The 57671-nt window shown below is 71.1% G+C and carries 45 protein-coding genes and 1 tRNA gene (2 of these 46 running past the window's edge); 32 read left to right on the forward strand and 14 right to left on the reverse strand.

The features are described 5' to 3' along the window. From pyk to ACQP2O_RS16855, 3 genes are all read left to right on the forward strand, one after another. Positions 1–199: the 3' portion of a pyruvate kinase gene (pyk, locus tag ACQP2O_RS16845; RefSeq protein ID WP_360878613.1), read on the forward strand. The gene continues 1238 nt to the left of window position 1, outside the view; only the last 199 of its 1437 coding nucleotides appear in the window; its start codon lies off the left edge, out of view; it ends in the stop codon at positions 197–199. 140 nt (positions 200–339) lie between these two features. Next, on the forward strand, positions 340–1536 hold the full coding sequence (locus ACQP2O_RS16850) for a tetratricopeptide repeat protein (RefSeq protein ID WP_433185426.1): 1197 nt from the start codon (positions 340–342) through the stop codon (positions 1534–1536). A 76-nt stretch (positions 1537–1612) separates the two neighbouring features. After that, positions 1613–1798 carry a hypothetical protein gene (locus tag ACQP2O_RS16855; RefSeq protein WP_360878616.1) on the forward strand — a complete coding sequence of 62 codons (186 nt, stop codon included), beginning with the start codon at positions 1613–1615 and terminating at the stop codon, positions 1796–1798. On the opposite strand, the gene ACQP2O_RS16860 is transcribed toward ACQP2O_RS16855, so the two are convergent. Both ACQP2O_RS16860 and ACQP2O_RS16865 read right to left on the reverse strand, forming a co-directional pair. Next, entirely contained in the window at positions 1799–2575 is a 777-nt protein-coding gene (locus ACQP2O_RS16860; RefSeq protein WP_433185429.1) for a transcriptional regulator, read from the reverse strand. It abuts the gene before it with no gap. A gap of 63 nt (positions 2576–2638) precedes the next feature. Then, positions 2639–2711, reverse strand: a tRNA-Leu gene (locus ACQP2O_RS16865). 89 nt (positions 2712–2800) lie between these two features. Between ACQP2O_RS16865 and ACQP2O_RS16870 the strand changes: the two genes are divergently transcribed. The 6 genes from ACQP2O_RS16870 (at position 2801) to ACQP2O_RS16895 (ending at position 8622) form a co-directional block, all read left to right on the forward strand. Beyond that, a complete protein-coding gene (locus tag ACQP2O_RS16870; RefSeq protein WP_433185432.1) occupies positions 2801–3418 on the forward strand; it encodes an ANTAR domain-containing response regulator in 618 nt (205 codons plus the stop codon). Positions 3419–3717: 299 nt separating this feature from the next. Then, positions 3718–4857, forward strand: coding sequence for a branched-chain amino acid ABC transporter substrate-binding protein (locus tag ACQP2O_RS16875; protein WP_433185435.1), 1140 nt, complete (start codon positions 3718–3720; stop codon positions 4855–4857). An 85-nt stretch (positions 4858–4942) separates the two neighbouring features. Next, positions 4943–5908: a branched-chain amino acid ABC transporter permease gene (locus tag ACQP2O_RS16880; RefSeq protein WP_433185438.1), complete on the forward strand. Its 966-nt coding sequence runs from the start codon at positions 4943–4945 to the stop codon at positions 5906–5908. After that, complete coding sequence (locus ACQP2O_RS16885; protein WP_433185440.1) at positions 5905–7092, forward strand: branched-chain amino acid ABC transporter permease; 1188 nt, start codon at positions 5905–5907, stop codon at positions 7090–7092. Before ACQP2O_RS16880 ends, ACQP2O_RS16885 begins: the two co-directional genes overlap by 4 nt. Further along, complete coding sequence (locus tag ACQP2O_RS16890; protein WP_433185442.1) at positions 7089–7901, forward strand: ABC transporter ATP-binding protein; 813 nt, start codon at positions 7089–7091, stop codon at positions 7899–7901. The genes ACQP2O_RS16885 and ACQP2O_RS16890 overlap by 4 nt, the downstream gene beginning before the upstream one ends. Further along, entirely contained in the window at positions 7891–8622 is a 732-nt protein-coding gene (locus ACQP2O_RS16895; RefSeq protein ID WP_433185445.1) for an ABC transporter ATP-binding protein, read from the forward strand. The genes ACQP2O_RS16890 and ACQP2O_RS16895 overlap by 11 nt, the downstream gene beginning before the upstream one ends. A 50-nt stretch (positions 8623–8672) precedes the next feature. Here ACQP2O_RS16895 and ACQP2O_RS16900 read toward each other — a convergent pair whose 3' ends face one another. Continuing rightward, the gene (locus ACQP2O_RS16900) at positions 8673–9236 is read right to left on the reverse strand and encodes a DUF4352 domain-containing protein (protein WP_433185448.1); all 564 of its coding nucleotides are present in this window, start codon (positions 9234–9236) and stop codon (positions 8673–8675) included. A gap of 256 nt (positions 9237–9492) precedes the next feature. Beyond that, positions 9493–9912, reverse strand: a complete 420-nt coding sequence (locus tag ACQP2O_RS16905) for a PaaI family thioesterase (protein ID WP_433185451.1) — start codon at positions 9910–9912, stop codon at positions 9493–9495. Positions 9913–9965: 53 nt separating this feature from the next. Here ACQP2O_RS16905 and polA point away from each other — a divergent pair, with 53 nt between their 5' ends. From polA to ACQP2O_RS16940, 7 genes are all read left to right on the forward strand, one after another. Then, positions 9966–12659, forward strand: a complete 2694-nt coding sequence (gene polA / locus ACQP2O_RS16910) for a DNA polymerase I (RefSeq protein WP_433185454.1) — start codon at positions 9966–9968, stop codon at positions 12657–12659. Positions 12660–12795: 136 nt separating this feature from the next. Continuing rightward, on the forward strand, positions 12796–13929 hold the full coding sequence (locus tag ACQP2O_RS16915; protein WP_433185457.1) for a polysaccharide deacetylase family protein: 1134 nt from the start codon (positions 12796–12798) through the stop codon (positions 13927–13929). A gap of 207 nt (positions 13930–14136) precedes the next feature. Beyond that, positions 14137–15600 carry a 30S ribosomal protein S1 gene (gene rpsA, locus ACQP2O_RS16920; protein WP_360878649.1) on the forward strand — a complete coding sequence of 488 codons (1464 nt, stop codon included), beginning with the start codon at positions 14137–14139 and terminating at the stop codon, positions 15598–15600. A gap of 40 nt (positions 15601–15640) precedes the next feature. Then, positions 15641–17650 carry an endonuclease/exonuclease/phosphatase family protein gene (locus ACQP2O_RS16925; protein WP_433185460.1) on the forward strand — a complete coding sequence of 670 codons (2010 nt, stop codon included), beginning with the start codon at positions 15641–15643 and terminating at the stop codon, positions 17648–17650. Positions 17651–17652: 2 nt separating this feature from the next. Beyond that, complete coding sequence (locus tag ACQP2O_RS16930; RefSeq protein ID WP_433185463.1) at positions 17653–18138, forward strand: GNAT family N-acetyltransferase; 486 nt, start codon at positions 17653–17655, stop codon at positions 18136–18138. Positions 18139–18152: 14 nt separating this feature from the next. Then, a complete protein-coding gene (gene coaE, locus ACQP2O_RS16935; RefSeq protein WP_433185466.1) occupies positions 18153–18767 on the forward strand; it encodes a dephospho-CoA kinase in 615 nt (204 codons plus the stop codon). Between the two features lie 61 nt (positions 18768–18828). Next, the gene (locus tag ACQP2O_RS16940; RefSeq protein ID WP_433185469.1) at positions 18829–19524 is read left to right on the forward strand and encodes an integrase; all 696 of its coding nucleotides are present in this window, start codon (positions 18829–18831) and stop codon (positions 19522–19524) included. Between the two features lie 58 nt (positions 19525–19582). Here ACQP2O_RS16940 and ACQP2O_RS16945 read toward each other — a convergent pair whose 3' ends face one another. The 3 genes from ACQP2O_RS16945 to ACQP2O_RS16955 form a co-directional block, all read right to left on the reverse strand. After that, positions 19583–20407, reverse strand: a complete 825-nt coding sequence (locus tag ACQP2O_RS16945; protein ID WP_433185472.1) for a glycerophosphodiester phosphodiesterase — start codon at positions 20405–20407, stop codon at positions 19583–19585. 278 nt (positions 20408–20685) lie between these two features. Next, positions 20686–23046 (reverse strand): FtsX-like permease family protein, encoded by a 2361-nt coding sequence (locus ACQP2O_RS16950; RefSeq protein WP_433185475.1) that lies wholly within the window; start codon positions 23044–23046, stop codon positions 20686–20688. After that, the gene (locus ACQP2O_RS16955) at positions 23043–23732 is read right to left on the reverse strand and encodes an ABC transporter ATP-binding protein (protein WP_433185477.1); all 690 of its coding nucleotides are present in this window, start codon (positions 23730–23732) and stop codon (positions 23043–23045) included. Before ACQP2O_RS16955 ends, ACQP2O_RS16950 begins: the two co-directional genes overlap by 4 nt. A 204-nt stretch (positions 23733–23936) precedes the next feature. Between ACQP2O_RS16955 and ACQP2O_RS16960 the strand changes: the two genes are divergently transcribed. The 3 genes from ACQP2O_RS16960 (at position 23937) to uvrB (ending at position 28173) form a co-directional block, all read left to right on the forward strand. After that, positions 23937–25250, forward strand: coding sequence for a sensor histidine kinase (locus ACQP2O_RS16960; RefSeq protein WP_433185480.1), 1314 nt, complete (start codon positions 23937–23939; stop codon positions 25248–25250). Further along, the gene (locus ACQP2O_RS16965; RefSeq protein WP_433185483.1) at positions 25247–25921 is read left to right on the forward strand and encodes a response regulator; all 675 of its coding nucleotides are present in this window, start codon (positions 25247–25249) and stop codon (positions 25919–25921) included. The genes ACQP2O_RS16960 and ACQP2O_RS16965 overlap by 4 nt, the downstream gene beginning before the upstream one ends. A gap of 137 nt (positions 25922–26058) precedes the next feature. Next, a complete protein-coding gene (gene uvrB, locus ACQP2O_RS16970) occupies positions 26059–28173 on the forward strand; it encodes an excinuclease ABC subunit UvrB (protein ID WP_433185486.1) in 2115 nt (704 codons plus the stop codon). 242 nt (positions 28174–28415) lie between these two features. Here uvrB and ACQP2O_RS16975 read toward each other — a convergent pair whose 3' ends face one another. After that, the gene (locus ACQP2O_RS16975) at positions 28416–28619 is read right to left on the reverse strand and encodes a cold-shock protein (RefSeq protein ID WP_345431049.1); all 204 of its coding nucleotides are present in this window, start codon (positions 28617–28619) and stop codon (positions 28416–28418) included. A 299-nt stretch (positions 28620–28918) separates the two neighbouring features. On the opposite strand from ACQP2O_RS16975, the gene ACQP2O_RS16980 reads away from it, so the two are divergent. The 3 genes from ACQP2O_RS16980 (at position 28919) to ACQP2O_RS16990 (ending at position 38880) form a co-directional block, all read left to right on the forward strand. Continuing rightward, complete coding sequence (locus ACQP2O_RS16980; protein WP_433185490.1) at positions 28919–29959, forward strand: SGNH/GDSL hydrolase family protein; 1041 nt, start codon at positions 28919–28921, stop codon at positions 29957–29959. A 179-nt stretch (positions 29960–30138) separates the two neighbouring features. Continuing rightward, positions 30139–31722: an acyl-CoA carboxylase subunit beta gene (locus ACQP2O_RS16985; protein WP_433185493.1), complete on the forward strand. Its 1584-nt coding sequence runs from the start codon at positions 30139–30141 to the stop codon at positions 31720–31722. A 24-nt stretch (positions 31723–31746) separates the two neighbouring features. Beyond that, positions 31747–38880: an SDR family NAD(P)-dependent oxidoreductase gene (locus tag ACQP2O_RS16990; RefSeq protein WP_433185496.1), complete on the forward strand. Its 7134-nt coding sequence runs from the start codon at positions 31747–31749 to the stop codon at positions 38878–38880. Between the two features lie 13 nt (positions 38881–38893). On the opposite strand, the gene ACQP2O_RS16995 is transcribed toward ACQP2O_RS16990, so the two are convergent. The 6 genes from ACQP2O_RS16995 to pip all read right to left on the reverse strand — a co-directional run bounded on the left by ACQP2O_RS16995 (position 38894) and on the right by pip (position 46789). Next, complete coding sequence (locus ACQP2O_RS16995) at positions 38894–41797, reverse strand: hypothetical protein (protein WP_433185499.1); 2904 nt, start codon at positions 41795–41797, stop codon at positions 38894–38896. A 138-nt stretch (positions 41798–41935) separates the two neighbouring features. Further along, the gene (locus tag ACQP2O_RS17000) at positions 41936–43060 is read right to left on the reverse strand and encodes an NAD(P)H-dependent flavin oxidoreductase (protein WP_433185501.1); all 1125 of its coding nucleotides are present in this window, start codon (positions 43058–43060) and stop codon (positions 41936–41938) included. Then, positions 43057–43449: a Zn-ribbon domain-containing OB-fold protein gene (locus tag ACQP2O_RS17005; protein ID WP_433185504.1), complete on the reverse strand. Its 393-nt coding sequence runs from the start codon at positions 43447–43449 to the stop codon at positions 43057–43059. Before ACQP2O_RS17005 ends, ACQP2O_RS17000 begins: the two co-directional genes overlap by 4 nt. 85 nt (positions 43450–43534) lie before the next feature. Next, on the reverse strand, positions 43535–44701 hold the full coding sequence (locus tag ACQP2O_RS17010; RefSeq protein ID WP_433185507.1) for a thiolase family protein: 1167 nt from the start codon (positions 44699–44701) through the stop codon (positions 43535–43537). A 152-nt stretch (positions 44702–44853) separates the two neighbouring features. Then, entirely contained in the window at positions 44854–45777 is a 924-nt protein-coding gene (locus ACQP2O_RS17015; RefSeq protein WP_433185510.1) for an arginase family protein, read from the reverse strand. A 55-nt stretch (positions 45778–45832) separates the two neighbouring features. Next, on the reverse strand, positions 45833–46789 hold the full coding sequence (gene pip / locus ACQP2O_RS17020; RefSeq protein WP_433185513.1) for a prolyl aminopeptidase: 957 nt from the start codon (positions 46787–46789) through the stop codon (positions 45833–45835). 188 nt (positions 46790–46977) lie between these two features. Here pip and ACQP2O_RS17025 point away from each other — a divergent pair, with 188 nt between their 5' ends. The 10 genes from ACQP2O_RS17025 to ACQP2O_RS17070 all read left to right on the forward strand — a co-directional run. Then, positions 46978–49077: a hypothetical protein gene (locus ACQP2O_RS17025; protein WP_433185516.1), complete on the forward strand. Its 2100-nt coding sequence runs from the start codon at positions 46978–46980 to the stop codon at positions 49075–49077. Positions 49078–49272: 195 nt separating this feature from the next. Then, the gene (locus tag ACQP2O_RS17030; RefSeq protein ID WP_433185519.1) at positions 49273–50931 is read left to right on the forward strand and encodes a CTP synthase; all 1659 of its coding nucleotides are present in this window, start codon (positions 49273–49275) and stop codon (positions 50929–50931) included. After that, positions 50928–51581 carry an NUDIX domain-containing protein gene (locus ACQP2O_RS17035; RefSeq protein WP_433185521.1) on the forward strand — a complete coding sequence of 218 codons (654 nt, stop codon included), beginning with the start codon at positions 50928–50930 and terminating at the stop codon, positions 51579–51581. Before ACQP2O_RS17030 ends, ACQP2O_RS17035 begins: the two co-directional genes overlap by 4 nt. Positions 51582–51655: 74 nt before the next feature. Continuing rightward, positions 51656–52567, forward strand: a complete 912-nt coding sequence (gene xerD, locus ACQP2O_RS17040; protein ID WP_433185524.1) for a site-specific tyrosine recombinase XerD — start codon at positions 51656–51658, stop codon at positions 52565–52567. Between the two features lie 141 nt (positions 52568–52708). Then, positions 52709–53599 carry a ParA family protein gene (locus tag ACQP2O_RS17045; RefSeq protein ID WP_433191050.1) on the forward strand — a complete coding sequence of 297 codons (891 nt, stop codon included), beginning with the start codon at positions 52709–52711 and terminating at the stop codon, positions 53597–53599. A gap of 100 nt (positions 53600–53699) precedes the next feature. Next, entirely contained in the window at positions 53700–54524 is an 825-nt protein-coding gene (locus ACQP2O_RS17050) for a segregation and condensation protein A (protein ID WP_433185526.1), read from the forward strand. Between the two features lies 1 nt (position 54525). After that, positions 54526–55194 carry an SMC-Scp complex subunit ScpB gene (gene scpB / locus ACQP2O_RS17055; protein ID WP_433191052.1) on the forward strand — a complete coding sequence of 223 codons (669 nt, stop codon included), beginning with the start codon at positions 54526–54528 and terminating at the stop codon, positions 55192–55194. Beyond that, entirely contained in the window at positions 55191–55928 is a 738-nt protein-coding gene (locus tag ACQP2O_RS17060; RefSeq protein WP_433185529.1) for a pseudouridine synthase, read from the forward strand. The genes scpB and ACQP2O_RS17060 overlap by 4 nt, the downstream gene beginning before the upstream one ends. A 33-nt stretch (positions 55929–55961) precedes the next feature. Continuing rightward, entirely contained in the window at positions 55962–56330 is a 369-nt protein-coding gene (gene aroH / locus ACQP2O_RS17065; protein WP_433185531.1) for a chorismate mutase, read from the forward strand. 107 nt (positions 56331–56437) lie between these two features. Continuing rightward, on the forward strand, positions 56438–57671 hold the 5' portion of the coding sequence (locus ACQP2O_RS17070) for an ATP-binding protein (RefSeq protein ID WP_433185534.1). 1049 nt of this gene lie beyond the right edge of the window; 1234 of the gene's 2283 nt are visible here — the first part of the coding sequence; it begins with the start codon at positions 56438–56440; its stop codon lies beyond the right edge, outside the window.

Raw genomic sequence — 57671 nt, forward strand, 5'->3', positions numbered from 1 at the left:
GACCTTCATCGTCCCCGAGGTCTTCCACACCGACGATATGGTCCGCCAGGTCGAAGCCGCCGTCCTCGACGCCGGCCGCCTCCAGAAGGGCGACCGCGTCGTCATCGTCGCCGGCTCGCCCCCCGGCACCCCCGGCTCCACCAACGCCCTGCGCGTCCACCGCATCGGCGACGCCATCGCCACCCACCCGGCGTCCTGACACCGGACCCGGCCGAGTGCGGGCCATCGCCCTCAAGGGGAAGCGATGACCCGCACCAACCGGGCGCACCCGGCCGCTCACCACGTGCCGGGTAAATGATCAGTCCGGGAGGGCCCGGCCGATCGGTAGGCTCCCGGGCCATGCCACCGGGGACCGACGCACAGGCGGAGTTCGACCAGGGCCTCGCGCTCCTCGGCCAAGGCCGGTACGACGCGGCGAAAGAGACCCTGCGCGCGGCGGCCGAGCACGGCCACGCCGCCGCGGCCACGACCCTGGGGCGGCTGCTGTGCCTGGACGCAGACTCCTGGCTGCCCACGGACACACCCGGCGAGGACTACGTCTCGGCCGCCGAGCCATGGCTCCGGCGCGCACTCCACCTCGACCCCGACGACCGTACGGCGGCGCTCCTCCTGGCATCCCTCCTGGACCGGCAGCTCGAGATGATGCGCCGGCAGGACCCCTGGGGCACCGTCTGGGTGGACGAGATCGACACCGGCGAGAACGACCCCGACGACATCTGGCAGGCGGCCCTCACCCGCCGCCACGACGAGGCGATCCGCCTGCTGGAGCACCTCCTCGACCTCGACCCCACCGACGAGTCGGCCGCCGCCACACTCGTCGCTGTGCACAAGGGCACGTGGGCGCACCACCTCGACGAGAACCAACGACACGAGCCACCGCTGCCGGAATCCGACACGACCGGCCGCGCCCTCCTGGACCACCTCCTCACAGCGGCCCGCCGCGCCGCCGAACTCGACCCCTCGGACGCGCTGCTCGCCATGGAACTGGCCGACGCCCTGCGCTGGAACGGATCACCGGAAGCCGCCCAGTGGCTACGCCGATTCACCACGCTGCGCCCCGAATGGACGAAGCCGGGCTCCATACCGCCCCGGCACCCCGACGATCCCCCAGAGGGATTCCCGTCCGAAGGCCGGTACGGCTGGTACGTCCTTGAATTCGGGCAGATGGTCGACAACTACGGCACCAACGCCTTCGAACGGCTGATGACCGCCGACCCGGCCGAACTGCGCTGGGCAAGCGAGGGACTGTTCCGCAACCTGCGCGGCGACCCCTTCCACGGAGACGCGCCAGGCGACGACCAGCCGCCGGAGTGCCTCACCCTGTCGGTCTACGACGCGGGCCACGACCGCGGCGACATCGACCTCACCCCGTACCTACGGACCGCCCCCGACGTGGCCCCGCGCGTCGACTGGTCGGCGTTCTCGATCCCACCGCTGAAGAGCACACCCCTGCCACCCGGCCGCCCCGCGCTGTCCTGGCTCTCCCTCGGACCGGACACCGTCCACTACGGCTTCAGCGACGACCCGCACTACTGATCGCCGCCAACTCGTCGACCGCGCGCCGTTGGACACTGGGCTTTGCCCCCGCCCAGGCGCGCGGCATGCTGGAAGCATGAGCGAAGACCGCGAACCGCAGGACGACGCGCAGCCCCAGCGCTCCGCCCGCTGGAGCGACCTCCCGAAACGCCCCGACCCCGAGGACCTCAAGGCCGAACACCGCGACCCGGCCGTCCCCGGCTCGGTCCTCAGCGCGCCGGACGCCGAGAAGGAGTTCTTCATCCGCCACGCAGCTGGCTGATCAGTACTTCGGCCCCACGAACCCATCCAACCGCGCCACCGCATCGCGGCGAGCGACGGAGATGTTGTTGCGGTTGGAGTGCCTCCAGGCGATGCCGAGCCTGTCGAGGGCATCTGTGAAGAGCTGGGTGATGTCGGCCGATTCATTGGTGAAGAAGTAGCGCGGGTATTCGTACCAGCGGTCGCCGGTCTCGGTCGCATGCCGCACTCGGTTGGTCGATCGGCTTCCGTCGGAGTGGATCAACCCACGGACGAACGGTTTTGTGAACCGCTCGACCAGCTCCTGCTGCCAGCCATCCAGCGTGATCTTCCGTGTGTGCTTCTTGCCCGGGCCGTGCTGAGGGAACATGCACGGCCAGTGCTTCGAATGACTGTTGATCTCCGTGCATCCGCCCAGTGGAAGAAAGCGAACCTTGTTGTCGGGGCGGATCGCGCGGATGGCATCTGCGCACTCGGTCTGCAGGCCCGGGTACTTGTCGGCGCAGAAGATGCGCAAAGACCAGATGCGTTTGGCGGGATCGCCGACCGGGCTGATACAGCCATCTCCGAGGTAGAGGCCGAGAAGGTAGGCGTATTTGTCCTCCGGCGCGAGGGACGTCGGCTGACTGCCACAGCGAGGGCAGGAACGAGCCGGGGCGACGGGCATCCCCTGGTCGGCCCGCAACTGCCAGTCCCGGATGGCCCACCGAGAGATCTGCGTGCGTCGGCTGACCTCGGCGACGGTCAGCCCTTGGGCGAGGAGCTCTAAGGCGCGGTTACGCGAAGCGACGTCATACATGCGCTCAGTGTTGCAGCGCGATGCGACAAAACCGCCGTCCGCTGCGGACGGCGGTTCACAAAGTGCCCCGAGTGGGATTCGAACCCACACTAGATGGTGTTTGAGACCATTTCCTCTGCCATTGGGATATCGGGGCCTATTTCCTGACATCCAGTCATATGTCCAATTTGGTGCCCGGTAGTGCCACCCGGGTCGGGTACCAGGGTAGCGGGTCCGGGTACGCTCGTGCGCGTGACCGAGAGCGCGCGTCGAGTTGTGATCGCTGAGGACGAGGCCCTGATCAGGCTCGACCTCAAGGAGATGTTGGAAGAAGACGGCTACGAGGTCGTCGGTGAGGCCGGGGACGGGGAGACGGCCGTTCGCCTGACCATGGAGCTCGTGCCGGATCTGACGATCCTCGACGTGAAGATGCCTGTGCTCGACGGGATCTCGGCGGCGGAGCGGATCGCCGCCGGGCGGGTCGCGCCGGTGGTCATCCTGACGGCGTTCTCCCAGCGGGAGCTGGTCGAGAGGGCGCGCGAGGCTGGAGCCATGGCCTACCTCGTGAAGCCGTTCACGAAGGCGGACCTGGTGCCCGCGATCGAGATGGCGGTGAGCCGGTTCCAGGAGATCAAGAGCCTCGAGGCCGAGGTGAGCTCCCTGGAGGACCGGCTGGAGACCCGGAAGCTGGTCGATCGGGCCAAGGGGCTGCTGCAGAGCGCGCACGGGTGGTCGGAGCCGGAGGCGTTCCGCTGGATCCAGAAGACCTCGATGGACCGCCGGCTGTCGATGCGTGCGGTGGCGGAGGTGGTCATCGCGGGGAGCGGGAGCGCCGGCGAGGACGCGGGTCGGACGGCCGAATAGCCGGGCGCTGTGTGTCCGTAACCTGCCTGAAATGCGGTGATCTGGGGCGCTACGCTGCGTAGCCGACCGTAACGGAAACTGGTGTTTTAGGGCACGGACCAGTAACGAAGCAGTAACACCCTAGCTGGGGGACTACTGCTCGTAGGCCGCTGCTCGGTGTACTACCCACCGAGCCCCCAGGAAACGTGCAATTCCGCCCGCGCCGAGTCCACGACCTGGGTGCGTAAACGTGCCTGATCCAGGCCGATTCGGACGGAAGGACAGCTACCTTGCGGAGCAGATTTTTTACGGTTGTCGGCGTGGTGGCGGCGAGCGCGACACTCGCGCTCGGCGCGTCCGCGTGTGGTGGCAAATCGAAGAGTGGCGGTGGAGACAGCGTCACGATCGGGTTCATGGGCGACCTGACCGGTGAGAACTCCGGTCTCGTCATTCCCCCCAAGCAGGGCGCGCAGCTGGCGATCGACCAGTACAACGCGACGAACCCGAAGGTCAAGATCACCCTCAAGACCTACGACAGCCAGGGCAAGGGCGAGCAGGCCGTGCCGCTCGCCAAGCAGGCCATCACCAAGGACAAGATCGCCGGTCTGATCGGCCCGACGTTCTCCGGCGAGTCGGCCCAGGCCGACCCGGTGCTGGAAGAGGGCAAGGTCCCGAACATCTCGTCCTCGGCGACCAACGCGGCGCTGGCGACGCACGGCTGGAAGTTCTGGCACCGCGTCATCGGCAACGACAACGTGCAGGGCACGGGGATCGGCGGGTTCATCGCCAACTCGCTGAAGGCCAAGAAGGTCTTCATCATCGACGACGCCTCCGAGTACGGTAAGCCGCTCGCCGCGACCGTGAAGTCCACGGTGGAGAAGGCCGGCGCGCAGACGTCCACGGACTCGATCGACATCCAGGCCTCGGACTACTCCTCGACGGTCAACAAGGTCAAGGCGTTCAACCCGGACGCGATCTTCTTCGGTGGCTACTACGCCCAGGGCGGCAAGCTGATCAAGCAGCTGCGCGAGGGCGGCGTGAAGGGCCGCTTCCTGTCCGGCGACGGTTCGCTGGACAAGGGTCTGGCGCAGGGCGCCGGCGGTACGAACGCCGACGGTTCGGTCATCGGCTGCCCGTGCCTGATCGACCCGAGTGGTACGGCGAGCGCGGCCAGCAAGAAGTTCGCCGACGACTACAAGGCCAAGTTCAACGCGGACCCGGCGATCTACTCGGCGGAGGGCTACGACGCGGCCACCGCGTACATCTCGGCGGTCAAGGCCGGCAACACGACGCCGGAGAAGATCAACGACTACCTGTCGAAGATCGACGTGCCGGGTGTCTCGAAGCAGATCAAGTTCAGCAGCACCGGTGAGCCGACCGCGACGGACGTCTACGTCTACCAGGTCAAGGGCGACCAGCTGCCGCTGCTGGGCAACGCCAAGAACGCGACGGTCAAGTAGCCCGCCTGCCAGACGGCGGCCTTGAGATACGCGCAGGGGCGGGAGCGACACGTGCGCTCCCGCCCCTGCGGCAAAGGCGACGACATTGAACAATCTCTTCAGTCAATTCTGGCCGTACACCATTGATGGGCTGGCGCTGGGCTCGATCTACGCGCTGGTGGCGCTCGGCTACACGATGGTCTACGGCGTTCTGCGCCTCATCAACTTCGCGCACTCCGAGATCTTCATGATCGGGACGTTCGCGGTCCTGGGGGCCCTGCACGCGTTCGGCATGCCGGCCAATGTGGGCGGTTTCGCCCTGGTGGGCCTGGTGCTGGCGCTCGCGGTGGTCGGCGGTGTCGCGTCGGGCGGCAGCGCGGTGATCCTCGAGTACGTGGCGTACCGGCCGTTGCGGCGGCGCGGGGCGTCGCGTCTCGCGGCACTGATCTCGGCGATCGGCGCGTCCCTGTTCCTGCAGCAGCTGTTCGCGCGGCTGGTGATCCCCAAGGCGTTCAACCTGCCGAAGGAGAAGGGCGCGCTGCCGGTCCAGGGGCACTTCGTGCACCGGAGCGATGTGATCCACATCGGCAGCTTCGAGGTGGCCAACGACCGGTTCATCGTGATCGTCGGTGCGGTCCTCATGATGGTCGCGCTCGATCTGTTCGTGAACCGGACGAAGCTCGGCCGCGGGATCCGCGCAACGGCGCAGGATCCGGAGACGGCGGTGCTGATGGGCGTGAACATCGACCGCATCGTGACCGCGACGTTCGCCCTCGGCGGTGCCATGGCTGGTGTGGCGGCGGCGCTGTACATGCTGCGGATCGAGGAGACGAAGTTCGATGTCGGCTTCCTCCTGGGCATCAAGGCGTTCACGGCCGCGGTGCTGGGCGGTATCGGCAATCTCCGCGGTGCGCTGGTCGGCGGTATCGTGCTCGGCGTCGTCGAGATGTGGGGCGCCGCGGTCTTCGGCTCCGAATGGCAGAACGTCGTGGCGTTCAGCGTTCTGGTGCTTGTCCTCATGTTCCGTCCCACCGGCATTCTCGGTGAGTCTCTCCAGCAGGCGCGCGCATGAACGATTCGACCAACCGAAACCCGCTCGCCCGTGCGCGGGACGGGTACTCGTCTTTCCTCGATTCGCTCCGTGACCGGTGGGCGACCGCTCCGCGCTGGGTGCGCTGGGTGGTCTACCTGCTGCTGATCGTGGTGGCGATCATTCTTCCGGCGGACGGCATCGGCAGCTTCATGTCGCCGTACACGGACTGGCCGACGCTGCTGTTCTTCCCGATCGGCGGGTACATCCTGCTGGCGATCGGCCTGAACGTGGTGGTGGGTCAGGCGGGTCTGCTCGACCTGGGCTATGTCGCGTTCTTCGCGATCGGTGGCTACGGGATGGCCATGCTCGGGACGAAGGCAGGCCTGGACTTCTGGGAGATCCTGGTCCTCGGCGTGCTGCTGTCGGCGGGGTCGGGCATTCTCCTGGGCGCTCCGACGCTGCGGCTGCGCGGTGACTATCTGGCGATCGTGACGCTCGGGTTCGGAGAGATCGTCCGGATCACGGCGAACAACTGGAACTACATCGGTGGCCCGAACGGCATCGGTGGCATTCCGCATCCGCCGACGCTGACCGAGTGGACGATCCCGGACAACGGGTTGTTCGACGCGATCGGGATCGGCGGGGTGCAGCCGTTCAAGTACGGCGCGCTGGACGGCAAGCCGTACTACTACCTGATGCTGTTCCTGATCGTCCTGGCGATCATCTTCGCGAAGCGGCTGGAGAACAGCCGGGTGGGCCGGGCGTGGGCGTCGATCCGGGAGGACGAGGACGCGGCCGAGCTGATGGGCGTTCCGACGTTCAAGTTCAAGCTGGCGGCGTTCGCGATCGGTGCGGCGATCGGTGGCGCGAGCGGCGTGGTGTACGCGTCGCAGGCGGTGTCGATCATTCCGACGAACTTCCCGTTCATCCTGTCGGCGACGATCCTGGCGGCGGTGGTCCTCGGTGGTTCGGGCAACCTGCCCGGCGTCATGCTGGGCGCGTTCCTGGTGGCGTGGATCCCGGAGCGGATCCGTGGCCTGCAGGAGTACCGGGTTCTGGTGTTCGGTGGGGTGCTGGTCCTCCTGATGGTCTTCCGGCCGGAGGGTCTGTGGCCGTCGCGGCGCCGTAAGGCGGAGCTCGCCGAGGGTGAGGGCGGCATGGGCAGCATGGGTGCCGAGGTCGGCGGTCCGGTGACCGTCGGAGCGGGTGAGGGGGCCGAATGAGCGAGACGGCAGCCGTGCCGACGGAGGAGAGAGCCGGTACGCCGATGCTGGATCTCCGCGGCATCACGATGCGCTTCGGCGGCGTCGTCGCGATCAACGATCTCAACCTGACGATCAACGAGGGTGAGATCTTCGCGCTGATCGGCCCGAACGGCGCCGGCAAGACGACGGTGTTCAACGTCGTCACCGGCGTGTACCGGCCGACCGAGGGCCAGGTGGTCTTCGACGGTGGCCGGATCGACGGCAAGAAGCGGTATCAGGTCACGAAGCGCGGCGTGGCGCGTACGTTCCAGAACGTCCGGCTGTTCCACAACATGTCGGCGCTGGAGAACGTCATGGTGGGCGCGGACGCGCATCACCGCGCCGGGATCGCCTCGGCGGCGCTGGGCCTGCCGTGGCACCGCCGTGAGGAGCGCGACGGGCGGGAGAAGGCCCGTGAGCTGATGGAGTTCGTCGGGATCGCCCAGCGGATGGAGGAGACGGCGAAGAACCTTCCGTACGGCGACCAGCGGCGGCTGGAGATCGCGCGTGCACTGGCGACGGATCCGAAGCTGCTGCTGCTGGACGAGCCGGCCGCCGGGATGAACCCGACGGAGAAGGAGCAGTTGCAGGGGCTGATCCGCAAGATCCGGGACACCGGGCGCACGGTGCTGCTGATCGAGCACGACATGAGCCTGATCATGGGCATCAGCGACCGGATCGCCGTGCTGGACTTCGGTCAGAAGATCGCTGAGGGTCTGCCGGCTGAGATCCAGAACAACCAGCGGGTCATCGAGGCGTATCTGGGGGTCCCCGCCGATGCTTCTTGAGATCAAGGACATCCACGTTTACTACGGCAAGATCGCGGCGCTCAAGGGCGTGTCCGTGGAGGTCGACGAGGGCGAGGTCGTCACGCTGATCGGCGCGAACGGCGCCGGCAAGACGACGACGCTGAAGACGATCTCGGGGCTGCGTCCGCTGACGCGCGGCAAGATCCTGTTCAACGGCAAGGACATCAGCAAGGTGCCGGGGCACAAGCGGGTGCTGATGGGCATCGGGCAGTCGCCCGAGGGCCGTGGCATCTTCCCCGGTATGACGGTCGTCGAGAACCTCTACATGGGCGCGTTCGCGCGCAAGGACGAGGTGGAGAAGGACCTCCAGGAGGTCTACGACCTGTTCCCGCGGCTCGCCGAGCGCAAGAACCAGGCGGGCGGCACGATGTCCGGCGGTGAGCAGCAGATGCTGGCGATCGGCCGGGCGCTGATGACCAAGCCGAGGGTGCTGCTGCTGGACGAGCCGTCGATGGGTCTGGCGCCGAAGCTGATCCAGCAGATCTTCGAGATCATCACGGAGATCAACCGGCGGGGCACGACGGTGCTGCTGGTGGAGCAGAACGCCCAGCAGGCGCTGCAGGTCGCGCACCGCGCGTACGTCCTGGAGACCGGCAGGGTGGTCAAGTCCGCGGAGGCGAGCGCGCTGCTGGACGACCCGCAGGTGCGCGCGGCGTACCTGGGTGGCGGCGCGGAGGCGGCCGCCGGTCCGAGCGACTGAGGTCCCCGTCCGGGGGGTGGTGGCTCGCGCTGCGGGCCGCCACCCCCTGTTCACGTTAGGGGGATGTCGACGGGGTTCTTGGCGCCGGCCACGGCGGCGCCCTTGAGCTGGTCGGCGAGCTTGGACGAGGAGGGGTCGCCGTAGACGCGCAGGGCCTTGACGCGGCTGTTGGCGGGCACGTCGAACCACAGGTCGAAGGCGCACATCTCCTGGGAGGCGATGGTCTGCACGCCGTTGGGTGCGCGGGAGATCTGCATGGCGTCGTAGCTGGGGGCGTGGGTGGTGCCGTCGGCGGTGACGAGGAGCTGCTTGACGGGGTTGAAGTCATGGCGTTCGCGGCCATGGTTGACCATGAGGAGGCGTACGCGGACGAACTGGCCATGGGGGATCCAGCTGCCGTGTGAGCCGATGACCTCGGGGATCTTGGCGCGGAGCCCGATCGCGGTGTAGGTGACCTCGCCGATGATGGCGGTCTTGCCGCTCAGCGCCTGCTCGTGCTCGGGAAGCGGCTGGGGCGGGATGTGGTAGTCGCGGTCGGGGTGGCCGCAGCCCGCGGCGGCCAGGGCCAGCGCGGTGAGGAGCGTCACGCGGAGTGTGATCGCGAATGGGCGCACAGCGCGACGGTAGGGGCGGCGGCGGCCGCGCGAAAGACCCTGTGGCCGACGCGTAGAGCGCCTGTGGCCGAATCGAGACCGGGAACGACGATGAGCCCGGAGCGCCTTTGGTGCCGTCCGGCCCGGCGGCCCGTGCAGGCCTTCCCCGGCCCTGCACGGGGGGGGATCGGGTCGTACGTTTTCTACTCAGCGCTCCGGGCTCTTGCCCTACAACGGTAGCGAGACTGGAGTGACTGGTGCAAAAGATGTGAGAAATCTATTCGCGTTCGCGGATGGCGCAGGTGAGTCTGGCGGTGCAGACGCGGCGGCCTTGTTCGTCGGTGATGACGATCTCGTAGCTGGCCAGCGTGCGTCCGCCGTGCAGGCGGGTGGCGACGGCGGTGACGTGTCCGCTGGTGGCGGCGCGGTGATGGGTCGCGTTGATCTCGATGCCGAGGGCGATGCGATCGGGTCCGGCGTGCAGGGCCGCGCCGACGGAGCCGGTGGACTCGGCCAGCACGCAGGAGGCGCCGCCGTGCAGGACGCCGTACGGCTGGGTGTTGCCCTTGACGGGCATGCGGGCCACGACGCGCTCGGGGCTCGCCTCGAGGAGCTCGACGCCCATCGCCGTGGCGAGGTCGCCGCGCGGTTCGATGCCGCCGAGATCGTTCACGGGGCCGCCGTCGGCGCTGCTCATGAAACCTCCATCACGTGCGTGGAACTGTCGTAGCGGAAGACTAGGCTGCTGGCGTGGTGACGACGGAAGCGACCTCTGAAAACGCGCGCCTGCTGCTCCTGGACGGGCATTCCCTGGCCTACCGGGCGTTCTTCGCGCTGCCCATCGAGAACTTCTCGACCACGACGGGTCAGCCGACCAACGCGGTGTACGGCTTCACGTCGATGTTGATCAATGTGCTGCGCGACGAGGGGCCCACCCATGTCGTGGTGTGCTTCGACCGGTCCGAGCCGACGTTCCGGCACGAGACCTACGTCGAGTACAAGGCGAACCGGCGGGAGACGCCGGACGACTTCCGCAGCCAGATCAGCCTGATCTTCGAGGTGCTCGACGCGCTGCGCATCCCGCGGCTGTCCGTCGCGGGCTACGAAGCCGACGACCTGATCGCCACGCTCGCCACGCAGGCCGTCGAGCAGGGCATGGACGTGTCGATCGTCAGCGGCGACCGTGACGCCTTCCAGCTCGTCGGCCCGCACTGCACGGTGCTGTACCCGCGCAAGGGCGTGTCCGACCTGGCCCGGATGACGCCCGAGGCGGTCGAGGAGAAGTACGGCGTGCCGCCGGAGCGGCACCGGATGCTGACCGCCCTGGTGGGGGAGACCAGCGACAATCTGCCGGGCGTGCCGGGCGTGGGCCCGAAGACCGCCGCGAAGTGGATCACCAAGTACGACGGGCTCGACGGCGTGATCGAGCACGTCGAGGAGATCACGGGCAAGGCCGGGGCGAGCCTGCGCGAGCACCTCGGCGAGGTCATGCGCAACTACCAGGTCAACGAGCTGGTCCGCGACGTGCCGCTCGACGCGGCGCCGACGGAGCTGGTGATCGGGCAGTGGGACCGCGACGAGATCCACACCCTGTTCGACACCCTGCAGTTCCGGGTGCTGCGGGAGCGGCTGTACGCCACGCTGTCGGCGGTCGAGCCGGAGGCCGAGGAGGGCTTCGAGGTCGAGATGGCCCGGCCGGGGCCGGGCGAGGTCGCCGCGTGGCTGGAGGAGCACGCCGCCGGGGAGGGCCGGGTCGGGGTCGCGGTCACCGGCACGTGGGGTCGGGGCACCGGCGACATCACCGGCATCGCGCTGGCCACCCAGTCCGGCGCGGGCGCCTTCATCGACCCAGTGGAGCTGCCGGAGGACGACGAGCGGGCGCTCGCCGCGTGGCTGGCCGACCCGAAGCGGCCGAAGGCCGTGCACGACGCCAAGGGCCCGATGCTGGCGTTCGCCGCGCGCGGGATGCGCCTCGACGGCGTGACCAGTGACACGGCCCTGGCCGCCTACCTCGCGCTGCCCGGCCAGCGCTCCTTCGACCTGGGCGATCTGGTCCTGCGCTACCTCCACCGGGAGCTGCGCAAGGAGGCCGACGACGGCGGCCAGCTGACCATCGACGGCTCCGGCGAGCAGGAGGCCGCCTTCGACCTGGTCGTACGGGCGCGGGCGGTCGTCGACCTCGCCGAGGCGCTCGACGCGGACCTGGAGCGGCGGGGCGCGACCCGGCTGCTGCAGGAGGTGGAGCTGCCCCTCGTGGACGTCCTGGCGGGCCTGGAGCGCGTCGGTGTGGCCCTGGACATCGACTACCTGGCCAAGCTGTCGGCGACGTTCGGCGCCGAGGTCAAGGCGATGGAGGAGGCCGCCTGGGAGGCGATCGGGCACGAGTTCAACCTCGGGTCGCCCAAGCAGATCCAGCAGGTGCTGTTCGACGAGTTGGAGCTGCCGAAGACGCGCCGCACCAAGACCGGCTACACCACCGACTCCGACGCGCTGACGAGCCTGTTCGCCCAGACCGCCCACCCGGTGCTGGAGCACCTGCTGCGGCACCGCGAGGTGGCCAAGCTCAAGAGCATGGTCGACTCGCTGATCCCGATGGCCGATGATGACGGGCGCATCCACACGACGTTCGGGCAGATGGTCGCGGCCACCGGGCGGCTGTCCTCGGCCGACCCCAACCTGCAGAACATCCCGATCCGCACGGCCGAGGGCCGGCAGATCCGCGAGGGGTTCATGGTCGGGGAGGGCTACGACTGCCTGCTCACCGCCGACTACAGCCAGATCGAGCTGCGGATCATGGCGCACCTGTCGGAGGACGCCGCGCTGATCGACGCGTTCGGGTCCGGCGCGGACTTCCACACGATCACGGCGTCGCGGGTGTTCGGGCTGCCGCCCGAGCAGATCGACGGCGAGCTGCGGTCGCGGATCAAGGCGATGAACTACGGCCTGGCGTACGGCCTGTCGGCGTTCGGGCTGGCACAGCAGCTGCGGATCACGCCCGACGAGGCGCGGGCGCTCATGGCGGAGTACTTCGAGCAGTTCGGCGGGGTCCGCGACTACCTGCAGGACATCGTGGTCAAGGCCCGGCAGGACGGCTACACCGAGACGATCATGGGGCGGCGGCGCTACCTGCCGGACCTGACGTCGGACAACCGGCAGCGGCGGGAGATGGCCGAGCGGATGGCGCTGAACGCGCCGATCCAGGGGTCGGCGGCCGACATCATCAAGGTCGCGATGCTGGGCGTCGACCGGGCGATGCGCGCGGCCGACCTGCGGTCGCGGATGCTGCTGCAGGTCCACGATGAGCTGATCTTCGAGGTGGCGTCCGGCGAGCTGGACGCGCTGCGGGCCCTCGTACGCGAGCAGATGTCCGGCGCGTACGACCTGCGCGTGCCCCTCGACGTCTCGATGGGCACCGGCCGCACCTGGCAGGACGCCGGCCACTGAGCGCGGGCCGCTCCGCGGCGGACCGGTACGGAGTTCGGGTGGGTCCCCCGGAGGCGGTTGCAAGATCCGGTGAGCGGGAAGTAACGGTGCGCACGGTCTCATAGATCGTCGTGGGCCCGAACTCCTGGGGGGACCCGTGCCGCACCTTCACCGACTCGCCGCCTTCCTGATCGCCGCCGCCGTGGCCGTCGGCCTGCTACTGCCGTCGGCAGGGCATGGCGGCCGCGCGCCCAAGGCGAACGCGCGCCGCATGGGCTCCGAGGTGGCCGCTTCGACGGCGTCGCCGGCGCGCGGCACCGGCCGGGGCCGCCGGGCGGTGGCGCCGCCGAGCCCGGCCGCCGCGCCGCCGAGTCCGGCGTTCGATCACGCGAAGGCGGCCGCGGCGGCACGCGCCGTCGGCGCCAACGAGCTCGGCCAGGTCCCGATCCTGATGATCCACCGGGTGCTGGCCAAGCCGCTGGTGTCCCTGGACCGCACGCCCGCGCAGCTGTACGCGGAGTTCACCCGGCTGGCGCAGGAGGGCTACGTGCCCGTGACGGCGTCGGAGTTCGCCACGGGCCGGATGAACGTTCCGGCCGGCCGGCATCCGGTCGTGCTGACCTTCGACGACGGCTCGCCGACCCACGTGGCGTTCGACGCGGCCGGGAATCCGGCGCCCGACACCGCGGTCGGGGTGATCGAGCGGGTGGCCCGGGAGCACCCGGGGTTCCGGCCGGTCGCGACGTTCTTCGTCAACGCCGATCCGTTCGCGCTGGGGGACCGGGCGGCGGGCGCGATGCACTGGCTGGTCCAGCGCGGGTACGAGGTCGCCAACCACACCACCCACCACCTGGACATGACCGGGATGAGCCACGGCGCGGTGGCCAAGGAGATCGGCACCGACCAGAAGATGATCATGGATGCGACGGGTGTCCCGGCGGTGACGTTCGCCTTCCCCTTCGGGGCGCCGGCGCGGCTGGCGTGGGCCGAGCACGGTGAGGCGGGCGGAGCCCAGTGGAACTTCCGAGGAATGTTCCTCGCCGGGTGGCGTCCGGCCGACTCGCCCTTCACGAAGGACTATGATCCTCGGCAGATCCCGCGGATCCGCGACGACGGCCGGATAAGGGAAGACGACTGTCGGCAGTTCTGCTCGATCGCCTGGCTCGACTGGCTGGCCCGCAATCCGGACAAGCGCTACACATCCGACGGGGATCCAGCCACGGTGGCCTTCCCGCAGGCTAAGATGATCTATCTTGCCAAGGGAGTCGGCGACCACGCGTGCCCCTACTGAGCGTCCGTGAGATTGACCGCACCCGCTATGGTCCCATATTCTGATCGCTGCGCTGTGGGCCTGCGCGCGCCTCGGACAGAGCAGGCTCGCGCTCGGTCACGTCGACATCGGTATGGTCACGCCGCCGGTTCATCGGCAGGGACGGATAACTGGCCCTCCGCGCAGCACAGGCAACTACGCATGTCCGTACCCGGAGCCATCCCACACATGACGAGCAGCACCGAGGCCACCTCGAGTACCCCGCAGGTAGCGGTCAACGACATCGGGTCCGAGGAAGCCTTCCTCGCGGCGATCGACGAGACCATCAAGTACTTCAACGACGGCGACATTGTCGAGGGCACTGTCGTCAAGGTCGATCGAGACGAGGTCTTGCTCGACATCGGCTACAAGACCGAGGGCGTCATTCCCTCGCGTGAGCTCTCGATCAAGCACGATGTCGACCCGAACGAGGTCGTCAAGGTCGGAGACCACGTCGAGGCCCTTGTTCTCCAGAAGGAGGACAAGGAAGGTCGTCTGATCCTGTCCAAGAAGCGCGCCCAGTACGAGCGCGCCTGGGGCACGATCGAGAAGATCAAGGACGAGGACGGCATCGTCACCGGTACCGTCATCGAGGTCGTCAAGGGCGGCCTCATCCTCGACATCGGCCTGCGCGGCTTCCTTCCCGCGTCGCTGGTGGAGATGCGCCGGGTTCGCGACCTTCAGCCGTACGTCGGCCGGGAGCTCGAAGCCAAGATCATAGAGCTGGACAAGAACCGCAACAACGTGGTCCTGTCCCGCCGTGCCTGGCTGGAGCAGACCCAGAGCGAGGTCCGCCAGACCTTCCTCAACACCCTCCAGAAGGGCCAGGTCCGCAAGGGCGTCGTGTCCAGCATCGTCAACTTCGGTGCGTTCGTCGACCTCGGCGGCGTGGACGGTCTGGTGCACGTCTCCGAGCTGTCCTGGAAGCACATCGACCACCCCTCCGAGGTCGTCGAGGTCGGCCAGGAGGTCACGGTCGAGGTCCTCGACGTCGACATGGAGCGCGAGCGGGTCTCGCTGTCGCTCAAGGCGACGCAGGAGGACCCCTGGCAGCAGTTCGCCCGCACCCACCAGATCGGCCAGGTCGTTCCGGGCCGGGTCACCAAGCTGGTGCCGTTCGGCGCGTTCGTGCGGGTCGAGGAGGGCATCGAGGGTCTGGTGCACATCTCCGAGCTGGCCGAGCGCCACGTGGAGATCCCCGAGCAGGTCGTCCAGGTCGGCGACGAGATCTTCGTCAAGATCATCGACATCGACCTCGACCGGCGCCGCATCAGCCTCTCGCTGAAGCAGGCCAACGAGACCGGCGGGACGTTCACCGACGAGGAGTTCGACCCGACGCTCTACGGCATGCCCGCCGAGTACGACGAGCAGGGGAACTACAAGTACCCCGAGGGCTTCGACTCGGAGACCGGCGACTGGCTCGAGGGCTTCGACGAGCAGCGGGAGACCTGGGAGCGGCAGTACGCCGAGGCCCGCACCCGCTTCGACGCCCACAAGAAGCAGGTCGAGGAGGCCCGCCGCGCCGAGGCCGAGGCGGCCGGCCCGCAGTCGTACAACACCGAGCAGCCTCAGGGCGGTGAGACCGGCGGTGCCCTCGCTTCCGACGAGGCGCTCGCGGCGCTCCGCGAGAAGCTGTCCGGCGGCCAGGAGTAAGACGACAATCAAATAACGGCGAGGAGTAGAAGACCACGTTATGGTCGATTCTCACTCACGCGTCCGATCTGGGGGTCCCGTCGTTTCGGCGGGGCCCCCGGTCGTTCCCCAGGAGCTGTCGCGGATCTCGCTGATCGCGGTCACCGTCGCGGTGCTCGCCGCGGTGCTACGGACGGCGTTCCCCGCGTTCGGGCATTTCACCGAGTCCGGCGGGGCGGTCACCGCCACCCTGGTGATCCTCCTGTCCGGCCTGGCCAGTGTCCTGGCGCCCGCCGTCCGGGCGGTCGCCGGGCCCCGCGGCCTGCTGGTCGCCGGGGTCGGTGGGCTGCTGCTGGTTCGGCTGGCCATGCAGGCCCTGTCGCCGGCGCTGTGGCTCGCCTTCGCGGGCGCGGTGTTCGGGATGCTCGCGGTCACGGCGCTGTACGAGGCGGCGCGCGGCCTGTCCGGCACCGGGTTCGCGGTCGCGGCGACCGCCGGGCTCACCGGCGACACCGCGCTGCGGCTGGCGTTCGGCACGTGGGACCCGCCCTCCCGCCCGGGCGTCGCCGCCTGGATCGTCACCCTGCTGGTCGTCGCCGGCGGTGCGGCAGCGCTCGTCGCATGGCTGCGCACGCCACCGGTCGAGGCGCCGGTGATCGGCTGGCGTGACGCGCTCGGCGCGGCCGCGCTGGGGCCGTTCCTGGCCCTGCAGATCCTCGTGCTCTCCAGTCCGGCGTTCACGTCCTCCAGCGGAGCGCTGCCGCTGGCCGTCGCCGGCGCGGTCGTCCTGCTCGGCCAGGCGCTGAGCCTGGCGTTCCTGTCCTCGGGCCTGGCCGTCGCGGCCGTGCCCGGCGGGGTGTGCGTGTTCGGCGGGACGATCCTCGGCGTGGGCGCGGCGGCGGTCACCGGCCGGTACGGCCTGACCGGCGCGGTGGCGATCGCGACGGTCATCGTCGGGCAGGTGCTGTCGGCGTGGCTGCTGGCGGTCGCCTCGCGGGTGCCGCTGCGGCGCGGCGGCTACCGCGGCCGTCCCGCCGAGCGGGGCGGGCCGCCGCCGAACGTCAAGGTCGCCGACACCGGCGGCCGGGCCTGGCGCATCGACCTGGGAGCGGCCCTCGGCGGCCTCGGCATCCTGGTCGTCCTCCTGCCCTACCAGCTGCACTACATCCACCCGCTGCCCCTGCCGAACAAGGTCCTGCCCGGCCTGGCGGGCATCGCCCTCGGGCTGCTGTCGGCGATCGCCGCCGCGCGCGGCGGTCCGCTGCCGGCCCGTTCGGCGATCCGCGCCCTCGGCGCCGGCGCGGCGGCGCTGGTGCTCGTGGCCGTCCCGGTGATCTACGCGGTCACCGCGCCGTCGGTGACCGGTGCGGCATCCCTGCCGGGCACGTTCCGCCTCGTCTCGTACAACGTCCACGACGCGGTCGGCGGCGGGGGACGGCTGGACCCGGAGGCGGTCGCCCGCGCGATCGAGGCGCAGCACGCCGACGTCGTGGCGCTGCAGGAGGTCGGCCGGGGCCGCCCCATGTCAGGGACCGTGGACGTCGCGTCCTGGCTGGCCCGGCGGCTGAAGATGCGGCTCGTGTGGGGGCCGGCCGCCGACCACCAGTACGGCAACGCGGTGCTGACCCGGCTGCGGGTCAAGGCCACCGGGACCGGACGGCTGCCCGTGGGCGCGGGCCCGCAGGCCCCCGGCTACGTCTGGGCGCGGATCGACGCCGGCGGCGGACGCACCGCCGACGTGTGGTCCGTCCAGCTCCAGCAGGGCGCCGACCGGACCCAGACCCGGCAGGCCGAGATCGTCAAGCTGCTGCAGCTGTGGAGCGGCGCCCCCCGTACGGTCATCGCCGGGGACATGGGCGCCGGCCCGGGCAGCCCGGAGCTCAGCCGGCTGTCCGCGCAGAGCGGCCTGGGCAGCCCGATCGAGTCCCCACCGCCGACCACGACGGGCGGCGGGCGCGTCGACTGGATCCTCGGCAGCGACGACCTCGGCTTCGACAACAGCGCGGTCGACTCCTCCCACCGGGCCTCGGACCACTACCCGGTGGCCGCGACCGTCCGCGTGGTGGGCTGAGGATGGACGAGGTCCGGATCGAGCACGCCGGCGTCGACGACGCCGGCGAGATCCTCACCGTGCAGCGCGCCGCGTACGTCACCGAGGCGCAGCTGCACGGTGACCCGTTCCTGCCGCCGCTGGTCGAGTCCCTCGACCAGATCCGGAAGATGATCGCCGAGTCGCTGGTCCTCAAGGCGAGCGTCGGGCCGCGGCTCGTCGGGTCGATCCGCGGCCGGTTCAACGAGCGCACGTGCCTGGTCGGCCGCCTCGTCGTCGTCCCCGACCTGCAGGGGCGGGGGATCGGCGCGGCGCTGATGCGGGCACTGGAGGCGGAGGCGGCCGGGCGGGCCGACGCGTGTGTGCTGTTCACCGGGCACCTCAGCGAGGGGAACCTGCGCCTGTACCGGCGGCTCGGCTACGCCGAGACGAGCCGGGAGCGGGTAGCCGACCACCTCATGCTCGTCCACATGCGCAAGGGTCTCCTGGCCGCCGCGCCGGAGGAGTGAGTACGCTCGCGGGCGTGCTGAGTGTGGGGTTGACCGGAGGCATCGGGTCGGGCAAGAGCGAGGTGTCCCGGGGGCTGTCGGCGCGCGGCGCGGTGATCGTCGACGCCGACGCCGTCGCCCGGGAGGTGGTCGAGCCGGGCACGCCCGGCCTGGGCGAGGTCGTCGCCGAGTTCGGCGAGGGCGTGCTGCTCGCGGACGGCTCCCTGGACCGGGAGAAGCTGGGCTCGATCGTGTTCGCCGACGAGGCGAAGCGCGCGCGGCTCAACGCGATCGTCCACCCGCGGGTGGGGGAGCGGATGCGCGAGCTCGTCGAGCAGGCGCCGCCGGACGCGATCGTCGTCTACGACGTGCCGCTGATCGCCGAGAACGGTCTGGCGGGCATGTACGACCTCGTGGTGGTCGTCGACGCGCCCGTCGAGGAGCAGGTGCGGCGGCTGACCGGGTTGCGCGGCATGACCGATGCGGACGCGCGCGCCCGCATCGCCGCCCAGGCCACCCGGGAGCAGCGGCTGGCCATCGCCGACCGGGTCATCGACAACTCCGGCACCCTTGAGAAGCTCGCGGCGCAGGTCGACGAACTGTGGGCCGAGCTGACCCGGCGCGCCGGCGTGACGGTGGGCGACCCGTGATGACGCGGACCACTTGGGCGATCGCGGGGCCGGCGCACCGTACCGACGTGGGGAGTGGCTGATGATGCGGGTGACCTGGGCGACCGATCAGGGCAGTCCGGCTCGGCCGAATGAGGACTTCGTCGCGACCGCGCTCGGCGCCGCCGTCGTGCTGGACGGCATGAGCATCCCGATGGATCTCGAGACCGGCTGTGTGCACGGCCGCCCGTGGTACGTCGGGCGGCTCGCGACCCGGCTGCTCGCCGCCCTCCTCGACCACGGGCAGGACCCGGCGGCCGCACTCGCGCAGGCGATCACCGAGACGGCCGCCGCGCACGGTGGCCGCTGCGACCTGGCCCACCCCTGGACCCCGGCGACGACCGTCGTCGCGCTGCGCGTGCGCGACGAGGTCGCCGACTACCTGGTGCTGTCGGACTCCACGCTGCTGCTCGACCAGGGCGGGGAGGTCACGGCCCTGACCGCCGAGGGCAGCGGGTTCGCCGCCGCCGACCCGCGCGTGGCCGGGCAGGCGCTCACCGGGAGCGCGCCGCTGCGCGACGTGCGCCGGGCGGCGCTGCTCACCGACGGCGCCACCCGGCTGGCCGACCGGTTCGGCCTGGCCGACTGGCCGGGCACGCTCGCCACCCTGGCCGAGCGGGGCCCGGTGGCGCTGATCGAGCAGGTCCGTGAGGCCGAGCGTTCCGACCCGCACGGGCAGCGGTGGCCCCGGAACAAGCGGCACGACGACGCCACCGCCGCCTACTGCGAGTTCGTCTAGGGGGTGTCCGGCGTGTCTTGGTCGCCGTGCGGGCGGACGGAGATCCGCCGGACACCCTCTAACCCTTGAGCACGGAGCGGAGGGTGTCCGGGCGGTTGGTGATGATCCCGTTGACGCCGTAGCCGATCATCCGGCGCATCGTGGTGCGGTCGTTGACGATCCACACGAAGATCTTCAGGTGGCGTTTGTGCACGCTCTTCACGTAGCCGGACGTGACGTCCTTGTACGTGGGGTTGACGTACTTGGCGTACTTCGCGACGGCGGATAGTTGCCCGGTGGTGGGCGTGCCGAGCACGCCGAGCGGCACCGCCGGCAGCAGCTTGTGGAACGTCTTGAGCGAGGACCACTCGAAGCTCTGCACGATCAGGTGGCCGGGGCGCAGCCAGTACGGGTGGGTCCGCAGGTCGGCCGCGATCCGGTTCGTCATGCCCGGGTACAGGGACGGGTTCTTGATCTCGAGAAGGAGCTTGAGGCCGGTGCTCTGCATGCCGTTCAGGGTCTCGTCCAGGGTCGGCACCCGCTCGCCCTTGTACTTGGCCGAGAACCACGAGCCCGCGTCGAGCCGCTTGATCTGCTTGAGCGTGTAGTCGCGGACCCGCCAGGGCGACCCGTGCGGGTAGACCTTCTCGACGTTGGTGGTCCGGCTGAGCGTCGCGTCGTGCATGATGACCAGCTTGTGGTCCTTGGTCTGCTGGACGTCGAGCTCGAAGTAGTCCGCGTGCCTGGTCTTGGCCTGCCGGAAGGACGCGAGGGTGTTCTCCGGCGCGTACGCGGAGGCGCCGCGGTGCCCGACGTCGGCCACCGACGTGGCGGCGGAGGCGGTGCCGGTGAGCGCGAGGGGGACTGCCGAGGCGAGTGAGACGACGACGAGGCGTGCGGCCATGGCCATCCTTCGGCGACGGGGGGTGGGCTCGGCAATGATCATGCTCCGCCGGAGGGACCGCCGGGCGAGAACGCCATGTTTCGGAGATGACACTCATGTTGACATTCGGTAACGCGGGTCCTGTAGGACCGCGATGCCGGGCATGTCGCCGCTGAGGATCACAGCGGCCGGCTCGGCAGGGGTGGCAGCCCTGCCCACGCCTGCCGAGCCTGTTCAGGACCCGCGATCGGCCGCACCACGGGAGACGGACGCGCCACCGCGTCCGCCTCCCGCCACGTCTACTCGGTGCGCAGGGCGGTGGCGGTGCGGGTTCGGGCGGCCCAGCCGGCCGGGAGCAGCGCGCCCGCCGTCGCGAGGACCAGCCCGCCCAGGACGAGCGGGGCCAGCACCGGCAGGTCGTACACGGCGATGTCCGCCGCCGGGAACCTCGTGCCTGCGGCGTGGCCCATGACCGGCAGCACGTAGTCGTGCAGCGCGACGCCGATCGGGACCCCGAGCGCACCGGCGAGCAGGCCGATCCCGGCGACCGACGTGATGACCATGGCGACCGTCTGTCTCGGTGACATGCCCAGTGCCTTCAGCACTCCCAGGTCGTGGACGCGTTCGCGGGTGTCGAGCACGACCGTGTTGAGGACGCCGAGACCGGCCACGGTGAGCAGCATCAGCGCGAGTATCGCGGCCAGCGTGTCCATGGCGACGACGATGCTGCTCACCTCCCCGGAATTCGTCTCGGCGGTGACGCCGATCGGGCGCAGGGCCGCATTGAGGGAGTTCACGTACGCCTGGGTATCGGTTCCCGGCCGGAGGTCGACGGCGAACTCGGTCGACCCCGGGATGACGGAGACACCGAGGCCGGCCAGGGACGCGTCGTCGGTCAGGACGGTCATGCCTTCCTCGCGCAGGTCGAGGGCCTCGCCGACGATCCGTACCGGGGCCGTACGGCCGTCGCCGGTCAGGGTGACGGTGCTCCCGATGTGCGATCCGGTGGCCTTGAGGAAGCCTGAGGGGACCACCGCCTGGCCCGGGCCGCTGAACCAGGAGCCGGAGACCATCTGGTACGAGCCCCAGGACGAGTCGCCGTGGAAGGCGATCACGGTCGTCGCGCCGGTCAACCCCGCCACGCCGACCCGGGCCTGGCCCGTCCTGAAGAACCGCCGGGTTCCCGGTTGCGCACGGATCTTCTCGGCGATCGCATTCGGGTCGGCCGTCCGGAGCGCGCCGGAACCAGGCGCCGGAACCGCCTGGACCACGACCGTGCCGGGGGTCCGGCGGTTGAGGCCGTCCTGAATGTCGCCGAGCGACATGGCCAGGCCGACGCCGAAGGTGACCCCGATCGTGCCGAAGGCCACGGCCGCGCCGATCGTGGCCGACCTCGCGGGCTGGGCGAAGGGGGTGGCCAGGCCGAGGCTCACCGGGCGCGGCAGCGGCAGCCGGCCGAGCAGGTGCCGGACCGCGCGTCCCCGTCCGGCTCGCGGAGTGCGGCCGATGGCGATCGCCTCGACGGTCCGCAGCCGGCCGGCACGTAGCGCGGGCACCAGCGCCGTGGCGGCGACCGCGGCGAGAGCGGCGGCGGGGACCGCGAGGTCGATCCACGGGGCGATCGTCAGGGTCCCGGTGCCGTACGCGCGTTCCGCCTCGCCCAGGATCGGGACCGACAACAGGTTGCCGAAGAGGACGCCCAGGACGGTGCCGACGGTCGCGGGGATCAGCGCCTGTGCGACGTAGGCCCGCACGACCTGTGCCGGGGTGAAGCCGAGGGACTTCAGGATTCCGATACGCCGGGTCGCGGCGCTGACCGCGCCGCTGACGACGATCCCGATGACCAGGACCGACATGAACAGGCCGAGCACCGCGAAGGTGACCACGAACGGGACGAACGTCGCCGAGTTGCGGCTCGCGGCCAGTCTGATCTTCAGGTAGGACGCGCTGCCGGTCATCGATCCCGGCGGCACGGCGGCGGTGATCGCGGCGCGGTCGGCGGCGATCTGGGCGTCGGTGGCGGCTCTGGTGAAGCGGTAGAGCATCTGATGGGCGGGGGTGCGGCCGGGCGCGGTCAACGCCGCGAGCTGTGCCGGAGACACCCATGCCTCGGCGCTCGCGCCCACCGACTTGGCCACCCCGACGACGGTCAGCGTCGGGTCGCCCGGCGCGTCGGGGAAGGTCATCTGGTCCCCGATGTCGATCGGCGGGCCGTCGCCTTCGGCCATCACGATCTGTCCGGGCCCGGTGGCCCATCGGCCGGCGGCGAGGTCGATGTCGTCGACCGGTCCGCCCGGGGTGGACCGGCCGACGATCGCCATGGGCGGTAGCAGGTCGCCCGCCGGTAGGCCGAATCGGTTCCGGCCGGGGCGCGGGCGCAGGGCGAGGACGGGGAACGGCCCGGCGGCGGCCGTCACGCCCGGGGCGTGCGCGGTGGTCGCGACCCGCTCGGCGGTGACCTTGGATCCGTCGAACTGCGCGGTCAGGTGTGCGCCTTTCTGCCTGGCGAAGGCGCGGTCGAACGGCGCCTGCGACGCCACGAGGAGACCGGCGGCCAGCACCGACGCCGTGACCGCCAGCATCGTGGTCAGCGCCATCACCAGAGTCTGGACCCGGCGCCGTCCGACGCCGGCGCGCACGACCTTGCCGAGAGCGCTCATCGGACGGCCGTCCGGACGTCGCGGACGATCCTGCCGTCGACGAGCTCGATGGTCCTGGACGCGCAGGAAGCGGCGAGCGCCGTGTCGTGGGTGACCAGCAGGATCGTCTGCCCGGTCCGGTTGAGCTCGACCAGCAGTTCCGTGACGTCCGCGGCGGACGCGGTGTCCAGCGCGCCGGTCGGTTCGTCGGCCAGCAGCAGCGGGGGGCGGTTCATGAGCGCCCGGGCGACGGCGACGCGCTGGCGCTCCCCGCCGGACAGCCGGCCGGGGAAGGCACGGGCGTGCCGGGCGATTCCGAGGTGTTCGAGTAGTTCGGCCGTACGGACGCGGGCCTTCCCCCGTGGCATGCCGGCCAGCTGGGCCGGCAGCAGGACGTTGTCCTCGACGGTCAGGTCGTCCAGGAGGTTGAAGAACTGGAAGACCATGCCGATGCGTTCCCGCCGGTACTTCGCCAGGGCGGCCTCGCTCAGCGCGTCGACGCGGACGCCGTCCACGGTGACGCTGCCGTCGCTGGGCTTGTCCAGCCCGGCGACCATGTTGAGCAGGGTCGACTTGCCGCTGCCCGATGGGCCGAGTACGGCCAGCGCCTCACCGGCGCGTACTTCCAGGCTCAGGCCGGCCAGCGCGGGCCGTCCCGCGTCGTATCTCTTGCTCACGTCGCGGATCTCGATGATCGGCGCGCTCACGGGTCCTCCAGGGGATCGGGGCGGTTTCGACGCGACGACGCTAGGAGCGGCACGGTGCCCGGCGCGTCGGCAGTCGTGACGAACTCCGGTCCTCCGCCAGGGGGACGGGGCGGCGGGTCATCACTGCGATGTACGCCGGTGCGACGGAGACTCTCGTCATGGGGACGGATGTGGCGGGACGCGGGCGGTTGCGACACTGTGCCGGTGAACAGAACGCAGGTCGCGGGCCGATGGAACATCGGCGTCGCCGTGCTGCGGCGTGCGACGACTCCGCCGCCTCGCCTGTCGCGCTGGGCCTGGGCGGCCGACGCGATCCTCGCTGCCGCCCTGGCCGTGGGCACGGTGAGCGGCGCGCTGAGCCGAGACGACCAGGTCGGCAGGCCGAGTCCGGTCTTCCAGCCGGACCCCCTGACGCCGGCCGGCGCACCCATCCCGCCCGCCCCTCCCGCGCCCGGTCCCGGCCCGCTTCACCACTACGGCGCGGTCCACCCCTGGCAGTTGCTCCTGGCTGTCCTGACCGCACTACCGCTGGTCGCGCGCCGGCGGTATCCCCTGGCGGTGTTCTGGGTGGTGATCGGCGCGTCGCAGCTCTACCACCTCAGTCCGGGCTTCGATCCCACGTTCACCTTCACCGCCTGCGTGATCGCGGCCTACGGCGCCGCGATGTACAGCCCCTACCGGGTTCTCGCGATCGCGAGCGCGTTGGTGGGCACCGGGTTGATCGTGGGAGCCCACAAGGCGAGCGTGCCCGCCATCAGACCCGGCTTCGTCACGTTTCTCCTCCTGATCCCGGTGGGGCTCGCGGCCAACACGATCCACATCTGGAAGCAGCGTGTACAGACCCTGGAGGCGGAGCAACAGGCCGCGACGCGGCGGGCGGTGGAGCTCGAGCGTTCCCGGATCGCGCAGGAACTGCACGACGTCGTCACGCACAATGTCAGCATGATGGTGGTTCAGGCCGGTGCCGCGCGCAAGGTGATGAAGGCGGCGCCCGAGCGGGCCGAGCAGGCGCTGCTGGCCGTCGAGTCCGGCGGCCGGACCGCGATGACCGAGCTCCGGCACGTCATGGGCCTGCTCACCATGAACGGCGACGACCCGGACCAGACCGCACCGGAGGACCTCGCTCCGCCACCGGGCCTGGACCAGGTGTCGGCGCTGGCCGCGCGCGTCCGCGAGACGGGAGTGCCCGTGGAGCTGACCGTCACCGGCACGCCGGTGCCGCTGCCGGCCGGGACCGACCTGGCGGCCTACCGGGTGGTGCAGGAGGCGCTGACCAACACGGTCAAGCACGCGGCCGGGGCCCATGTGACGATCACCGTCGCGTACGGCCCTCGCGAGCTGCGGATCGAGGTGACCGACACCGGCGGCACGTCCTCGGCGTCGGCCCGCTCCGGCAGCGGCCGGGGCCTGATCGGCCTGCGCGAGCGGCTCGCCGTCTACGGCGGAACGCTGGAGGCCGGCGAGCGTCCCGTCGGCGGATACCGGGTGCGCGCCGTGATCCCGGTGGGGGAGGAGTGACCGAGTCCCTGCGGGTGGTCATCGCCGACGATCAGGCGCTGGTCCGCACCGGCTTCGCGATGATCCTCGCCGCCGAGGGGATCGACGTGGTCGCCGAGGTCGCCGACGGGGCTAAGGCGGTCGACGCCGTGCGCCAGACCCGCCCCGACGTCGTGCTCATGGACATCCGGATGCCGGAGGTCGACGGGCTGGAGGCGACCCGGCGCATCCTGGCCGCCGGCCCGGACGCCCCTCGCGTCATCATCCTGACCACCTTCGACCTCGACCGGTACGTCTACGCGGCGCTGAGCGCGGGCGCCAGCGGTTTTCTGCTCAAGGACGTCTCGCCGGAGCACCTGGTCGCCGCGGTGCGCCTGGTGCGCTCCGGGGACGCGCTGCTCGCCCCGAGCATCACCCGCCGCCTCGTCGAGCGGTTCGCCCGCCGCGACGAGCAGGCCGCGACCCTGCACCGCGACCTGTCGACGCTCACCCCGCGTGAGCTGGACGTGCTCCGGCTGCTGGCCCGGGGGCTGAGCAACGCCGAGCTGGCCGGCCGGCTCCACGTCAGCGACACCACCGTGAAGACCCACGTGGCGCGGATCCTGTCCAAGCTCGGCCTGCGCGACCGCGCCCAGGCGATCGTCGTCGCCTACGAGACGGGCCTGGTCACGCCGGGAGAACCCGGGACCTGAGCGGTCCGCCCCTCCCGGGTCGGCTCGGAATGTCGGTGGCGGGGCGTAGGTTGAAACTCTTACCGGGGACCGTGGCCGTCGGCCCGCCCGGACCAGGGGCCGCCGAGGCGGCAGTGATCTTTCATCGGAGGAGCAGCGTGCGGCCTGTCACCGATCTTCAGCGTAAGGTGGCGCCCTTCGAGGTCGTCACCGACATGACCCCGTCCGGCGACCAGCCGCAGGCCATCGCGGAGCTGGAGAAGCGGATCACGCGCGGCGACAAGGACGCGGTGCTCCTCGGCGCGACCGGCACGGGAAAGACCGCGAGCATCGCCTGGCTGATCGAGAAGTTGCAGCGTCCCACGCTCGTCATGCAGCCGAACAAGACGCTCGCCGCGCAGTTCGCCAACGAGCTGCGCGAGATGCTGCCGAACAACGCCGTCGAGTACTTCGTCTCCTACTACGACTACTACCAGCCCGAGGCGTACGTCCCGCAGACCGACACCTTCATCGAGAAGGACTCCTCGATCAACGACGAGGTGGAGCGGCTGCGGCACTCGGCGACCAACTCGCTGCTGACCCGCCGTGACACGATCGTGGTCGCGTCGGTGTCCTGCATCTACGGCCTGGGCACCCCGCAGGAGTACGTCGACCGCATGGTGCGGCTGCGGGTCGGCGACGAGATCGACCGCGACGAGCTGCTGCGCCGGCTCGTCGCCATGCAGTACGCCCGCAACGACCTGGCGTTCACCCGCGGCACGTTCCGGGTGCGCGGCGACACGGTCGAGATCATCCCGCAGTACGAAGAGCTCGCCGTCCGCATCGAGATGTTCGGCGACGAGATCGAGAAGCTCGCCACGCTGCACCCGCTGACCGGCGAGGTGATCACCGAGGACGAGGAGCTGTACATCTTCCCGGCCTCCCACTACGTCGCCGGCCCCGAGCGCATGGAGCGGGCCATCAGCGGCATCGAGAAGGAGCTGGAGGGGCGGCTCGCCGAGCTGGAGCGGCAGGGCAAGCTGCTGGAGGCCCAGCGGCTGCGCATGCGCACCACGTACGACATCGAGATGATGCGGCAGGTCGGCAGCTGCTCCGGCATCGAGAACTACTCCCGCCACATCGACGGCCGTGGCCCCGGCACCGCGCCCAACACCCTGCTCGACTACTTCCCCGAGGACTTCCTCCTCGTCCTCGACGAGTCGCACCAGACCACGCCGCAGATCGGCGCGATGTACGAAGGCGACATGTCGCGCAAGCGCACCCTGGTCGAGCACGGGTTCCGGCTGCCCAGCGCGATGGACAACCGCCCGCTGAAGTGGGAGGAGTTCCTGGAGCGCATCGGCCAGACGATCTACCTGTCCGCGACGCCCGGCCCGTACGAGCTGGGCCGCGTCAAGGGCGACGTGGTCGAGCAGGTCATCCGCCCGACCGGCCTGATCGACCCCGAGGTGCTCATCAAGCCGACCAAGGGCCAGATCGACGACCTGGTCCACGAGATCCGCCAGCGCGCCGAGCGCGACGAGCGGGTGCTGGTCACCACGCTGACCAAGAAGATGGCCGAGGACCTCACCGACTACCTCCTCGAGCTCGGCATCCGGGTCCGCTACCTCCACAGCGAGGTCGACACGCTGCGCCGGGTGGAGCTGCTGCGCGAGCTGCGGCTGGGGGAGTTCGACGTCCTGGTCGGCATCAACCTGCTCCGGGAGGGCCTCGACCTGCCGGAGGTGTCGCTCGTCAGCATCCTCGACGCCGACAAGGAGGGGTTCCTGCGCTCGGAGACGTCGCTGATCCAGACGATCGGCCGCGCCGCGCGCAACGTCTCGGGCCAGGTCCACATGTACGCCGACAAGGTCACCCCCTCCATGGAGCGGGCGATCGACGAGACCAACCGGCGCCGCGCCAAGCAGGTCGCCTACAACGAGGCGAACGGCATCGAGCCGACCGCGCTGCGCAAGAAGATCGCCGACATCCTCGACATGCTGGCCCGCGAGGACGCCGATACCGAGGAGCTCATCGGCGGCGCCGGGCGGCAGCAGAGCCGCGGCAAGGCCCCGGTCCCGGGCCTGTCCTCCAAGCAGAAGGCCGGCCGGCACGCCGCCGACCTCGTGGGCGAGCGGCCGCGCGAGGAGATGGAGGCCCTCATCGACCAGATGACGCAGCAGATGCACCACGCCGCGGAGGAGCTGCAGTTCGAGATGGCGGCCCGGCTCCGCGACGAGATCAAGGAGCTCAAGCGCGAGCTGCGCGACATGAAGGAGGCCGGCGTCCGGTAGCGCGGAGAAAGAAGGAGGCCGGGGTCCATAAGGACCTCGGGGGTCCGTCAGGGCCTCAGAGCGTGCAGAGCGCCGCCGCTCGTCGGGGGTGGTCTCTGCCGTTCCGGCCTGGGCGGTTCGGGTCGCAGCAGGCGTCTACGGGGTGCCGGGCCGCGTCCCGGACGTCCGGGAACGGCACCGGGCCCGCACCGACGAATCGGTGCGGGCCCGGTGAATTACTTCGTGCTTCGAAACAGGTAAGCCTAGAGCGGCTGGACCTGCTCCGCCTGCGGGCCCTTCGGGCCCTGCGTGGTCTCAAAGCTCACGCGCTGGTTCTCCTCCAGGGTACGGAAACCGCTGGAGGCGATGGCCGAGTAGTGCACGAACACGTCCGGGCCACCACCGTCCGGAGCGATGAATCCGAAGCCCTTGTCGGCGTTGAACCACTTGACGGTGCCTTCTGCCACTTCTTTTTCTCTCCTTCTTGGGAGCCTCACCGATACGCCGGGTGGTGTACCGGGGCTGCATACGGACCCTTGCTTTCGTCCGCGAAAACTATCCCGGAGAAGCGAAAACGCCCGCCGTCAGAACTTCCGCGGGCGCTCAAGATCAAACTCAATACGTACGGAAAACCACGACTGCAACACCGGCATGCTATCCGCTTGCCGGAACCCGGGCAAGCGTCCTGGAGCGGCCGCGCCGAAGGCGCGCAGGGCTCCCGTCCGCCCGGCGAGGATGAGATCATGATCCCGGGGCGGAGGTGGTCATGGTCGCGGTGCTGTGGGGGCGGATCCGTACGCGCCGGGGGGCGCTGATCGCGATCCCGGTGCTTCTGGCGGTTCTGGCGGCGCTGACGGTCCCGCTGGCCGTCACCGACCAGTGCCGGCTATTCGGCAGCGGATGCCGGGTCCCGCGCATCCATTTCGCGCCTCTGCCGACCCGGTTGACCCCCTTGGAGGCCGCCGTCAGCGGCGGCTACATCGCCCTCGGCGACTCCTACTCCTCGGGCGAGGGCACCTGGGACCTCGATGCCGACCGCTCGTACGCGGGCGGCGCCGAGGACTGTCACCGGTCGCGCGGGGCGTACTTCGCGACGGTGCTGCAGGGATTTCAGTTCGCGCTCGGCGGAAACCTGTGGGCCTGCAGCGGCGCGCGCGTCGACGACGTCCTGCGGGGCGGACGGCAGGGCCAGCCCGCCCAGATCGAGCGCCTGCGTCCCGACACGAGCCTGGTGACGCTCACGATCGGCGGCAACGACATCGGCTTCTCCGAGATCGTCACCCGCTGCGTCGTACGGCTCCCGTGGTCGTCGGCCTGCCGGGACCAGGACCCTGACATCCGGGCGCGCATGTCGGCGCTGCCCGCCGGGCTGGCGTCGGTGTTCGACCAGATCGGCCGGCGGTCGCCGAAGGCGCGCGTCATCGTGCTGGGCTATCCCCGGCCGTTCCCGGTGCAGCCGGCGCATTCGGTGGACAACATCGGCGTCTCCGACCAGGTGTACCTCAACGGCGTCGTCCGGTCCCTCGACGACACCATCGCCGCCGCGGCCCGGAAGGCCGACGGCGGCCTGGCCGCCGCGGGCAGGCCCGGCACGGTGGAGTTCGTCGACGGGTACGGCGCGTTCGACGGACACGAGCTCGGCACGGCGCAGCCGTACCTGAACGCCCTCACGATCGACTTCCGCGCGCCGGCGGTCCAGCCCCGCAGCTTCCACCCGAACCAGCTCGGCTACCAGAGCTTCGCCCGGCTGATCGACGGTCAGATCCAGTCCGGCCCGCCCCGCCCCGTGTACCAGTACCGCCGCTGACCGAGGGCGCCTCCGGCCGTGGCCGGCCGGAAACGCCCTTCCACCGGCGAATTACGGGCGTGTGAAAATTACACGTTTCGGTCTTGTGGTATCGAGCAGATCGTTACATTCGAGATCGTGAGTAGGCGACGCACGGCCACGGCCGCTCGGTACGCGAGCAACACGTCGGATCGCCCGCGATGACGGACGACCGAGCCACGGCGGAGCCTGCCGCGGACCGCGGGCGTACGGCGGCGAAGCTCGCCGAGTTCCACGAACGTGCGGCGCGGTCGAGGTCGCCCGGAACGCCTCAGGCGATCGCCCGGCAACGCTCGCGCGGCAAGAAGACCGCCCGGGAACGCATCGAACTGCTCCTCGACCCCGGGTCCTTCGTCGAACTCGACGCGTTGGCACGGAACCACTCGGCCGATCTGGCGTCCGCCGACCGCCCGTACGGCGACGGCGTCATCATCGGCCACGGCACCGTGGACGGCCGGCCGCTGGCCGTTTTCGCCCAGGACTTCACGGTGTTCGGCGGCACGCTCGGCAAGGCGCACGGCGAGAAGATCTGCAAGATCCTCGATCTGGCCGCCAAGGTGGGCTGCCCGGTCGTGGGCATCAACGACGGCGCCGGTGGGCGTATCCAGGAGGGGGTCGTCGCCCAAGCGCTCTATGGCGAGATCTTCTTCCGGAACGTGCGCCTGTCGGGCGTCGTTCCCCAGATCTCGATGATCATGGGCCCGTGCGCCGGAGGCGCGGCGTACTCGCCGGCGCTCACCGACTTCGTCGTGATGGTGGACCGGAGATCGCACATGTTCGTGACCGGCCCGGACGTGCTCTCCGTCGCCATGGGCGAGCGGGTGGAGCTCGAGGAACTCGGTGGCGCGCGGGTCCACAACACGCGCTCCGGCAACGCCCACTACCTCGCCGCGGACGAGCAGGACGCGATCGACTACGTCCGGCACCTGCTGTCGTACCTGCCCGACAACAACCACGACGCGCCCCCCGCCTACGCGGCGGGCGGCGACCCGGACGGGACCGTGCTCGACTCACTGGTCCCCGGGCCCAGGAACCAGCCGTACGACATGTACACGGTGCTGAACGCCATCGTCGACGACGGCGAATTCCTCGAGGTTCAGCCGCTGTTCGCGCCCAACATCATCTGTGCCTTCGGCCGGATCGACGGGAACTCCGTCGGCATCGTGGCGAATCAGCCCATGAGACTCGCCGGGTGCCTGGACATCGACGCGTCGGAGAAGGCCGCCCGATTCGTGCGGACGTGTGACGCGTTCAACATCCCGATCGTGACGCTGGTCGACGTGCCGGGATTCCTGCCCGGCTCCGAACAGGAATGGAACGGAATCATCCGGCGCGGCGCGAAACTCCTGTACGCCTACGCCGAGGCCACCGTTCCGAAGATCACCACGATCATCCGTAAGGCCTACGGCGGAGCGTACGTCGTCATGGGTTCGAAGCACCTACGCGCGGATCTCTGTTTCGCCTGGCCGACCGCCGAGATCGCCGTGATGGGCGCGGAGGCCGCCGTGAACATCCTGCACCGGGAGCAACTCGGCGCCGCGGCGGATCCGGCGGACATCCGCGTCAAGCTGATCGATGAGTACGACGAGACTCATTGCACGCCTTATCGCGCCGCGGAACGCGGTTATGTCGATGCGGTGATCGCTCCGTCCGACACCCGGAAGAGCATCGCCGGCGCACTGCGCATCTTGACCAACAAGCGAGAGACGTCGATGCCGAAACGGCACGGAAACATCCCCCTCTGAAACCTTGATGAGTCGGAGCCGCTCGTGGACGGAAGACGTCGACTGAACGAACCGGTCGCGGTCATCGGAATGGCCTGCCGCATGCCGGGGGAGGTCGACTCGCCGGACGACCTCTGGCGGCTGCTCATCGAGAAGCGGGACCCGGTCCGGGAAGGCCCCTTCGACCGATGGGACGTCGACGCCTTCTACGACCCAGATCGGGAGACGCCGGGCCGGTCCAACACGCGCTGGGCCGCCACGCTGGACGACATCACCGGGTTCGACGCCGCGTTCTTCGGCATCTCGCCCGCCGAGGCGGCCTCGATGGACCCCCAGCACCGGCTCCTCCTCGAGGCCTCCTGGGAGGCTCTGGAGTACGCCGGAATACCGCCGCGCGAGGTCACCGGGACGCAGGGCGGCGTGTTCGTCGGGATCTGGAGCCAGGACAACGCGGTCCGCCTGGGTGCGCACTACGACGAGATCGACGCGTACGCCGGGACCATCGGGAACGTGCACAGCACGGCGGCGGGACGCGTCTCGTACGTGCTGGGGCTGCACGGGCCGTGCGTCGCCGTCGACACGGCCTGCTCGTCCTCGCTGGTCGCGACCCATCTGGCCGTCCAGAGCCTGCGGACCGGTGAGTCCGACTTCGCGCTGGCCGGCGGGGTGAACGTCATGCTGAGCCCGGAGTTCATGCTGTCCGGGACCCGGTGGGGGATGTTCTCGCCCACCGGCCGCTGTCACGCCTTCGACGCCCGCGCCGACGGCCTCGTCAGGAGCGAGGGCGTCGGCGTCGTCGTCCTCAAACGGCTCGCGGACGCGCGGCGCGACGGCGACCGGGTGCTGGCGGTCATCCGGGGCTCCGCGATCAACCAGGACGGGCGGTCCCAGGGGCTGGTCCACCCGTCGGAGGACGCGCAGCGCATGGTCTACGCCGCGGCGGTCGAACAGGCGGGCATCGACCCCGGCCTCGTCGGGCTGGTGGAGACCCACGGCCCGGGGACGCCGGTCGGCGACCCGATCGAGTTCCGCGCGCTGTCCCCGATCTACGGGAACGGCGCGGGACGCTGTGCGCTGGGCTCGGTGAAGTCGAACATCGGCCATCTGGAGTCGGCCTCGGGCATCGCGGGCTTCATCAAGGCCGTGCTCGCGGTCCAGCACGGCGTCATCCCGCCCAACCTGCACTTCGAGCGCTGGAACCCGAAGATCTCTCCGGACGGCACCCGTTTCTTCGTGCCGACCGAACCGAGCCCGTGGCCGGTGGCGGCGCCGACGCGGCTGGCGGCGGTGTCCTCATTCGGCTTCAGCGGCACCAACGCGCACATCGTCCTGGAGGAGTACACGGACGGGCCGGCGGCTGCGGAGACACGGACGGACTCCGCGCCGCGTCCGGCTCCGGCACCGGTGAACGTCGCGGAGACGCGGACGGGCTCCACATCGCGTCCGGCTCCGGTGTCGGTGACGGCCACGGAGACGCGGGCGGGCTCCGCGCCGCGCCCGGCGCTGGTGCCGCTGTCGGCGACCGCCCCGGAGATGCTGGGCACGGCCGCCGCGCGGCTCTCGCGGTGGCTGACCGACGCCCGCGACCGCGTCGACCTCGACGACGTGGTGCACACGCTGGCGGTACGGCGCTCGCACCACCGAGCGCGTACGGCGGTGGTCGCCGCCTCCGTGGACGAGCTCATCGACCGGCTCGGCCGGCTCGCCGAAGGCGAGGAGGAGGATTCCGGCACCGTACGCGACGCGGCCGCCGTGGGCGCCGTCTGGGTGTTCTCCGGTCAGGGCTCGCAGTGGGCCGGGATGGGGCGCCGCCTGCTCGAGGAGGCACCGGTCTTCGCCGCGACGATCGCCGAACTCGAGCCGCTGATCGCCGCCGAGGCGGGCTTCTCCGTGACCGACACGCTGCGCGCTCCGGAGGTGGTCACCGAGATCGACCGCGTCCAGGTGACCCTGTTCGCCGCGCAGGTGGCGCTGGCGGCGGTCTGGCGGTCCCTCGGCCTGGAGCCCGCGGCGGTGCTCGGGCATTCGATGGGCGAGGTGTCCGCAGCGGTGGTCTGCGGCGCCCTGTCGATGGAGGACGGCGTAAAGGTCAGCTGCCGCCGCGCCGCGCAACTGGTCCCGCTGGCCGGTACCGGGGCGATGGCCTCGGTCGACCTCCCGCATCGGCGGGTCGAGGAGGAACTCCGGCAGGTGACCGGCGTCACTGTGGCGGTGATCTCCGCTCCGTCGGCCACCGTGATCGCGGGAGACCCGGAACCGGTCCGGCGCCTGGTCGAGCGCTGGCAGGAACGCGGGCTGACGGCCCGGTTCGTGGCCGCCGACGTGGCGGCGCACGGGCCGCATCTGGACCCGTACGCCCCTCGGCTGATCGATGCGCTGTCCGACATCCGGCCCGAATGCCCCGGCGTGCCGGTCTACTCGACCGTCACCGGGGATCCGCGGGAGACGGTGGCCTTCGACGGCGCGTACTGGGCGGACAACCTCCGCAGACCGGTCCGGTTCGCAGGCGCCGTCCGGGCCGCGGCCGAGGACGGCCACACCGTGTTCCTCGAGGTGTCGGTCCACCCCATCGTCGGCCACGCGATGCGGGAGACGCTCGAGGAGATCGACGCGGACGCGGTCGTCGCGCACACCATCCGGCGTGACAACGACGACCTGCGAACGATCATGGGCCAGCTCGCCCGCCTGTACTGCGCCGGCGTCCCCATCGACTTCGGCCGGCACGCGGCCGGCTCGCTCATCGAGGCCCCGGCGACCACCTGGAACCGGATCCGCCATTGGATCGACCTGCCGCTGCCCCACCCGGCACGGCAGGCGGCGGGGGAGGAGATCCGGCCACCGCTGCTCGGCGCGCGCACGGCCGTGCCCGAGCCGGGGCGCCGGCAGGTCTGGCAGGCCGATGTCGGCACCGGCGCGCTGGCGTGGCTCGCCGACCACCAGGTGGAAGGCGTCACGGTCCTCCCGGGAGCGGCGTACTGCGAGACCGCGCTGGCCGCGGGGACCGAGTTCTTCGACTGCGCCGCCGAACACGTCCAGCTGTCCGACCTGCGCTTCGTCCGGTTGCTGCCGCTCGACGAGCACACGACGCTCTACACGTCGCTCACCCCGCGCGGCGCGGACACGGCGGTCGTCGAGATGCTCACCAAGGGCGACGACGACGAGTGGATCACTCACGCGACCGCCGAACTGCGCCACCTGCCGCGGACCGCCCGCCCTGAGCCGGTCGACCTGACCGCCCTGGGCACGGCGTACGACGAGAACATCGACGTGGAGGACCGCTACGCCGAACTCCGCGCCGACGGCTATCACCACGGCCGGGCCTTCGCCGGGGTGGAGAGCCTGCGCCGGGCGGCCGACGGCGGGACGCTCGCGCGGGTGGGCGTGCCGCCCGCGGCCCGGGCGCTCGCCGGCCCGGTCCGGCTGCATCCCGTCCTGTTCGACGCGTGCCTGCAGACGCTTCTCATCGCGGCGGTCGCCGCGACCGGCAGCGCCGGATCACGGCTGCTGTTCCCCGTCGAGGTGGGGTCGCTGCGTGTCCTCATCCCCGGTCAGACCGCCGCGTACTGCCAGGCGACGCTGGGGGCGGCCTCGCCGGAAGGCGCGACCGGGACGCTTCGGCTGCTGGCCGAGGACGGGTCCGTGGTGGCCGAGGCCGCCGACGTGCGGTTCGCGCCGATGGAAGGGCAGGCGCCCGCCTCGCGACATGAGCGGTTGTTCCACGAGATCCGGTGGAGGCCGGCGCCGCTGGACCGCCCGGTCACGACCCGTGGGAGCTGGCTCGTCCTCGGTGACGGCGACGATCCGCTGCCGGCGGCGTTGCACGCCGAACTGGCCGCGTCAGGGGCGACCGCCACGTTGCTGAACGCCACCGGTCCGCAGGTGAGAGAGACCCTGGCCTCGGTGACGGACGTCGTCGTCCTCCCGTCCCCGACGGCGCCGGCGGAGCCGGAGATCGGGGACCGGTGCCGTGACGAGGTGATGCGCGTCGTCGAGCTGACCGGACTGATGTCCGAGGCCGGTGCGCCCCGGCTGTGGGTCGTCACCCAGGGCGCTCAGCCCGTCACCGGGGATGACACGCCGGCGCTCGCCCACGGTGGGCTGCGCGGTGTCGCCCGGGTGGCGATGTGCGAGTATCCCGGCCTGCGCACGACCCTCGTCGATGTCGAGCCGGGTACCGGCGCGGTGGGCGACCTCGTCGCCGAGCTCTTCGCCGGGGGCTCGGACGACGAGATCGCGTGGCGGGGCGGCCGGCGGTGGACGGCGCGGCTGGTGAACGCACCCGTCAGCGACGGAACCTGGCGGACCAGGCCGCGGCGGACCCGGCGGTACGGCCGGGACCGTATCTCTCTCGAGATCGCCCGGCCCGGCGACCTGGACACGATCGGCGTGGTCGCACGGCCGCGTCGCGAGCCGGCGCACGGTGAGGTCGAGATCGAGACGCGGGCGGTCGGGCTCAACTTCGCCGACGTCATGCACATGCTCGACCTGTTCCCGGACCTGCACGGCACCTCCGGCCGGCTCGGCCTGGAATGCGCCGGTGTCATCGCCCGGGTCGGCCCCGGAGTGGACGACCTGCGGATCGGCGACCGGGTGATGGCGTTCCACGACGGTACGGCCGACACCTTCGTCACACTGCCCGCCGAGACGGTCGTTCCGGTACCCGACGGCATGACCGACGTCCAGGCCGCCGGCGTGCCGGCCGCCCACCTGACCGCCTGGTACGCGCTGACGCGGGTCGGCCGCCTCACCGCCGGCGAGCGGATCCTCATCCACGCGGGGACCGGGGGCGTCGGCCTGGCCGCGATCGCCATCGCCCGGTCACTCGGCGCGGAGGTCTTCGCCACCGCCGGTAGCGAGCGCAAGCGCGAGTACCTCCGTGAGCTGGGCGTCGAGCACGTGATGGACTCCCGGTCGCTGGACTTCGTCGCCCAGACCCTCGCCGCCACCGGCGGTGAGGGGGTCGACCTGGTGCTGAACTCGCTGTCCGGGCCGGCCCTGTTCGCGGGTCTCGAGGTGCTGAACATCGGGGGACGGTTCATCGAGATCGGCAAACGCGACATCTACGCCAACGCCAAGCTGGGTCTGCTGGCCCTCCGCCGCAACATCACGGTGGCCGCCGTGGACCTGGCCCTGCTCGGCCGCGAGCGCCGTCCGCTGATCCGGGAGCTGCTGACCGAACTCCGTGAGGAGTTCACGGCCGGGAGGCTCGCCCCGCCGACCTGCACCGAATTCGCCTTCACCGAGGCGGCGACGGCGCTGCGGCACATGGCCGCCGCCAAGCACATCGGTAAGCTGGTCCTCACCGTGCCCCGGCAGGGCGAGGTCGACGTGGCCCTCCCGCCCGGTGGCAGGCCGGTCGTCCGCCGAGGCGCGAGTTACGTCCTCACCGGCGGCCTCGGCGGCCTCGGCCTGGAACTCGCGCGATGGCTCGCCGACCACGGCGCCGGCCGGATCGTGCTGGGCGGCAGGTCGGCACCGTCGGAGACCGCGGCCGCCGCGCTCGCCGAGATCCGCGCCGGCGGCACGCAGGTGGAGGTCGTCCGCGGCGACATCGCCGAACCGGACGTGGCCGAGCGGCTGGTCGCGGCGGCGACCGCGGACGGGCGGGCGCTTTCCGGGGTGCTGCACGCCGCGGCCGTCCTCGACGACGGCGCCCTGAGCAATCTGGACGCCGAGCGGCTCGACCGCGTGTGGCGGCCGAAGGTGACCGGCGCCTGGCGGTTGCACGAGGCGACCGCCGACCTTCCACTCGACTGGTTCGTGCTGTTCTCCTCCGTGGCGTCGCTGCTGGGCAGCCCGGGGCAGGGCAACTACGCCGCGGCCAACGACTGGCTCGACTCCTTCGCCCGGTGGCGGCGCTCCCGAGGGCTGCCCGCCCAGGCGGTCAACTGGGGCGTCTGGGGCGAGGCCGGCCGGGCCACGGAGCTGGGGCACCGCGGGTACGCCGCGTTCGGCACCGCCGAAGGCCTGCGCTCCCTGGCGGAGCTGATCGACCACGAGCGGACCAACGCGGGCGTGTTCGTCCACGATCCCGAGCACTGGTTCCACGCCGCCCCGAGCGCGGCCGACTCCGCCTTCTTCGCGGAGATGCCGGTCCGGCGGATCGCCGAATCCCTCGACGACGGCATCACCGCCCGGCTCCGGGCCGCGCCGCCCGAAGAGCGACGCAGGACGGCCTTGAGCTACCTCGGGACGTGCACGCGAGTGATCCTCGGGCTGAGCAGCGCCTCCATCGACTCGACCACGGTGCTGTTCGACCTCGGATTCGACTCGCTCACCGCGCTGCAACTGCGCAACCGGCTCGAGGTGGACCTGCGGGTGAAGCTTCCCGCCACCGTCGTGTGGACCCATCCCACCGCGGGAGAGCTGGCCGGCCGGCTGCTGGAACATCTCGATCTGGAGGTCCCCGACCGCGACGCTCCACCCGCCGGCGACGCGACCGGACGCTGGTTCCGGACGTTCGCTCCGCGGCCCGAGGCGACGATGCGGCTGTACTGCTTCCCGCACGCGGGCGGTTCGGCGTCGACCTACCTGCCCTGGACGGACCTGCTGCCCGGGCAGGTCGAGCTGCACGCCGTGCAACTGCCCGGGCGCGAGGACCGCGCGGAGGAGGAACCGCGCACCGACCTGTTCGCGCTCGCGGATGAGCTGGCGGCGATGATCGCGGCGAATCCGGACGCACGCCCCTTCGCGTTCTTCGGGCACAGCGGCGGGAGCCTGCTGGCGTTCGAGACCGCACGCGCCCTCTGGCACGGCCACGGCATCGCGCCGGTGACGCTGGGCCTCTCGGCGATGCCGGCGCCCGACGGCCCCGGAATGGACGAGCTGTCCGAACGCCTCTTCCGCGAAGAGAGTCCCGAGGCCCTGGAGGCTCTCGCCTTCATCCCGCCGGAGATCCGGCGGGAGCCGGCCCTGCTCGAACGCGCCAGGCGCGCGCTGACGTACGACTACGCCCTGTACCGCGCCTGGCGGTACGAGGCGCCATCCGGTCCGCTCGGCTGCCGCATCGTCGTCTTCGCCGGCGACGACGACCCGCTCTGCCGGCCCGAACACCTGGAGGGATGGGCGGAGCAGGCGACCGGCTCCGTGACGACGCACGTCTACGCGGGCGATCACTTCTATCTCCGGGACCACCTCCCGGAGATGATCGGACGCCTCACGAAGTCGTTCGAGGCATGAGGGGCCTCAGGCGCTACTGGCACCGTGGAAGGCCGGGTGCCGGCGCCCCGCCCGCCAGCTGACCGCAGACGGCTGTGGGCGCGGCCCCGACGTCGCCGCCGGTGACCTTGACCAGCGTGAGCGCCCGGCGGCCGGAGCCGCCGCTCACGTGCTGGTCGCCGGTGAAGTCGATCACTCCGGTGGCGCCCTGGTAGCTGAGGTTCGGAAGCGTCAGCAGGACCGAACCGGAGGTGACCGACGCGCTGCCCGGGCTCCGGGGGCCGTCGTGCGCGGCGAGGTTCAACGTCCCGAAGGCGTTCTCCGCCGCCCGCGTCAGCGCGGAGGCCGAGTCGTACGTCATCACCATCTGGCCGTCGGCCAGCAGCGTCGAGCGCTCCGCCGGGCCGATCCCCAGCTCGTTCCGGGCCAGGACGAAGAACGGGTTGTCGGCGTCGCGGCCGCCGGCCACGAGGTTCGGCAGGTAGGTGTGCGTCGTGTAGTAGACGGTCATCGGCCGGGGCAGCAGCACGTCGGTGCGGCCGGTGCCGAACCGTGACCGGGACACCTCGTCCCCGCCGAGCACCGTCAGCGCGCGGCCGGCGCAGCCGCCGTCGCGCAGAGCGTTGATCAGGCCACTGAGGTCCTCGGTCCGCCCGGCGAAGTACACCAGGTCGTAGCGGGCGCCCGTCGAGCTCCGGCAGGCCGCCCGGACCTTGCCGCCGATGTCGTCGGTGCCGTCGTAGCGCAGCATCGTGGAGGACGGGCCGACCTGCAACGCCCTCCGCGCGTCCTCGGCCAGCTCCGCGCCGTAGTCGTTGCCCGATCCGGGGGAGCGGTAGACGATCAGCGTCCGCCCGGGCCGCCGGCCGCCCAGGGCCTTGCGGGCGACCACGGCCTCGTCGTTGTCGGTCGCGGCCAGACCGTAGTAGTGCGGCAGCGCGGGGAGGGTGTCGGAGGAGTTGACCGGGGCGACGACGGCCAGGCCGGCGGCGTTCAGCCGGCGGACCGCCTGCTGCGACTCGGCGGTGTTGCGGCCGAAGCCGACCACACCGACGACCGTGCGGTCCCGGCGCGCCATGGAGAGGATGCGGTCCGCGGCGATCTTGGAGAAGGCCATGTCCTGGCCCGCGTTGACGGCGAGGAGCCGGATCTTCAGGGGGTTGTCGCCGCCGCCGGACTCGGGCCGGTTGTTGCTCCGCTGGGCGAGGTACGCGCCGGCCAGCTGGCGGATCGTGCTCACCGCGCTGTTCTCCTGGCCGTTGGCGGCCGTCATCATCCCCACGTACAGGATCGTCACGTAGGGCCGGTGGGTGCCCAGCACCCAGGTGTTCTCCGCCGTGATCCGGTCCTCCAGGTCGGCCAGCGTGATCTGGCCGGCGGTGTGGGCGGGGTTCGGCCCGGAACGTCCTCCGCCCAGCGCGGTGCTGACCGGTCCGCGTTCGAAGCGGACACCGCTCGTGGCGATCCCCACGCACTCACGGCTGCCCGCCGTGTCGGTCCGCAGCCGGGTGTCGGTGTTGGCGAAGAACAGGCCGTGCACGCTGCAGTGCGTCGAGGTGAGCTGCGCGTGCAGGTACGATCCGCCGACGGCGAGGGCGGCCAGGAGCACCAGCAGCGACCGGCCCGACCACAGCCAGGTCCACCGCGGGCGGATCCGGAGCTTCAGCGGCGGGGGCGCCGCCCGGATCGGGCTGCCGACGGAGATGGGCAGTCGCAGCAGCCACGGCAGGGCCACCTGCGCGCTCGGCCCCTGGGCGCGGGCCAGGGACTCGAGCCACTGCTCGTAGCGCGCCAGCGGAGAGAGCGCGTCCGCGGTGCGGCGGACGCCGGGCAGGTCGTCGATGTCCGCCCGGTGGGCGTGGTCGACCGAGGCCACGACGAGCAGCGGATGCAGCTCGCTGCGGCGGCTGCGCACGTCGCTCATCGCCAGCAGCAGCGCGACACCGCCGTTCCGCCCGGTGACGTTCTTGAGGAAGACGACGGAGGGCACGGGCCGCTTGAATCCCCGCAGCGTGGGGGACAGCTTGCGGTGCCGCGCGCGCAGGTCCTCCAGGAACGCGAAGGTCCTGGTCTGCAGCCACGACTCCGCCGAGCGGGCCGAACCCGTCGCGACGGCCTGGTGGATGTGGTCGAGTTCGCGGTTCAGCCGCCCGTCGAACCCCCGGTTGCCCTGGACGGCGAAGAACGACGAGGCGGCAAGCCACCGGTAGCGGGTGCCGAACCCGACGCGGGACAGGACCGGCAGCCAGATCCTCCGGTTCACCAGCCCGGCGGCGAGGGCGACGGCGCCCAGCAGGATGACGCAGATCATCAGCAGCGTGCCGATCCGCGTCTTGTCCGCGACGCCCTGGGCGATGCCGCCGAAGATCGCGGCGATCAGGACGATGACGGTCGACCACCACACGGGCGCGGTCAGCGGTCGCCGCGTCCACGGAAGCAGGACGGCCGCGTCGTACCACTCCTCGGCGGGCGTGGTCGAGGAGGGATGCGCGCTGTTCTTGTCCGCGGCGTTCTTGACCGCCTGCTCGAAGGACCGGACGAGGTCCGACCGGGGGAACCGGAAGCGGCCGGCGGCAGAGCGGTCGCCGGGCCACGCGTTCGGCTTGGCCAGCGTGTCCAGCAGGCCGATCTCCGCCGGAGCGGTCCGTTCCGCGCCCTCTCCCGTCTCACCCTCGGTTGGGGACGAGGCGGGCGAGTCCGGGAGCGACAGGGCGAGGTGCGGGATGTCCGCCGCGGCGGCCGCCTGGGCCAGGGCGTCGACGTACGCGTCGGCGTCCACGTCCGGGTCCGCCGCCTCCAGGACCATGAGGGGGAGCGCCTGGCTCCCGAGGCGCCACGGATGCGCCCTGGTGCGCCCGTCCAGTAACTCCAGGAGCTCACGGCCGACCTGGGTGCTCAGGACGTCCTCGGCCGCATTGGCGGGCCCCGTGGCACTCACGCCCACCCCCCGCGAGATCGGATCGGGCGACGGTGATCGACCGCCGTGAATGCAGCGTACGAGGCGAAACCGGCACTTTCACGGCAGGTGGGGATGCGCCCCGACCAGAACCTCGAATCAGGACAGAGAGGCGCGCTGTCAGGCGTCGGTGATGCGGTTCAGGCGCTCCAGGGCGTCGGCGAACTCCTCGATCATGTCGTAGACGACCTGACGGGCGGGCTTGACGGTGTTCATCTGCCCGACCACCTGGCCGACGAAGTAGTTGGCCAGCTGCCGGGCGCCCTCGTTGCCGGCCTCCGCGGCCTTGCCGATGGGCGCCATCGCGCCCTCGGCGACGATCATCTGCAGCGGCATCGGCAGCGGGCCGGGGCTGTCGGGGGAGTCCCACTCGTCGGTCCAGGCGGAGCGGAGCTGCCGGGCCGGCTTGCCCGTGCGCGATCGCGAGCGGACGGTGTCGCGGGAGGTCGCCGCGAGCATCTTCGCCTTCACCGCGGGCAGTGTCTCGGCCTCCTCGGTGGTCAGCCAGACCGAGCCGCACCAGACGCCCGACGCGCCGAGGGCCATCGCCGCGGCCATCTGCCGTCCGGTCGCGATGCCGCCCGCCGCGAGGACGGGCAGCGGCGCGACGGCGTCGACGATCTCCGGGACGAGCACCATCGTGGAGATCTCGCCGGTGTGGCCGCCGGCCTCGCCGCCCTGCGCCACGATCAGGTCCACTCCGGCCTCGACCTGGCGCCGCGCGTGCTCGACCGTGCCCACCAGCGCCGCCACGGGCACTCCGGCGGCACGGGCCCGCTCCACCATGACCGGCGGGGGCGGGCCGAGCGCACTGGCGATGAGCCGGATCGGATGGGCCAGCGCCACGTCGATCAGCTCGGTCGCGCCCTGCTGGGTGACCTGACGTCCCACGCCGTCGACGCGGGGGTCGGCGGCGGCCTCCGGCACCGGCACGCCGTACTTCTCGAACAGGCCCTTCAGGAACTCCCAGTGCTGCGGCGGCACGGCGGACAGCAGGGAGCCCGAGCCCTCGGCCGCCTCCTTCGCGATCTTGCCGGGGACGAGGACGTCGACGCCGTACGGGCGACCGCCGACGTGGTCGTCGATCCAGCGCAGCTCCTCCTCGAGACGGTCCGGGCTGTAGGCGACCGCCCCGAGGACGCCGAAGCCGCCCGCGTTGGTAACCGCCGCGACGACGTCGCGGCAGTGGCTGAAGGCGAACAGCGGGAACTCGATCCCGAACCTGTCACAGACCTCGGTCTTCAATCCTGCTCCTCGAAAACGGGATGACTCTCGCCCTCGTCCGGGTGGACGAAGCGCGCACGCAGTGGCAGGCCTTCTCGCGGGGCGGTCACCCGGTCCAGCCGCCCGTACATCCACGGTCCCTCGGCGAGCTCCACCAACGCCAGCGGTGCCGTCTCGCCGCCGGGGAGGTGCGCGACCGCCCACGACACCAGGATCGCCCGGCCGCTCGCCTCGGCCCAGACGAGCTCCTCGGCGCCGCACTCGGGGCAGCCGCCGGCGTCGGGCGCGTACCAGCGGTCGCAGGGGACGCACCGCCGGATCATCAGCCGGTCCCGCGCCGCGCCGTCGAAGAACGGATCGGAGCGGCCGTCGCGCCGCACGACGCCGTACGGGTGCCCTGCCGCGCTCATGGGTGCCTCCAGGACGCCTTCGGACGCGGCCTTCCCCCGTCGCCGCGCTCCTCGGTCCAGGCCGCGTCGCGCCCTTCCGGCTCGCTCATCGGCGCCCCCTCGGGTGCGGGCCGACGATCAGCGCGGAGTGGTGGTCGAGGACGCCGCCGTTCCCGCTGACCAGGATCAGGTCGTTCCGAGGCGCCTGGCGTGCGCCGCCGTCGCCGCGCGCCTGGATGACGGCCTCCGACAACGGGGTCATGCCCCACATGTAGTACGACGACAGCTGCCCGCCGCCGGTGTTGGTCGGCAGCGTCCCGCCGGGGCCGAGCGCGCCGCTCGCGGCGAACGCGCCGCCCTCGCCCTTGGCACAGAAGCCGTAGTCCTCCAGGGAGACGAGGACCGTGAAGGTGTAGCAGTCGTAGAGCTGGCACATGGTGATCTCGGCGGGCGTGACGCCGGCCATCTTCATCGCGGCCGGGCCGGAGATCGCCGCTCCCGTCGTCAGGCCGAAGTCGCTCCCGCGTTCGAGCCGGTGCCCGGGGTGTCCCTGACCCCAGCCCCACAGGTACACCGGCGGCCGCGCCAGGTCGCGGGCGCGCTCGGCGGTCGTGACGATCACCGCGATGCCGCCGTTGGAGACCAGGCAGCAGTCGAGGAGGTGGAGCGGCTCGACCACCCAGCGGGACTCCTGGTGGTCGCGCAGCGAGATCGGCTCCCGCATCTGCGCGCGGGGGTTGCCCGCCGCCCAGGCCCGCGTGCCGATGGCGATCGCGCCGAGCTGCTCGCTGGTCGTGCCGTACCGGGCCATGTGCCGCCGGGCGGCGAGCGCGTAGTAGGCCGTCACGCTGCGGAACCCGAGGGCGGCGCGCAGCCCGTCCAGGCCGTGCCACTCGTGGGCGTCGCGGTGGTACGCCGAGCCCGCGGAACGTTCCGGGCGCAGCGGCGCGTCGGCGAACACGCAGGCGACGGCGGTCGCCGATCCGGCGGCGACCACGGACGCGGCGTGCTCCACCATCGCGCCGGCGGTCGCGCCGAAGGAGTTCATCTGGACGAGCAGGCGCAGGTCGCGCAGGCCCAGGGTGCGGGCCAGCTCGATGCCGGGGGAGCCGAGCAGGCCGGGGCTGACGATGAGCCCGTCGAGGTCGGTGAGGGCGAGCCCGGCGTCGGCCGCAGCGGCGCGCACGGCCTGCGCGGCGAACCGCCGCGGACTCGGGCCGTACACCTTGCCGAGCTCGGTCATGCCCAGCCCGGCGATCGCCGTCTCAGCCATGGCTCACCGTCGCCGCCTCACTCTCGCGGTGCGTTCGAACCCACCGTACCGAATGATATTCGGATTCGGGCGGGGCGCCGGGTCACCGCCTCGCGGGAACGGCCGGTCCGGGTCGGGTCACCGTTTCGCCGCGACGGTCGGCCAGGGGCGGGTCACCGCCTCGCGGTGAAGGCGGTGACGAGGGCGTCGACCAGGGCGCGGCCGGCCTCGCCCGACGGGTCGAGCTCCGGGTCGTAGATGCCGACGTGCATGCCGACCGCGCGGGGATCGGCCAGCAGGATCGCCAGCGCCTCGGTGAACTCCGGGAAGGACAGCCCGTCGGGATTGGGGGAGTCGACCGCCGGCATGACGCTCTTGTCGAGCACGTCCGCGTCGATGTGGATCCAGTACCCCGCGACGGGCGCGGCCGCCAGGTCGCGGCGCCCGGCCTCGGCGGCCGCCGCCGCGCCGTGCTCCCGGACGTACTCGATCGGATACCGGTGGATCCGCGAGGTGTGAAAGGGCTCGTCGTCGTACAGCACGAGGTCCTCCGGCTCGTACTGCACGCCGATGTGCACGGCGTGCTCCTCGGCGACGTACGGTCCGAGGCCCTCGATGTCGGTCAGCGCGGCCGGCCCGTGCCCGGTGACGAGGGCGAGCGCCATGCCGCCGGCGGCGAACCGGCCGCGACGGCTCTCCGGGTCCCGGAGCGGGGAGTAGTCGTCGTGGCCGTCGAGGTAGACGAGGCCGTACGAGCCGCGCCGCCGCAGGGCCAGGACCGGCCCGAGCACGATGCCGCAGTCGCCGCCGAGCACGAGCGGGAACCGCCCCTCGTCGATGATCTTCCCGACGCGGTCCGCGAGCCGTACGGAGAAGTCGGCGATGGCGGGGCCGTTGCGGAAGCCGGTGACCGGCTCGTCGGCGAAGGAGTAGGGCGGGGGCTCGACGCCGCCGGCGTCCGCCGCGCCGAGCCGGTCGACGAGGCCGTGCGACCGCAGCGCGGCGGCGAGGCCGCGGACCCCGGGCTGGTGGCCGTCGTGCGGCGGCCGCAGCCCGAGGTTCGACGGAGCGTCCAGGACCGCTACCGACTGAGTCATGAGCACCACCTAAATCATTTTGGTGGTTGCATCTTGTCGGTCGCGGATCCGGCCGTCAACGGGCGAAGCGGTCGGTGGCCTCGATGAGGTGGTGCAGGATGCCGGGCTCGATGTAGGCGTGGCCCGCGTCGTCGACGATGTGGAACTCCGCCTCCGGCCAGGCCTTGTGCAGGTCCCACGCGGTCGCCGCCGGCGTGCAGACGTCGTAGCGGCCCTGGACGATCACACCGGGGATGTGGCGGATCTTGTCGATGTCCCGGATCAGCTGCTCGTCCTCGAAGAACCCGCCGTTGACGAAGTAGTGGTTCTCGATCCGGGCGAACGCCACCGCGTAGTCGGCCTCGCCCTGCTCGGCGATGATGTCCGGGTCGGGCCGCAGTGTGATCGTCGAGCCCTCCCAGACGCTCCACGCCTGAGCCGCCGGGAGCCGTACGTCCGGGTCCGGGTCGTCCAGCCGCTTGGCGAACGCGGCGATGAGGTCGTCCCGCTCGTCCTCGGGGATGGGGGCGACGTACTTCTCCCACAGGTCGGGGAAGAGCAGCGACGCGCCCTCCTGGTAGAACCAGTACAGCTCGAACGGCCGCAGCATGAAGATCCCGCGCAGGATCAGCTCGGTCACCCGCTCCGGATGCGTCTCGGCGTACGACAGGGCCAGCGCGCTGCCCCACGAGCCGCCGAAGACCATCCACCGCTCGATTCCCAGGTGCTCGCGCAGTCGTTCCATGTCCGCGACGAGGTTCCACGTGGTGTTGTGCTCCAGCGAGACGGCCGGGTCGCTCGCGTGCGGCCGGCTGCGCCCGCAATTGCGCTGATCGAACAGCACGATCCGGTACTTCTCCGGGTCGAACTGGCGCCGGTGACCGTGCGTGCATCCGCCACCGGGCCCGCCGTGCAACATCACCACGGGCTTGCCGTCCGGGTTGCCGCAGACCTCCCAGTAGATCTGGTCGTCGTCGCCGACATCGAGCAGGCCGGAGGCGTACGGCTCGATCGGCGGGTAGAGCGTTCTCATGGTCAAATATTCTTTCCGTCCGAAGCGCGGGTGATTCCGCAGAGTGACCGTTGACGGCGCTCCGTTGAGTCACCGCTGGTCACAGCCGTCTTATCACGTACCGAAGATCTCGAAATCATCACGAGTCCTGCGCCACACCTTGCGTGACATGGCAGACAGCTTGGTGAGACGCCCTTAGAGTTCCCTATGTGAGCGATCTCAACGGTTCGGGCGGTTCCTATGCCCCGGAGGGCGCGGGGTCGTCGTGGGCGCCCAGCAACGCCAACCTCCCGGCGCGTCCTGGTGACGCGGACCAGCCGGCCGAGGTGGTCGACCGGCTGAGACAAATGGCCGACATGCTCGCCGGCGCGCTGGCGCAGGGCGAGCAGAAGGTCGCCGAGGCCAAGCAGGACGCCGAGACGAAGATCGCGGCGGTGCGGGGCGAGCACGAGTCGGCCAAGCAGGAGGCCGCGTCCGCCTGGCAGGAGGTGGAGCGGCTGCGCACCCAGGTGCAGCAGGCGCAGGCCACCGCGCGGCAGATGCTCGCCGAGCGCGAGTCGGCCAAGCAGGACGCCGCCTCGGCGCTGCAGGAGGTCGAGCGCATCCGCGCCTCCCACGACCAGATGGAGCAGCGCGCCGAGCAGGCCGAGGCCGCCGTCCGGCAGATGATGACCGAACGCGAGTCCGCGCAGCGTGACGCGGCGACGGCGCGGCAGGAGACGCACGCAGAGCGGCAGGCCAAGGAGCAGGCCGAGGCGACCGCGCGGCAGCTGATGGTCGAGCGTGAGGCGGCGCAGCAGGAGACGCACGCCGAGCGCCAGGCCAAGGAAGGTGCCGAGGCCACCGCCCGCCAGTTCATGGTCGAGCGTGAGGCGGCGCAGCAGGAGACGCACGCGGAGCGGCAGCTCAAGGAGCAGGCCGAGGCGACCGCGCGGCAGCTCATGGCCGAGCGCGAGGCCGCGCAGCAGGAGACGCACGCCGAGCGCCAGGCCAAGGAGGGCGCCGAGGCCGCGGTCCGCCAGCTGATGGCCGAGCGTGAGGCGGCGCAGCAGGAGACGCACGCCGAACGCCGGCAGAAGGAGCAGGCCGAGGCCACGGCGCGCCAGCTCATGGCCGAGCGCGAGGCCGCGCAGCAGGACGCCACCGCCGCGTGGCAGGAGGTCGACCGCATGCGCGCCCAGGTCGACGAGATGGGGCAGCGCGTCGACCAGGCCGAGACCACCGCCCGGCAGGCGGTCTCGGAGCGCGACTCCGCCAAGCAGGAGGCGCAGACGGCCTGGCAGGAGGGCCTGCGGGCGCGGGCCCAGGCGGAACAGTCCGAAGCGGCCATGCGCCAGGCCCTCACCGAGCGCGACCACGCGCAGCAGGACGCGGTCGCCGCCCGCCAGGAGACCGACCAGGCCCTCGCACAGGCACGGCAGGCCGAGCAGCGCGCCGAACAGTCCGAGGCCGCCGTGCGCCAGCTCATGGCCGAGCGGGAGGCCGCCCAGCGGGAGGCCGGCGCCGCCTGGCAGGAGGTCGAGCGCCTGCGCGTCCAGACCGAGCAGGCCGAGGCCGCGATGCGGCAGGCGTTCACCGAGCGCGACCAGGCCAGGACCGCGTCCGAGCAGTCCGAGGCGACCGCCCGGCAGGCCTTCGCCGAGCGCGACCAGATGCGTGAGGACCGCGACGAGGCACACCGCTCCGCCGGGGAGGCCCAGACGGCGCGCAAGGCGGTCGAGGGCGAGCGCGACCGGTTCTCCCAGCACGCGGCCGAACTGTCGCAGTCTCACGAGGCCACGAAGTCCGAGCTGAACACCCTGCGGGCCAAGGCCGCCGACCTGGAGGCGAAGGGGCTGACCCTGCAGCAGACGTCGGCGGCGTCGGCGAAGGAGGCCGAGGACGCGCGCCGCCGCGTCCAGGAGCTCGACGCCGACCGGCGCCGGGCGCTCGACCAGGCGACCAAGGCCGAGTCCGGCCGGGACCTCGCCGAGCGGGGACAGGCGCGGGCCCAGTCGGAGCTGGCCCAGGCGCAGCGCCGGGCCGAGGACGCCGTCCGCGAACGCGACCAGGCCCTCACGCAGGCACGGCAGGCCGCCACCGAGCGCGATTCCATCACCAAGAAGCTGGAAGAGCGCGAGCAGTGGGTCGACCAGCTCGCCGAGGCCGTCACGCAGCAGCGCGACGCCCTGTCCGCGCTGTCCAGCGAGCGGGACCAGGCGCGGACCGCCGCCGACCAGGCCAGGAAGATCATCGACGAGCTCAGCGGCCAGATTCAGAGCGGGATGTCGCCGAACAGCACCGGGAGCTACGCCAACGGCTACCGCTGACCGGCCCGCGAGGTGCCGGGTGCCGTACGCCGTTGATCGGTTCGTCCGGCACGGCGGGGATCCGCGCGATCGGTCGCCGTTGATCGGATCGGCGGACGCTACCAGGAGAGTCGCCTGTTATTCTGGTGGCCCGTGGACATTCGGCCGTTCGCCACACCGGTGAACGCCGCAGCAACGACCACGGGAGCGTCTTTCTTGCCTTCGGCAGTCATTGGTGGAGCCACCCGGACCACCAAGCATCTCTTCGTCACCGGTGGTGTCGCCTCAAGCCTCGGCAAGGGGCTGACGGCCTCCAGCCTCGGGCGCCTGCTGACCCTGCGGGGTCTGCGCGTCACCATGCAGAAGCTCGACCCCTACCTCAACGTCGACCCCGGAACGATGAACCCGTTCCAGCACGGCGAGGTCTTCGTCACCGACGACGGGGCCGAGACCGACCTCGACGTCGGCCACTACGAGCGGTTCCTCGACACGGAGCTGCACGGTTCCGCCAACGTCACGACCGGCCAGGTCTACTCCAACGTGATCGCCAAGGAGCGGCGCGGGGAGTACCTCGGCGACACGGTCCAGGTCATCCCGCACATCACCAATGAGATCAAGGACCGGATCCGCGGCATGGCCGGTCCGGACGTCGACGTCGTCATCACCGAGGTCGGCGGTACGGTCGGCGACATCGAGTCGCTGCCGTTCCTGGAGGCCGTGCGTCAGATCCGGCACGAGATCGGCCGGGACAACTGCTTCTTCCTGCACGTCTCGCTGCTGCCCTACATCGGCCCGTCGGGTGAGCTGAAGACCAAGCCGACGCAGCACTCCGTCGCCGCGCTGCGCAGCATCGGCATCCAGCCCGACGGAATCGTGTGCCGCTCGGACCGGCCCATCACCCAGGGGCTGAAGAACAAGATCAGCATGATGTGCGACGTGGACGCCGACGCCGTGGTCTCGGCGGTGGACGCGCCCAGCATCTACGACATCCCGAAGGTCCTGCACACCGAGGGGCTCGACGCGTACGTCGTGCGCCGTCTCGGCCTGCCATTCCGCGACGTCGACTGGAAGCAGTGGGACGACCTGCTGCACCGTGTCCACAACCCCGCCCGTGAAGTGACGATCGCGCTCGTCGGCAAGTACATCGACCTGCCCGACGCGTACCTGTCGGTGACGGAGGCGCTGCGGCACGGCGGGTTCGCCCACGACACCCGGGTCAACATCCGCTGGGTCAAGAGCGACGACTGCCAGACGCCGGAGGGCGCGGCCCGCGAGCTCGGCGGCGTGGACGGCGTCCTGATCCCCGGCGGGTTCGGCGTGCGCGGCATCGAGGGCAAGGTGTCGGCCGCCCGCTACGCCCGCGAGAACGGCATCCCCACGCTCGGCATCTGCCTCGGCCTGCAGTGCATGGTCATCGAGGCGGCCCGGTCCCTGGCCGGCATCGAGGGCGCCAACAGCGCCGAGTTCGACGAGAAGGCCGCCGACCCGGTGATCGCCACGATGGCCGACCAGATCGACGTCGTCGCGGGCGAGCGCGACATGGGCGGCACGATGCGGCTCGGCCTCTACCCGGCCGACCTCGCCGAGGGCTCGCTGGTCCGCGAGATGTACGGCGCGGCCAAGGTCGAGGAGCGCCACCGGCACCGCTACGAGGTGAACAACGCCTATCGCGACGAGCTGGCGGCGGCCGGCCTGGTGTTCTCCGGCCTCTCCCCGGACGAGCGCCTCGTGGAGTACGTCGAACTGCCCCGCGATCGGCACCCGTTCTACGTCGCCACGCAGGCGCACCCGGAGTTCCGGTCCCGGCCGACCCGGGCGCACCCGCTGTTCGCCGGCCTGGTCGCCGCCGCGCTGGGCGAGACCGGGGCCCGATGAGCGAGCCGCAAGGCCACGTCACCGGTGAGGACGGCGTCGCCGACGAGCGCTGTCGCTGGGAGACCGTCGGCAGCGAGCAGCGGTTCGACGGCGCCATCATCGAGGTGCGCACCGACCGCGTCCGGATGCCGCACGGCGAGAAGTCCGAGGTGGTCGCGCGCGACGTCGTCGTGCATCCGGGGTCGGTCGGGGTGATCTGCCTGGACGACGAGGAGCGGGTGCTGCTCCTGAGGCAGTACCGCCACCCCATCGGCTACCTGCTGTGGGAGCCCCCGGCCGGGCTGCGCGACGTCGAGGGCGAGCCGCTGTGGCGCACCGCGGCCCGCGAACTGGCTGAGGAGGCCGGCTACCGGGCCCGCGAGTGGCACACCCTGCTGGACGCCTGTACGTCGCCCGGCATGACGAACGAGCGGACGCGGATCTTCCTCGCCCGGGGGCTCAGCGAGATCTCCGCGGGCGAGGACGACTTCGAGCGCATCCACGAAGAGGCCGACATGCCGATCGCCTGGGTGCCGCTCGACGACGCGGTCGCGACCGTACAACGCGGCGCGGTCCACAATCCCCTTGCCGTCATGGGTATCTTGGCGGTCTACGCCGCCCGGGCCGCCGGCTTTCGAGACCTGCGCGCACCCGACGCCCCGGAGTGGTGACCCCCGTCCGCCACGACTCGTCGGGATGAGGTGCCCCGCTGATATCCGCCGCCGGTGAAGAGGTCGGACGATCGTTGCAGGCGCAGGTCCGGGCCTACCTCGACCATCTCGCGGTCGAGCGCGGCCTGGCCGCTAACACGTTGAGTTCCTACCGGCGTGACCTGCGCCGTTACGTCGACGCGCTGACCGCGCGCGGCCGTACGGCGATCGGTCAGGTCGGTGAGGACGACGTCGTGTCGTTCCTGGCGGTGCTGCGGGAGGGCGACGACGCGCATCCCCCGCTGGCCGCCGGGTCCGCGGCCCGCGCGGTCGTCGCCGTGCGCGGCCTGCACCGGTTCGCGGTCCGGGAGGGCATGTCGGCGGCCGACCCGGCCCGGGACGTCAAGCCGCCCGTGCCGCCGCGCCGGCTGCCCAAGGCCATCGGCATCGACGAGGTCGAGCGGCTGCTGGCCGTCGCCGGGCCCGCGGACACCGCCCGCGGGATGCGCGACCGCGCCCTCCTGGAGCTGCTGTACGGCACCGGGGCGCGGATCTCCGAGGCCGTCGGCCTGGCCGTCGACGACGTCGACCTGGACGACGCGGTCGTGCTGCTGCGCGGCAAGGGCGGCAAGGACCGGGTCGTGCCGGTCGGCCGGTACGCCCGCGAGTCCCTGGAGGCCTACCTCGTCCGGGCCCGCCCGACGCTGAACGTCCGCGGCCAGGGCGGCCCGGCGCTGTTCCTGAACGCCCGCGGCGGGCGGCTGTCGCGGCAGAGCGCCTGGTCGACCCTGCGGTCGGCGGCGGCGCGCGCCGGGCTCGATGACGTCTCTCCGCACACTTTGCGGCATTCTTTCGCGACCCACCTACTCGACGGCGGCGCCGACGTTAGGGTGGTGCAGGAGTTGCTCGGCCACGCGTCGGTCACGACGACCCAGGTCTACACCCTGGTCACCGTCGATCGGCTGCGCGAGGTCTACGCATCCGCACACCCGCGTGCGTTGGGGTGATCAGAGCGTCCGCGCGGTGCGCCGCCTTGCCCGCCCTACTTGACAGGCCCTAGAGTCCCCATCTACGGCAATCCGCAGCCGCGGGGGAGGTTCGAGGAGCTGGTGACTGAGCCCAGCGAGCAGGAGAGAGCACGTTCGGAAATGGCGCTCTCGACCGCCATCGCGACCGATCCGCGTAACGCAGCGCCACTCGGGCCTACGCTGCGTCCCATTCCGTCGTTCCCGGACCCGGCGCCGCTGGCCGAGCACGGGCCGGCCCGCATCGTCTCGGTCTGCAACCAGAAGGGCGGCGTCGGCAAGACGACGACCACGATCAACCTCGGCGCCTCGCTCGCGGAGCAGGGCCGCCGGGTGCTGCTCGTCGACTTCGACCCGCAGGGGGCGCTGTCGGTCGGCCTGGGCAAGGGCGACCCGCGTCAGCTCGACCTGACGATCTACAACCTGCTCATGGAGCGGGGCGTGGAGACCGAAGAGGTCATCCTGCCGACCAGCGTCGAGGGCATGGACCTGCTGCCCAGCAACATCGACCTGTCCGGCGCGGAGGTCCAGCTCGTCCACGAGGTCGGCCGGGAGTACATCCTCGGCGGGCTGCTCAAGCCGGTCGTCTCCGACTACGACTACATCATGATCGACTGTCAGCCGTCGCTCGGCCTGCTGACCGTCAACGCGCTCGCCGCCAGCCAGGGCGTCCTGGTGCCGCTGGAGTGCGAGTACTTCGCCATGCGCGGCGTCGCGCTGCTCATGGAGACGATCGAGAAGGTCACGGGCCGGCTCAATCCCGAGCTGACCATCGACGGGTTCCTGGCCACCATGTACGACTCGCGCACCCTCCACACCCGTGAGGTGCTCGGCCGGATCGTGGAGGCGTTCGGCGATCAGGTATTCCACACGGTCATCAACCGCACGGTCCGCTTTCCGGACGCGACGGTCGTCGGTGAGCCCATCACCCGGTTCGACCCGTCGTCCATGGGCGCGAACGCCTACCGGGAGCTGGCCAAGGAGGTGCTGCAGAGGTGGCAGCTCGCCGGGTGACCCTCCCGCGGTCGGCCGGCCCCGGCCCACGCCGTAGTGGGCCGTCCCGCGCCCACACGGCGCCGCAGGGGAGTCCGTGACCTCGACTACCGTTGACGAGGTGGGCGAGCAGGCGGAAGAGGAGCATGAGGGCGGGTTCCGGGTCCATCTCGACAACTTCGAGGGGCCGTTCGACCTGTTGCTCGGGCTGATCTCCAAGCACAAGCTCGACATCACCGAGGTGTCCCTGCACAAGGTCACCGACGAGTTCATCGCCCACATCCGGTCCCACGGCAGCGACTGGGATCTGGACCAGGCGAGTCACTTCCTCCTGGTCGCCGCCACGCTCCTGGACCTCAAGGCCGCCCGGCTGATCCCCTCCGGGGAGGTCGAGGACGAAGAGGACCTGGCGCTGCTGGAAGCCCGCGACCTGCTGTTCGCGCGGCTCCTGCAGTACCGCGCCTACAAGGAGGTCGCGGCGCATTTCGCCGGCCGGATCGCCGACGAGTCGCGCCGCTTCCCGCGCACGGTCCCCATGGAGCCGCAGTTCGCCAACCTCCTGCCGGAGGTGCTCCTCGGCCTGGGGCCCGAGAAGTTCGCGGCCCTGGCCGCCCGGGCCCTCGCGCCGAAGCGGCCGCCCACCGTCTCGATCGAGCACATGTACGCCCCGCAGGCCAGCGTGCGGGAGCAGGCGGACATCCTCATCGCCCGCCTGCGTGAGCTGGAGCGCGCGACCTTCCAGGTCCTGACCGACGACTGCGCGGGCACCTTCGAGGTCGTCGCCCGCTTCCTGGCCCTCCTGGAGCTCTACCGTGAGAAGGCCGTCTCCTTCGAACAGGACGAGCCCCTCGGCGAGCTGCACGTCACCTGGACGGGGACCGGCGAGGGCGACATCAAGGTCGGTGACGACTACACCGGCCGACCGACGGAGTCCGACGATGACTGACATGCCATCCCCCGAATCCGAGCACATCCCCGCCCCGCGCGTCGGCGAGGCGCCGCCGGAGCCCCACGACGCCCCTTCCGAGAGCGGTCGACAGGCGGATGCGCCCGGAGAGGCGGCGCTGGAGGCCGAGCCGTCGCTGCACGCGGGACTGGAGGCGATCCTGCTGGTCGTCGACGAGCCGGTGCCGGAGGTGACGCTCGCCCAGATCCTCGAGCGGCCCCGGCAGGAGATCGCCGAGGCGCTTCGTGAGCTCGCCGCGGAATATACCGCCCAGGGCCGGGGGTTCGACCTAAGAGAGATCGCCGGTGGGTGGCGCTTCTACACGCGGGAGACCTGCGCTCCGGTCGTCGAACGCTTCGTCCGGGACGGCCAGCAGGCGAGGCTGACCCAGGCCGCTCTGGAGACGCTCGCCGTGGTCGCCTACCGGCAGCCGGTGAGCCGGGCGCGGGTTTCGGCCATCCGGGGCGTCAACAGCGACGGCGTGATCCGCACGCTGACCCTTCGGGGCCTGATCGAGGAGGCGGGCCACGACCCGGAGCACCAGGCGGTGCTCTACCGTACGACCGGCTACTTCCTCGAGCGGCTCGGCCTGAACGACCTGGACGAGCTGCCCGATCTCGCCCCGTACCTACCTGACGACCTGGAAGGCATAGAGGAACTCCAGCAGTGAACCAGACGAATGAGGGCGTACGACTGCAGAAGGTGCTCGCGGAGGCGGGCATCGCGAGTCGGCGCGCCTGTGAGGACCTGATCGCCGCCGGCCGGGTCACCGTGGACGGCGAGAAGATAACGTGGTTCGGCGCCCGCGTCGACCCGCAGACCGCCGTGATCCACGTCGACGGCAAGCGCATCCCGACCCGTACCGAGCTTCGCTACTACGCCCTCAACAAGCCCAGGGGCATCGTCAGCACCATGTCGGACCCGCGGGGGCGCAAGACCCTGATGGAGTACGTCGGCGACGTTCCCGAGCGCCTGTTTCACGTCGGGCGGCTCGACACCGAGACCGAGGGCCTGATCCTGCTGACCAACGACGGGGAGCTGGCCAACCGGCTGATGCACCCGAGCTACGGCGTCAGCAAGACCTACCTTGCCGAGGTCCACGGGCCGGTCGACCGCGATCTCGGCCGCCGGCTCAAGAAGGGCGTCAAGCTGGCGGACGGGTTCGCCAAGGCCGACGAGTTCCGGATCTTCGACCAGGTCGGCAAGCGGGTCCTCGTCGAGGTGACCCTGCACGAAGGGCGCAAGCACATCGTCCGGCGTCTGCTCGCGGAGGTCGGCTACCCGGTCCAGCAGTTGGCGCGCATCGAGTTCGGCCCGATCAAGCTCGGGCGGCTGAAGTCCGGGACGATCCGTGCGCTGAACACCAAGGAGATCGGCGAGCTGTACGCCGCCGTGGAGCTCTAGAAGGCCGGGCCCGCACGGATTCGGAGAGGTTTCATGGGACGATCAGTACGAGCGGTACGCGGTGCGACCCAGGTCGAGGAGAACGACCGGGATCAGATCCTCGAGGCGACGGCCGAGCTGGTCGCCGAGGTGATGAGCCGTAACTCCCTCACGACGGACGACGTGATCAGCGTTGTCTTCACGGCGACGCCGGATCTGACCGCGGAGTTCCCGGCGCTGGCCGCCCGGAAGCTGGGGTTCAACGAGGTTCCGCTGCTGTGCGCGAGTGAGATCGACGTTCCGCACGCGCTGCCGCGCGTGGTCCGCCTGATGGCCTACATCGAGACCGACCGGCCGCGGTCGGAGATCCAGCACGTGTACCTGCGCGGGGCGGTGGCACTCCGGCTGGACATCGCCCAGTAAGCGGCCTGCTCGGCTGAGTAGACTGGGCGACTACCAGGGCAAACCATCTCGAGGGTGTCATGGCGGTAGCGGTGACACAGAGGCATGCGGGAAATCTGCCGGCCGAGATGACCAGCTTCGTCGGCCGCAGGCGTGAGCTTGCCGAAGCGAAGCGCCTGCTGTCCACCGGCCGGATGGTGACGTTCACCGGTCCCGGGGGCGTGGGCAAGACCCGCCTGGCGGAGCGCGTGGCCGCCGAGACGTACCGCGAGTTCCCCGACGGCGTCTGGCTGATCGACCTGGCGCCGATGGTGGCGGGTGAGCCGCTGCCGCGCGTCGTGGCCGGGGTCCTGGGGCTGCAGGGCGAGGCCGGGCTGTCGGCGCTGGCCGACTACTTGGCGGACCGGCGGCTGCTGCTCCTGCTGGACAACTGCGAGCACCTGGCCGTCGACTGCGCGACCTTGGCCGGCAAGCTCCTGGGGGTCGCTCCCGGGCTGCGGATCCTGGCCACCAGCCGGCAGGTACTCCACATCGAGGGCGAACGCGTCCTGGAGGTGCCGCCCCTGTCCGTACCGGACACCGACGACATCGCCTCCGTGGACGAACTGGCGCGCTTCGAATCGGTCAGCCTCTTCGTCGAGCGGGCGTCCGCCGTCGTCCCGGGGTTCACGATCAACGCCGACAACGCCCTCGCGCTGACGCGGCTGTGCCGGCGGCTGGAGGGCATCCCGCTGGCCGTCGAGCTGGCGGCGGTACGCCTGCGGGCCCTGTCGGTGCAGCAGATCCTCGACCGGCTCGACGACCGCTTCCGGATCCTCGTCGGCCATAGTCCGGTCGCGCTGCCGCGTCAGCAGACGCTCCGCGCGCTGATCGACTGGAGCCACGACCTGTGCTCGCCCGAGGAACGCGCGCTGTGGCGGGGGCTGTCGGTCTTCTCCGGGGGCTGCTCCCTCGAGGCGATCGAATACGTGTGCTCCGGGGACGAGGTCGCCCCCGACGAGGTCATCGACGTGGTGACGGGCCTGGTGGACAAGTCCATCCTGCTGCGGTCCACCGTGAAGTGCGACGGGCTGCGCTACGACATGCTGGAGACGCTCCGCGAGTACGGGCGGGAGCGCCTCGTCGAGTCCGGCCGGGAGACGGCGCTGCTGAGACGCCACTGCGCGTGGTGCCGGGACATCGCCGCGCGGGCGGAGGCCGAGTGGTTCGGGCCCGGCCAGATGGAGCTGGCCGCCATGCTGCGGTGTGAGCAGTCCAACGTCGTGGCGGCGCTGGAATTCTGCCTCACCCAGATCGGCGTGTCGCACTGCGCGCTGGAGATCGCCGCGTCGATGTGGAGCCACCGGCTCTCGTGGGCCTCGC

It is taken from the genome of Actinoallomurus sp. CA-150999 (assembly GCF_050942425.1).
Classification (GTDB): domain Bacteria; phylum Actinomycetota; class Actinomycetes; order Streptosporangiales; family Streptosporangiaceae; genus Actinoallomurus.

Coding starts and splice junctions, on each gene's coding strand:
- ACQP2O_RS16895 (WP_433185445.1), top strand. CDS start 7,891: ATGCTTCTTGAGATCAAGGACATCCACGTTTACTACGGCAAGATCGCG.
- ACQP2O_RS17045 (WP_433191050.1), top strand. CDS start 52,709: ATGGCGCTCTCGACCGCCATCGCGACCGATCCGCGTAACGCAGCGCCA.
- ACQP2O_RS16925 (WP_433185460.1), top strand. CDS start 15,641: ATGGTCGATTCTCACTCACGCGTCCGATCTGGGGGTCCCGTCGTTTCG.
- ACQP2O_RS17015 (WP_433185510.1), bottom strand. CDS start 45,777: ATGACTCAGTCGGTAGCGGTCCTGGACGCTCCGTCGAACCTCGGGCTG.
- ACQP2O_RS16905 (WP_433185451.1), bottom strand. CDS start 9,912: ATGAGCAGCGCCGACGGCGGCCCCGTGAACGATCTCGGCGGCATCGAA.
- ACQP2O_RS17010 (WP_433185507.1), bottom strand. CDS start 44,701: ATGGCTGAGACGGCGATCGCCGGGCTGGGCATGACCGAGCTCGGCAAG.
- ACQP2O_RS16950 (WP_433185475.1), bottom strand. CDS start 23,046: ATGAGCGCTCTCGGCAAGGTCGTGCGCGCCGGCGTCGGACGGCGCCGG.
- rpsA (WP_360878649.1), top strand. CDS start 14,137: ATGACGAGCAGCACCGAGGCCACCTCGAGTACCCCGCAGGTAGCGGTC.
- scpB (WP_433191052.1), top strand. CDS start 54,526: ATGCCATCCCCCGAATCCGAGCACATCCCCGCCCCGCGCGTCGGCGAG.
- pip (WP_433185513.1), bottom strand. CDS start 46,789: ATGAGAACGCTCTACCCGCCGATCGAGCCGTACGCCTCCGGCCTGCTC.
- ACQP2O_RS16930 (WP_433185463.1), top strand. CDS start 17,653: ATGGACGAGGTCCGGATCGAGCACGCCGGCGTCGACGACGCCGGCGAG.
- ACQP2O_RS17005 (WP_433185504.1), bottom strand. CDS start 43,449: ATGAGCGCGGCAGGGCACCCGTACGGCGTCGTGCGGCGCGACGGCCGC.
- ACQP2O_RS16890 (WP_433185442.1), top strand. CDS start 7,089: ATGAGCGAGACGGCAGCCGTGCCGACGGAGGAGAGAGCCGGTACGCCG.
- ACQP2O_RS16980 (WP_433185490.1), top strand. CDS start 28,919: ATGGTCGCGGTGCTGTGGGGGCGGATCCGTACGCGCCGGGGGGCGCTG.
- ACQP2O_RS16885 (WP_433185440.1), top strand. CDS start 5,905: ATGAACGATTCGACCAACCGAAACCCGCTCGCCCGTGCGCGGGACGGG.
- ACQP2O_RS16860 (WP_433185429.1), bottom strand. CDS start 2,575: ATGTATGACGTCGCTTCGCGTAACCGCGCCTTAGAGCTCCTCGCCCAA.
- ACQP2O_RS17035 (WP_433185521.1), top strand. CDS start 50,928: ATGAGCGAGCCGCAAGGCCACGTCACCGGTGAGGACGGCGTCGCCGAC.
- ACQP2O_RS16985 (WP_433185493.1), top strand. CDS start 30,139: ATGACGGACGACCGAGCCACGGCGGAGCCTGCCGCGGACCGCGGGCGT.
- ACQP2O_RS16850 (WP_433185426.1), top strand. CDS start 340: ATGCCACCGGGGACCGACGCACAGGCGGAGTTCGACCAGGGCCTCGCG.
- ACQP2O_RS16940 (WP_433185469.1), top strand. CDS start 18,829: ATGATGCGGGTGACCTGGGCGACCGATCAGGGCAGTCCGGCTCGGCCG.
- aroH (WP_433185531.1), top strand. CDS start 55,962: ATGGGACGATCAGTACGAGCGGTACGCGGTGCGACCCAGGTCGAGGAG.
- ACQP2O_RS16945 (WP_433185472.1), bottom strand. CDS start 20,407: ATGGCCGCACGCCTCGTCGTCGTCTCACTCGCCTCGGCAGTCCCCCTC.
- ACQP2O_RS16855 (WP_360878616.1), top strand. CDS start 1,613: ATGAGCGAAGACCGCGAACCGCAGGACGACGCGCAGCCCCAGCGCTCC.